This window comes from Methylomonas sp. PHL2-19, from assembly GCF_059331595.1.
Genome location: NZ_CP196839.1, coordinates 4725064 through 4782734, shown reverse-complemented (window position 1 = coordinate 4782734; position 57671 = coordinate 4725064). Strand labels below are relative to the sequence as shown.

At 53.8% G+C, this 57671-nt stretch carries 44 protein-coding genes and 1 pseudogene (1 of these 45 running past the window's edge); 25 read left to right on the top strand and 20 right to left on the bottom strand.

From position 1 onward, the window contains the following. Nucleotides 1-2914 carry the 5' portion of a tetratricopeptide repeat protein gene (locus ACR02O_RS22045; RefSeq protein ID WP_494522390.1) on the bottom strand. The gene continues 1520 nt to the left of window position 1, outside the view, so 2914 of the gene's 4434 nt are visible here — the first part of the coding sequence; its start codon is at nt 2912-2914; its stop codon lies off the left edge, out of view. A 434-nt stretch (nt 2915-3348) separates the two neighbouring features. Between ACR02O_RS22045 and ACR02O_RS22040 the strand changes: the two genes are divergently transcribed. The 9 genes from ACR02O_RS22040 to ACR02O_RS22000 all read left to right on the top strand — a co-directional run bounded on the left by ACR02O_RS22040 (nt 3349) and on the right by ACR02O_RS22000 (nt 16990). Continuing rightward, nucleotides 3349-7197, top strand: a complete 3849-nt coding sequence (locus ACR02O_RS22040) for a hypothetical protein (protein ID WP_494522389.1) — start codon at nt 3349-3351, stop codon at nt 7195-7197. A gap of 152 nt (nt 7198-7349) precedes the next feature. Further along, nucleotides 7350-8438, top strand: a complete 1089-nt coding sequence (gene gcvT / locus ACR02O_RS22035) for a glycine cleavage system aminomethyltransferase GcvT (protein ID WP_494522388.1) — start codon at nt 7350-7352, stop codon at nt 8436-8438. A 4-nt stretch (nt 8439-8442) separates the two neighbouring features. Then, complete coding sequence (gcvP, locus tag ACR02O_RS22030; protein ID WP_458138336.1) at nt 8443-11364, top strand: aminomethyl-transferring glycine dehydrogenase; 2922 nt, start codon at nt 8443-8445, stop codon at nt 11362-11364. After that, nucleotides 11348-11968: a 3'-5' exonuclease gene (locus ACR02O_RS22025; RefSeq protein ID WP_494522387.1), complete on the top strand. Its 621-nt coding sequence runs from the start codon at nt 11348-11350 to the stop codon at nt 11966-11968. The genes gcvP and ACR02O_RS22025 overlap by 17 nt, the downstream gene beginning before the upstream one ends. Then, a complete protein-coding gene (locus ACR02O_RS22020; RefSeq protein WP_494523478.1) occupies nt 11969-12745 on the top strand; it encodes a hypothetical protein in 777 nt (258 codons plus the stop codon). It begins immediately after the preceding gene. A 149-nt stretch (nt 12746-12894) separates the two neighbouring features. After that, nucleotides 12895-13644: an IS5 family transposase gene (locus ACR02O_RS22015; protein WP_129871393.1), complete on the top strand. Its 750-nt coding sequence runs from the start codon at nt 12895-12897 to the stop codon at nt 13642-13644. Nucleotides 13645-13708: 64 nt separating this feature from the next. Continuing rightward, the gene (locus ACR02O_RS22010) at nt 13709-14059 is read left to right on the top strand and encodes a hypothetical protein (RefSeq protein ID WP_129871340.1); all 351 of its coding nucleotides are present in this window, start codon (nt 13709-13711) and stop codon (nt 14057-14059) included. A gap of 147 nt (nt 14060-14206) precedes the next feature. Further along, complete coding sequence (locus ACR02O_RS22005) at nt 14207-14608, top strand: DUF2195 family protein (protein WP_458138334.1); 402 nt, start codon at nt 14207-14209, stop codon at nt 14606-14608. Nucleotides 14609-15097: 489 nt separating this feature from the next. Beyond that, on the top strand, nt 15098-16990 hold the full coding sequence (locus ACR02O_RS22000) for a diguanylate cyclase (protein WP_458138332.1): 1893 nt from the start codon (nt 15098-15100) through the stop codon (nt 16988-16990). Between the two features lie 26 nt (nt 16991-17016). Here ACR02O_RS22000 and ACR02O_RS21995 read toward each other — a convergent pair whose 3' ends face one another. The 3 genes from ACR02O_RS21995 to ACR02O_RS21985 all read right to left on the bottom strand — a co-directional run bounded on the left by ACR02O_RS21995 (nt 17017) and on the right by ACR02O_RS21985 (nt 19110). Next, complete coding sequence (locus ACR02O_RS21995; protein ID WP_458139194.1) at nt 17017-17265, bottom strand: phosphopantetheine-binding protein; 249 nt, start codon at nt 17263-17265, stop codon at nt 17017-17019. Beyond that, the gene (locus tag ACR02O_RS21990; protein WP_458138331.1) at nt 17255-18049 is read right to left on the bottom strand and encodes a lysophospholipid acyltransferase family protein; all 795 of its coding nucleotides are present in this window, start codon (nt 18047-18049) and stop codon (nt 17255-17257) included. The genes ACR02O_RS21995 and ACR02O_RS21990 overlap by 11 nt, the downstream gene beginning before the upstream one ends. A 308-nt stretch (nt 18050-18357) precedes the next feature. After that, nucleotides 18358-19110 (bottom strand): proteasome-type protease, encoded by a 753-nt coding sequence (locus tag ACR02O_RS21985; RefSeq protein ID WP_033156074.1) that lies wholly within the window; start codon nt 19108-19110, stop codon nt 18358-18360. Nucleotides 19111-19276: 166 nt separating this feature from the next. On the opposite strand from ACR02O_RS21985, the gene ACR02O_RS21980 reads away from it, so the two are divergent. The 11 genes from ACR02O_RS21980 (at nt 19277) to ACR02O_RS21930 (ending at nt 29683) form a co-directional block, all read left to right on the top strand. Beyond that, nucleotides 19277-20305 carry an HlyD family secretion protein gene (locus ACR02O_RS21980; protein ID WP_051669824.1) on the top strand — a complete coding sequence of 343 codons (1029 nt, stop codon included), beginning with the start codon at nt 19277-19279 and terminating at the stop codon, nt 20303-20305. Beyond that, entirely contained in the window at nt 20302-22083 is a 1782-nt protein-coding gene (locus ACR02O_RS21975) for an ATP-binding cassette domain-containing protein (RefSeq protein WP_201799015.1), read from the top strand. The genes ACR02O_RS21980 and ACR02O_RS21975 overlap by 4 nt, the downstream gene beginning before the upstream one ends. Next, nucleotides 22080-23201 carry an ABC transporter permease gene (locus ACR02O_RS21970; protein ID WP_494522386.1) on the top strand — a complete coding sequence of 374 codons (1122 nt, stop codon included), beginning with the start codon at nt 22080-22082 and terminating at the stop codon, nt 23199-23201. Before ACR02O_RS21975 ends, ACR02O_RS21970 begins: the two co-directional genes overlap by 4 nt. Before the next feature lie 5 nt (nt 23202-23206). Next, entirely contained in the window at nt 23207-24319 is a 1113-nt protein-coding gene (locus ACR02O_RS21965) for an ABC transporter permease (protein ID WP_494522385.1), read from the top strand. A gap of 240 nt (nt 24320-24559) precedes the next feature. Next, nucleotides 24560-26056, top strand: a complete 1497-nt coding sequence (gene nifB / locus ACR02O_RS21960; RefSeq protein ID WP_445366997.1) for a nitrogenase cofactor biosynthesis protein NifB — start codon at nt 24560-24562, stop codon at nt 26054-26056. A gap of 144 nt (nt 26057-26200) precedes the next feature. Then, a complete protein-coding gene (locus ACR02O_RS21955; protein ID WP_020484742.1) occupies nt 26201-26485 on the top strand; it encodes a 4Fe-4S dicluster domain-containing protein in 285 nt (94 codons plus the stop codon). Between the two features lie 5 nt (nt 26486-26490). Next, nucleotides 26491-26916 (top strand): ArsC/Spx/MgsR family protein, encoded by a 426-nt coding sequence (locus ACR02O_RS21950; RefSeq protein WP_458138328.1) that lies wholly within the window; start codon nt 26491-26493, stop codon nt 26914-26916. Beyond that, nucleotides 26913-28190 (top strand): FprA family A-type flavoprotein, encoded by a 1278-nt coding sequence (locus ACR02O_RS21945; RefSeq protein ID WP_033156079.1) that lies wholly within the window; start codon nt 26913-26915, stop codon nt 28188-28190. The genes ACR02O_RS21950 and ACR02O_RS21945 overlap by 4 nt, the downstream gene beginning before the upstream one ends. 189 nt (nt 28191-28379) lie before the next feature. Continuing rightward, nucleotides 28380-28667: a 2Fe-2S iron-sulfur cluster-binding protein gene (locus tag ACR02O_RS21940; protein WP_020484745.1), complete on the top strand. Its 288-nt coding sequence runs from the start codon at nt 28380-28382 to the stop codon at nt 28665-28667. 21 nt (nt 28668-28688) lie between these two features. Then, entirely contained in the window at nt 28689-29039 is a 351-nt protein-coding gene (locus ACR02O_RS21935; protein WP_445366995.1) for a 2Fe-2S iron-sulfur cluster-binding protein, read from the top strand. Nucleotides 29040-29077: 38 nt separating this feature from the next. Then, nucleotides 29078-29683, top strand: a complete 606-nt coding sequence (locus tag ACR02O_RS21930) for a nitrogen fixation protein NifQ (RefSeq protein ID WP_458138327.1) — start codon at nt 29078-29080, stop codon at nt 29681-29683. Nucleotides 29684-29754: 71 nt separating this feature from the next. Here ACR02O_RS21930 and ACR02O_RS21925 read toward each other — a convergent pair whose 3' ends face one another. The 11 genes and pseudogenes from ACR02O_RS21925 to ACR02O_RS21875 form a co-directional block, all read right to left on the bottom strand. After that, complete coding sequence (locus ACR02O_RS21925; RefSeq protein WP_494522384.1) at nt 29755-30315, bottom strand: hypothetical protein; 561 nt, start codon at nt 30313-30315, stop codon at nt 29755-29757. Between the two features lie 4 nt (nt 30316-30319). Further along, complete coding sequence (locus tag ACR02O_RS21920; RefSeq protein WP_494522383.1) at nt 30320-31021, bottom strand: HupE/UreJ family protein; 702 nt, start codon at nt 31019-31021, stop codon at nt 30320-30322. A 126-nt stretch (nt 31022-31147) separates the two neighbouring features. After that, a complete protein-coding gene (locus tag ACR02O_RS21915) occupies nt 31148-31843 on the bottom strand; it encodes a hypothetical protein (protein ID WP_458138324.1) in 696 nt (231 codons plus the stop codon). A 163-nt stretch (nt 31844-32006) separates the two neighbouring features. Further along, nucleotides 32007-32162, bottom strand: a complete 156-nt coding sequence (locus ACR02O_RS21910; RefSeq protein WP_458138323.1) for a type II toxin-antitoxin system Phd/YefM family antitoxin — start codon at nt 32160-32162, stop codon at nt 32007-32009. Nucleotides 32163-32188: 26 nt separating this feature from the next. Further along, nucleotides 32189-32602, bottom strand: a pseudogene (locus ACR02O_RS21905) (type II toxin-antitoxin system VapC family toxin). Further along, complete coding sequence (locus ACR02O_RS21900) at nt 32584-32811, bottom strand: hypothetical protein (RefSeq protein ID WP_494522382.1); 228 nt, start codon at nt 32809-32811, stop codon at nt 32584-32586. The pseudogene ACR02O_RS21905 and the gene ACR02O_RS21900 overlap by 19 nt, the downstream one beginning before the upstream one ends. Nucleotides 32812-32929: 118 nt before the next feature. Further along, nucleotides 32930-33553 carry an inorganic pyrophosphatase gene (locus ACR02O_RS21895; RefSeq protein WP_033156087.1) on the bottom strand — a complete coding sequence of 208 codons (624 nt, stop codon included), beginning with the start codon at nt 33551-33553 and terminating at the stop codon, nt 32930-32932. A gap of 134 nt (nt 33554-33687) precedes the next feature. Next, on the bottom strand, nt 33688-34746 hold the full coding sequence (locus ACR02O_RS21890; RefSeq protein ID WP_494522381.1) for a transglycosylase SLT domain-containing protein: 1059 nt from the start codon (nt 34744-34746) through the stop codon (nt 33688-33690). A gap of 105 nt (nt 34747-34851) precedes the next feature. Further along, nucleotides 34852-38991, bottom strand: coding sequence for an EAL domain-containing protein (locus ACR02O_RS21885; RefSeq protein WP_494522380.1), 4140 nt, complete (start codon nt 38989-38991; stop codon nt 34852-34854). A 167-nt stretch (nt 38992-39158) separates the two neighbouring features. Further along, the gene (locus ACR02O_RS21880) at nt 39159-40040 is read right to left on the bottom strand and encodes a transglutaminase family protein (RefSeq protein WP_033156089.1); all 882 of its coding nucleotides are present in this window, start codon (nt 40038-40040) and stop codon (nt 39159-39161) included. A 10-nt stretch (nt 40041-40050) separates the two neighbouring features. After that, nucleotides 40051-42582, bottom strand: coding sequence for a circularly permuted type 2 ATP-grasp protein (locus tag ACR02O_RS21875; protein ID WP_205453331.1), 2532 nt, complete (start codon nt 42580-42582; stop codon nt 40051-40053). 457 nt (nt 42583-43039) lie between these two features. On the opposite strand from ACR02O_RS21875, the gene ACR02O_RS21870 reads away from it, so the two are divergent. The 3 genes from ACR02O_RS21870 to ACR02O_RS21860 all read left to right on the top strand — a co-directional run bounded on the left by ACR02O_RS21870 (nt 43040) and on the right by ACR02O_RS21860 (nt 49109). Beyond that, the gene (locus ACR02O_RS21870) at nt 43040-44494 is read left to right on the top strand and encodes a circularly permuted type 2 ATP-grasp protein (RefSeq protein ID WP_319960406.1); all 1455 of its coding nucleotides are present in this window, start codon (nt 43040-43042) and stop codon (nt 44492-44494) included. 1 nt (nt 44495) lies between these two features. Next, nucleotides 44496-45452, top strand: coding sequence for an alpha-E domain-containing protein (locus ACR02O_RS21865; protein WP_205453333.1), 957 nt, complete (start codon nt 44496-44498; stop codon nt 45450-45452). 180 nt (nt 45453-45632) lie between these two features. Beyond that, entirely contained in the window at nt 45633-49109 is a 3477-nt protein-coding gene (locus tag ACR02O_RS21860; protein WP_494522379.1) for a PPi-type phosphoenolpyruvate carboxykinase family protein, read from the top strand. An 80-nt stretch (nt 49110-49189) separates the two neighbouring features. On the opposite strand, the gene ACR02O_RS21855 is transcribed toward ACR02O_RS21860, so the two are convergent. The 4 genes from ACR02O_RS21855 to sucC are packed head-to-tail and all read right to left on the bottom strand — an operon-like array spanning nt 49190 to nt 54005. Further along, nucleotides 49190-50311, bottom strand: a complete 1122-nt coding sequence (locus tag ACR02O_RS21855; RefSeq protein ID WP_033156093.1) for a hypothetical protein — start codon at nt 50309-50311, stop codon at nt 49190-49192. A gap of 3 nt (nt 50312-50314) precedes the next feature. Then, nucleotides 50315-51961: an NAD+ synthase gene (locus ACR02O_RS21850; RefSeq protein WP_458138316.1), complete on the bottom strand. Its 1647-nt coding sequence runs from the start codon at nt 51959-51961 to the stop codon at nt 50315-50317. Continuing rightward, complete coding sequence (sucD, locus tag ACR02O_RS21845; RefSeq protein WP_458138315.1) at nt 51961-52836, bottom strand: succinate--CoA ligase subunit alpha; 876 nt, start codon at nt 52834-52836, stop codon at nt 51961-51963. Before sucD ends, ACR02O_RS21850 begins: the two co-directional genes overlap by 1 nt. Beyond that, nucleotides 52836-54005 (bottom strand): ADP-forming succinate--CoA ligase subunit beta, encoded by a 1170-nt coding sequence (gene sucC, locus ACR02O_RS21840; RefSeq protein WP_458138314.1) that lies wholly within the window; start codon nt 54003-54005, stop codon nt 52836-52838. Before sucC ends, sucD begins: the two co-directional genes overlap by 1 nt. A 94-nt stretch (nt 54006-54099) precedes the next feature. Here sucC and ACR02O_RS21835 point away from each other — a divergent pair, with 94 nt between their 5' ends. Together ACR02O_RS21835 and ACR02O_RS21830 are read left to right on the top strand one after the other, a co-directional pair. Further along, a complete protein-coding gene (locus ACR02O_RS21835; protein ID WP_494522378.1) occupies nt 54100-55725 on the top strand; it encodes a sensor histidine kinase in 1626 nt (541 codons plus the stop codon). Further along, nucleotides 55722-57062, top strand: coding sequence for a sigma-54-dependent transcriptional regulator (locus ACR02O_RS21830; RefSeq protein ID WP_458138312.1), 1341 nt, complete (start codon nt 55722-55724; stop codon nt 57060-57062). Before ACR02O_RS21835 ends, ACR02O_RS21830 begins: the two co-directional genes overlap by 4 nt. Before the next feature lie 59 nt (nt 57063-57121). On the opposite strand, the gene ACR02O_RS21825 is transcribed toward ACR02O_RS21830, so the two are convergent. Continuing rightward, a complete protein-coding gene (locus tag ACR02O_RS21825) occupies nt 57122-57610 on the bottom strand; it encodes a hypothetical protein (protein ID WP_101052092.1) in 489 nt (162 codons plus the stop codon). Between the last annotated feature and the right edge of the window lie 61 nt (nt 57611-57671).

Genomic DNA, 57671 nt, shown 5'->3' with positions numbered 1-57671 from the left:
AAAGGGCGTAATCAGGCTCAAATTGGACTTGGTCGCGCTGTATAAGTTGTTTGAAGACTTGTAAAGCTTGGCCTCCAAAATTAACAGCATCAATGGCTTTACCTAACCGAGAGGCATCCACAGCTAGACTACGCAAATCAGCAGCATGCTTAGACAATAACTGAATATCAGTTGGTTTTTTTTGTAGTTTATGCGCTGATTTTTCTTTGATGAAAAAAGCCACTTCATAGGCTAATTCCGCTAAACAAAGTGATTCGTGTTCGAAGCGGTTTTCCAATAACCCCGCCGCTTGGCTTTTTTGTTGTAGCGTTAATTGTTGGAAAGCTTGCTGCGCCAGATTAGGCAAACGACTTTGCGTTTGCACGGCAACATCTACCAGTTCCAAACAGCAGGCGACGAAATTGCTTTGCATGGCTTGAATCAACACGCCATCCAATTCCGGCGCATGCAGACTCAATCGCGCCAAAATTGTCAGCGCATGCTGTTGAACCGTCTTTTCGGCGGAGTTACCTAAAACCACGTTGAGCAAATCCAGGCAGGTTGTTGGTTGCAGGCTTTGCGCAACCAGCGCTTCGCCGAATATGTCGGGCTGGATGCTTTGTAAGCCTTGCGTACCGGGATACAGTGGCTCTAATTGCTTGAATAGATGACTAAAAACGGGCTGGGAGATCAAGCCCGGTTTGGCTTTGGCGTAATACTCGTAAGCCTGTTTCGGGGTTTTGAAGCCGTTGCTTAATGTGGTTAGTGCCAGCAAGTCCAGGGCGTGTTGTTGTGGATTGATTAAGTCCAACGCCTTGAGCGTTTCCAGCCAATAACGCCGTTCGTGATTCAGCAACGATTGGGTTAAGCCGATTGCGGTGGAGGGGCGTTCACCGTATAGCGCCAACAGCGCTGCCATTTGTAGATACAGCGGTTTGGCAAAATGTTCGCCGCTTAGATCAGGGATGCCCGCCGGGATTTGCCGGCCGGTGGCGGTTGCGTAGGCCACTAACGCATTTTTATAGGCTTGTTGGCGGCTGTTTTGATCCAGATAGAGCTCTGGCAACACGTATGGTCCGGAGGTGGCATAACCGTTTAATAGTGCTTCGCATTCGGCGTCTTTGCTGGGCAGTTGATCCCACCACTCGCCACCACCACGCGCCAGTAATAACAAGCGAACCGGATGTGGGTATTCCGCTTTGAGCCGGGCTTTAAGCAGGTTTAATAAGGTTTCCTGACGGGTTTCCGCGTAATCAATCACGATAAGCAGCGGTTTTTGTGCGGTTTGCAACTTGGCCCAGGTTTGTGCCGAATCTTCACGACTGAGAAAGCCGCAATGCCAGCCGCTGTTCATGCGTTGTTGGCACAACTCAATCGCCAAGCGGGTTTTGCCCAAGCCACCGGCGCCCGTCAGCAAGCGAGTTTTGATGGGGTAATCGTTGCCATCTTGGTTATCCAGCCATGCGTTGAGCGTATCCAACTCGGTTTGGCGGCCCGGATCAAACGGAACCAACGCAAAATCGGCGCGGAGCATCTGGCTTTCGGCATAGCCTAAATCGGCGCGCCATTGTTTGACGGGTAGCGTCAGTGGCGAATCGCTAAATGGTTGTTGTGGGCTACTGAGTTGTGGCGGTTGCGCAGTCGCTGTCTCTAGCTTGGGGCTGCCTTTTTCGATGTGCCACTTAAAACATGCTTTTGCAATTTCTTCCACACAGGCCGACCAGGTGTAGGCTGCTAAATCGGTTTTCAGCTTGTGGGCTTTTTGTTTGGCGGCGTCAACGTCCACCGCAATTTTGATTAACGCTGTTGCGACGTTGGCTAGGTCGTCATCGTGGAAAAACGGGGTTTCGGTTTTGCCGCGAACCTGTGTGGGATAGACAAATCCGTCAAGCCCTCGTTGTTTAAGCAGTTGGTAGACACCGCTTTGCGTACTGATAATCAACGGCACGCACGCGGCAATCGCTTCCCACGCCACCAAACCAAAACCTTCGTGCCAGGAGGGCATCATGGCCACGCAGGCAGACTTTAAGTCGTTGTATAGCTCTGCTCGATCTTGGGTATACGGTAGTGCGTGTAAGGTGATGACTTGATCAGCGTAGCTTTCAGCAAATTGCAGCAATTCAAGTTCTGGGTTGGTAGATTGGCTTTGGTTGTAATCAAGGCGTGATTCAAAATCGACGCCGCGTAAAACCAGCTTTGGCTGATTAATCAGTTTTTCTGGGGCTTGGTTGTTTTGCGCTTGTTTTATTGCTTTAGCAAATGCGGCAATTCCGAGGTGCGCTTGTTTGATACGGGCAGCATCATCACTCAAACGGCCACTAATAAAGGCGCTGAATTTTTGTGGGGTGTTGTTGCGCGGGTCAATTTCAGCCAAGCCTGGAATGATTTGATGAACTTGTTCGGGTTTGACGTCAACCAAGTCGCAAAGCGCAGTGTGCAAGCTTGGGCCAACCGCTAAACACAAGTCGGCTTGCTTAAATATCGCTCCTTGGTCAGTTGATTTGCTGTGCGCTGAGTGTGAGTCTTCGGCGTAAGCTTCGTAGGCTGCATAGCTCATGTGGTGAATCAGCGCAGAGCGACCACCGAATTGCTTGGCCGCTTGGAGTGCTGCGCGACCACTGATTCGGTCATGACCGAGCCAGATGGTTAATTCTGGGGTTAGCGGGATGCCTTGTTTGGCGAGTTCGTCGATGGCGGTGTTGGCTTGCTGGTCTGTGAATAGCTTGTCACTCGGTGGGTAAGGAAGTGTTACTAGGGTGACATTGGCATTTTTGGCATCGGCAATTTCAGCCTCTGTGGTACTGGAAACAATGCAAATGACCTGAAGCTGTGTGGGATAGGCGACGCCGAAGGCACTTAAAAAGTCGGTGTTAAAGGCGTTGATTCCACCGAATTTACTGCCCCATTGAGTGGCAAAAGCAATTAGTGAGTGCATTGTGTTCTCATGACATTCCTTAGTCTGCCTAGTATACAACGCTAGACTTTCTCGGCGGGAAGGGCTTTGCAAGTCCATACCAAACGTTTCACGGCGCCTCGCCGCTACTTTGCCTCCTGAATCAAATGATTCGCTTCAATTAAAGCACTCCCAAACGTTTCGGACGATGAAAACGCCCCGTCCGGCATTGAGGCTTTCGGTGAAGCCACGATTCGGAAGTCGGCGGAGTCCGGGTGAGGTCTTGCAATCAAGCAGATATAGCTAAACTCTCAGGCAGCAAACCATCCAACTTCGGTCACTGATGGTCGAAACGCAGCAGTCCGCTACTGGCCGAAGTCTGTCTTCCCTCGTAAGCCAACATTAAAAGGTTAAGGCCTAATCTGTAATTCCATTAGGCGATACCCTATTAGGCTTTACTGTTTCGGCACAACACCTTGTCATTAGTCCTCGGGCTAAAGAATTTGCGTCAGCCAATATCTATCGGCGGTGCCGGTCAAGCTAAAGCGGAAATTTTTGTCGTGCTGTTTTATCATGGTGCCGACAAGGATGTGTTCGCTCCCGAGCTGGTCTCGGGTGTTTTTGACCGACAAGGATTTGCGATGCCTCCCTGCGCTGTATTCATTCGGCTGTTTTCGGCCTCTACTTGTTTCATTTTTCCCTGTCTGCTGGCAATAGCCGTTCCTGGTGCGAGCCAGGCCGGATTAAATGACGCAACTCATAATCTCCCCATTAATCCCACGCCGCAGCACCCGGCCTTCTTGCTTGAGTTGGGCAGTGCGCCTTCTGCACTATCTCATACCCTGCCCGGTGTCCAGATCGTGCAAGGCCAAGCGCTGCCGGAACCGCAAGCCGGCGTCAGTTGGCAAGTCGAGCCTGATGCTGTCAACGTGTTGCATGCCGGCTTCGGCGCATGGCCGGCGGCTTTTCGGTTCAACTTAACCCAGCCTGCGGCGGGTGATTTTAAATTTTGGGCGCGCTGGCGGCAGGGCGGCGATCCGACTGTTTGCGTACAGATTTTTGAAGTTTGGGCGGGACCGGATACCGGTCAGTTGGCGTTGCGCGGCAGCTTTGCGCTGAAACCCAGCGGCTGGGAATACGCCTGGATGACCGGCGATAAGCCGGTGTCGCTGAAAGCCGGTGATAAGGTGATGGAAATTCGCAACAGCGGCAATGGTCACGATGCCAAAGTGTTCGATGCGTTTTTGTTGGCTTCGCCGTGGGGGGCGCTGCCTTGGGTGGGTAGTGTGGATCAACCGGCAGTGTTGTTGGAATTAGGCAAGGCGCCAACCTTGGCGGCGTTGCCCAAGCCGCGCTATCTCGACGTTGTGACTGGCAGCGCCACGGCGGGCCACAATACCGGCGCACTGGCCATCGAGCAGGATGAAGCATTATTGTTTCATCAAGGGTTTGGCGATTGGGGCGGTAGTTTTCGTTTTGCATTGCCGGCAGCCCTTAAGCCTGGGGAATATCGATTGCTGGCCCGCTATAAAAGTGGCGGCGAAGTGTCTCAGGTCAAACAACGCTTCATCGTCAAGGCCGGTGCAAAACCTGAAGAACTGGCGACTCGCACCGAGTTTGCCCTTACTAACAACACCCCATGGGAATACCAATGGTTGCCGGCACCTGCCGGCGTGACATTGTTGCCTGGCGACCGTTGGCTGGACATCGAAAATAGCGGCAAGGCTGACGGAGCCAAAGTTTTCGACGCGTTTTTATTGAAACTAGATAAACCGCTTGGCGAGTGGATGTCCGCCGAGGAGGCTCAGGCCAGAAATCGCTTTTTGGCGTTGACCAAACCTGCCGCAGCAGGCCCGCGCCGCCTTTATCTGTTGGATGGCAAGGGCGAGCATGCCGAGAGGTTATTTCGCGGCTTGGCTGCGGATGCGGCGCGACCGGTCTACGAAAATTTGCCGGTTACTTATTTGCTCGGCCCCGAAGCCGAAGCGATGGCCGGGCAATTAAACATCAAGACTCTGCCCGCCGCAGTAATCGCCGACGACCATTTCACAGTGCTCGGTGTATTGACTCAGCCCGTCGCAGCAACGGATGTGCTCAAATTTCTGGCTGAACCAGGCAAATTCGGCACTATGCCGATACCCGCCCAAGTGAATTCCCTGCCGCCGACACCGTTGCAAAACGGTGTGCCAATGGCTTGGCTGGTCGGAGGTTTGCAAGACGGCCAAGCCGGCGTATCGGTGTTTGGCCTGGATACGGAAACTATCTTACGGCCCAACCCTCAGCAAGCCTATCTGAGCCTGGAAATGATGGGTGGCAAAATGCGCGATTGGCGCATCGCAGCAACTCAGGCCAACGGTGACGCCGACATAGAAGCCAGCACGGCACATGCTTATGGTTGGTCGCGCGGCACCGGCTATGCGCAGCTTTACATTCATGCCCAGCAAGCAACGCCAACGCTGTTGCATCTACGGCAATCCGGTATCAAATCAGCCGGCTGGCTGGATGGTCAATCTATTACGTTTACCGATGATCCAAGACCACCCGCCGGCTTTACCAAATCTATGGGTACTCAGGTCAAAACGCTATTGCATGGCTTGACCACGGAAGGCTTGCTGGCAACCGCCAGTGCCGAGCGTATGCAGTCGCCGCAAGTGGCGGCGCTAAACCTGGCTCCTGGCTGGCATAGCCTGTTGCTGAAACTGGTGATGCAACATGAGCAAGGACAGCGCTTTTATTTCTCCGGGGCATTTACCGATACAGCCGGACAGACATCGGCAGGCTTGACAACCCAAGTTAGCGATCCCGATGCGGATCTGGCTTTACAACAGATTGCCACAAAGTTACGGCCTATCGTGTTCGTTGATGCACCTGCCAACCTGCTGCATCCGGGGGATGCGCTGAAGTTAAAGGTGGATTTACGCTGGCAGCCGATTTTGGAAGAAACGACTTTAGCGCCGCCGCTACTGCGCTTCCCGGCAAAATGCCGTCTGCGCCTAGTCGATTACAGCGGCAAACAAATCGCCGAACGGGAAGTCAACGATACTTTTCCCGGTCAGATTGAAGTCGATTTTGGCAAGCTTCTTGAGCCGGGTTATTACGCGGTCTATCCGTCCTTGTATACGACCGACGGCCGCTTGATCATGCATTATCCGGCCGACGGTTTTAGTGTGGTCGGCGGCAATGCCGCCCAAAAGCAACGGCTGGCGCAAAAGAAACTCTGGAACAACGATTACTACGCGCTGGCCGACGGTGACAAAAGTTTCAGGCAGTCTGGCGGCTATTTTGCTTGGCTGGAACGGATGGGGATTATCAGAAGCTACGGCAGCTATCCGGGATTTGCTCCCGACTATAAGCCGCTGTGGGAACGAGCCAAACAGCGCGGTTTGCAGTTATTTGCCGATTCCTCCGGCGACAGCAATTGGTTGAACGACAAGCCTACCGACGGCCAAAGCTTTATCCAATCTGCGGCGGCTTACACTCGCTATTTCAAAGCCACAAACGAAATAGACATCCGCCATGAAGCCGATTGGCAAGCGCTGCGCGAGCCGGCGCATTGGGTCGAACGAGCGAAATGGGAATATCAACAAGCCCATCAAGCCCGCAGCGATGCGCATGTTGTCGGCGGCAGCTTGGTCAGGCCAGGCGAGGGCGATTGGTTTAAACAGGTATTGCAATTGGGTTTGGACAACTACCAAGATGCTTGGGACGTGCACGCCTATCCGCAACAGCCGCCGCGTTTTGGCGGGCCGATTGGTAATGGTTCCAACGAAGATGAGCGGGGCGTGCTGGCAAGCTATGCCAGCCTGGGCCGCAGCAACAAATTGCCGTTCTGGCTTGGCGAAACCGGTGCCAAGGCCATGCACGGTTTCAGCGGCCGGCGCTGGCAGGCCGAGCAGGTAGCGAAAATCATCGCCTGGGTCAACAGCCGTCCGGATTATCTGGGTGTAGCGTTTTGCATCGCCCACGAATATGACCTGGCTTACGGCCGAATCTGGGACTATTCCTTGGGCCATAAGCCCGGCGAAGCGGCCATGTATACCGCCGGCGCGCTGATTGACGGCTGGCCTTATCGAGCCGTCGATACCCACGACGATAAGGTCCAGGCCGCTTATTTTGGTGAGACTTTGATGATCTGGCGGACGGATGATGCCCGCAGTGACTGGCCAATACGGCTGGACCCGATCAAAGTCTGGGTGGTGGTGGATGTCGTCGGGCAAGTGCGCGAGCTGGCCGTCGACAATGTAGGCCAGGCCATCGTCTCAATTTCCTCCAGCCCCATGTATGTATTATCGCGGGCGCATTATCTCCAGGCGATTGCCGATTGACGGACTGCGGAATGGCCGTGTTGGTGGAACGCAAAACTGTTTTTTCGAAAATTGCCAAACGATATTGTGTGCGGCATTAATGCTAAATACCTTGGTTTGGCCGCACTGCGCGGCTAGACTTGCACCATTACTAATCCACACGGGATGGCCAGGTGAATAGTTCAAAGCAAACCCCCTTATACGATTTACATCGGCAACTAGGTGCCAAGATGACCACGTTTGCCGGTTACCAGATGCCGGTGCAATACAAAAACGGCATCATTCACGAGCATTTGCACTGCCGCAGCCAGGCCGGTTTCTTCGATATTTCCCATATGGGCCAGTGCCGAATATTGGGCGAAGGCGCGGCAGAGGCCTTAGAAAAACTCACGCCCGGCGGCATCGTCGATTTAAAGTGCGGCGCGCAGAAATATACGGTTCTCACCAACGCCAACGGCGGCGTTATCGACGACATCATCGTCACCCGCATCGAATCCGGCTTATCCCTCATCGTCAATGCCGGTTGCAAGGACAAGGATTTTGCTTATCTGCGCAGCCAATTACCGGCCGATTACTTATTCGAAGCGTTAGCTGAGTTAGCCCTGTTTGCCTTACAAGGGCCGGCTGCGGCAGCGGTGCTGGCCAAGTTTACGGCGGAGGTCGGCGAGCTGAAATTTATGCAAGCGTGCGCCACCGAGATTGCCGGAACCCTATGCCACATCAGCCGTAGCGGCTACACTGGCGAAGACGGCTTTGAAATATCCTTACCGCAAGCCGAGGCCGAGCGCATCGCCCGTTTGCTGTTGGCGGAAGAGGGCGTTGAACCGATTGGCCTGGGGGCTCGCGATACGCTGCGCTTGGAAGCCGGTTTGTGCCTGTATGGACACGAGCTTAACGAATCGATCACACCTATCGAAGCGGGTTTGCAGTGGATATTCAAAAAAGGCCACAGCGATTTTCCCGGCGCGGAAAAAATTCTGCAGCAACGGCAGGATGGCGCGGAGCGAGTGCGCGTCGGCTTACTGGTGGATGGCCGTATTCCAGTGCGGGACGGCTGTGAGATTGTGCATCAAGACCGGCCAATCGGCACGGTGACCAGCGGCAGTTTCTCGCCGAGTCTAAATCGGCCGGTGGCGATGGCGCTGCTGGATCGCCGATTTGCCGAGCCGAGTACCGGATTAACCGCGCTGGTGCGGAACTCTGCTATTTCGGTGACGGTCACTTCGCTACCTTTCGTTCCGCACCGCTACTTAAGAAGGTAAGCCCATGTCTGCAAAAAACGTCCGTCTCGACCAACTGGAAATGCGCGGTAATTTCATTCAACGCCACATTGGTCCCAATGCTCAACAGACCCAGGAGATGCTGGCCGAGCTGGGCTTGAGCGATCTGGAACAGATTGTCGGCCAAGTGATTCCGGCCAATATTTTGAATCACGAACCGCTGAAACTCACCAATACCATCAGCGAACGCGCGGTGATCAAATACTTGCGCAAAATGCGCGAGCGCAACAAGGTGTTGGTATCGATGATAGGCATGGGTTACTACGACACCATCATGCCGGCGGTGATCAAGCGCAACGTCCTGGAAAACCCCGGCTGGTACACCGCCTACACGCCGTATCAAGCCGAAGTCGGGCAGGGCCGGCTGGAAGCTTTATTGAATTTTCAGCAAATGATCATCGATTTGACCGGTATGGATATCGCCAACGCCTCGCTGCTGGACGAAGCGACTGCGGCGGCGGAAGCAATGACCATGTCGCGGCGGCTAGCAAAAAGCCCGTCCAACACCGTGTTGATCGATAAAGATTGCCATCCGCAAACTATCGCGGTGGTGCAGACTCGGGCCGGCTCCTTGGGCTACGAAGTGGTGGTCGCCGATCCGTTCGACAATCTGGCGCAACACGATTTTTTTGCCTTGATTCTGCAATATCCGGGCTCCAGTGGCGAAATCCGCGATTTGACCGAAGCGACCACGATTGCTCATGGCAAACAAGCATTGGTCACGGTAGCGGCTGATTTACTAAGTTTGGTTTTGCTTAAACCGCCAGTGGCCTTCGATGTGGACATCGCGGTAGGCAGCGCTCAGAGGTTTGGTGTGCCTATGGGTTACGGCGGTCCGCACGCGGCGTTTTTTGCCACCCGCGACGAATTCAAGCGCTCGATGCCCGGGCGCTTGATTGGTGTGTCCAAAGACAGTCACGGCCAGATCGCTTTGCGAATGGCCCTGCAAACCCGCGAGCAACACATTCGCCGCGACAAGGCCACCAGCAATATCTGTACATCGCAGGTTCTGCTGGCGGTGATTGCCGGTTTTTATGCGGTCTATCACGGCGCGGAAGGGCTGCGCCTAATCGCCGGCCGGGTGCATCGCTATGCGCAGATTCTGGCAGCGGGTTTGGTGCAAGGCGGCCATCAAGTGCTGAGCCAATGTTATTTCGATACCGTGGTGGTCAGCGTGCCGAATCGCGCCCGCCGCATCGCCGCGCAGGCGGCTGATGTGAATATCAATCTGCGGGTTATCGATGCCGATACGCTGGGGGTTGCCCTGGACGAAACCACCAACCGCGAGCATTTACGGACCTTGTGGCAGGTGTTCGCTTCGCCGATTGCCGAGTTGCCGGACATTGCCGTGTTGGATGCGACACTGGGCGAATGCATCCCGGATACGCTATTGCGCGACGACGCAGTTCTGAGCCATCCAGTGTTCAGTCTGTACCATTCGGAAACCGAGATGATGCGCTACATGCGCCGGCTGGCGCGCCGCGATATTGCCTTGGACCGGGCGATGATCCCGCTGGGTTCGTGCACGATGAAACTCAATGCCGCTACCGAAATGCAGGCGATTTCGTTCTACGAATTCAATGCCATGCATCCGTTTGCGCCGCTGTATCAAGCCCAAGGGTATCAGCAATTATTCGCCGAGCTGGAGGACATGCTCTGCGATTTGACCGGCTTCGATGCCTTTTCCCTGCAACCCAATGCCGGCTCGCAAGGCGAATACACCGGCCTGCTGGTTATCCGCAAATACCACCAGGTCAACGGCCAGGGTCAACGCAACATCTGCCTGATTCCGGCCTCGGCGCATGGCACCAACCCGGCCAGCGCGACCTTGGCCGGGTTGCAGGTTGTGGTGGTGGCCTGCGACGACCACGGCAACGTCGATGTCGCCGATCTGCGCGCCAAGGCCGAGCAGTACCGCGACACCTTGGCGGCGTTGATGATTACCTATCCGTCCACCCACGGCGTTTACGAACAAGCGTTTCGGGAAATCTGCGACATCGTTCATCAACACGGTGGCCAAGTGTATATGGATGGCGCTAATTTCAACGCCTTGGTCGGTCTATGTCGGCCCGGCAAGATTGGCGCGGACGTGGCGCATTTGAATTTGCACAAGACGTTTTGCATCCCGCACGGCGGCGGCGGTCCCGGCGTAGGGCCTATCGGCGTGGGTGCGCATCTGGCGCCGTACTTGCCGGATCACCCACTCGTGGAAGGCGTCAATCCCGCCAAGGGCGAGCACGGCACGGTCGGTACCGTATCGGCGGCACCGTGGGGCTCGGCGAGTATTTTGACGATTTCCTGGGCCTACATCGCGATGATGGGCGCTACCGGCCTGCGCCGGGCCACGCTAACCGCGATCATGAATGCCAATTACATCGCCCGCCGGCTGGCGCCGCATTACCCGATTCTTTACACCGACGCTAACGGCTGGGTGGCGCACGAATGCATCATCGATTGCCACGCCTTCAAAAAAACCGCCAACGTCACGGTCGAGGACATCGCCAAACGCCTGATCGATTACGGTTTCCATGCGCCGACCGTGTCGTTTCCGGTGCCGGATACCTTGATGATCGAACCCACCGAAAGCGAGAACAAAACCGAAATCGACCGTTTCTGCGCAGCGATGATCGCGATTCGCGACGAAATTCGTGAGATCGAAACCGGCAGCGCCGACCCGGACAATAACGTGCTGCACAACGCCCCGCATACCCATCGCCTGTTGCTGGAGGACTGGCATTTGCCGTATTCCCGGCAAAAAGCCTTCTTCCCGGATAGCCACCAGCACGACGACAAATATTGGCCGCCGGTCGGGCGCATCGACAGCGTCTACGGCGACCGCCATGTGTTTTGCAGTTGTCCGCTGGACTGGGCGCAAGCCGCCGCGGAGTGCGATGCTGAAGCACGTTAACCAGCCGCTGGCCTTCGTCGACCTGGAAACCACCGGCGCCACCGCCACCAAAGACCGCATCACCGAAATCGGCATCGTGCTGGTCGATGAAGACGGCGTGCGGGAATGGAATCAACTGCTCAACCCGCAAACCCGGATTCCGTTGTTCATCGAACAAATGACCGGCATCAGCAACGAGATGGTAGCGCAGATGCCCAGCTTTGCCCAAGTGGCCTGTGAAGTGGCGGAATTGTTGGAAGGGCGCTTGTTCATTGCTCACAACGCCCGTTTTGACTACGGGTTTTTGAAGAACGAATTCAGCCGGTTGGACATGAGCTTTCGGCCGCAAGTGTTATGTACCGTCAAACTGTCGCGGGCTTTGTATCCGCAGTACCACAGGCATAATCTGGACAGCCTGATCGAACGGCATGGTTTGCAGGCCAAAGACCGGCACCGGGCCTTGGCCGATGCCCAATTGATTCACCAATTCTGGAATCAAGCCTGCGAGCAGTTCTCGGAGGCGGTGGTCGATCAAGCTGCCCAGCGTTTGGTCGGCCGCTCCAGTCTGCCGTCCAACATCGACCCAAACTTAATCCACGATTTGCCGGAAACGCCCGGCGTTTAGCTGTTTTACGGCGAGAACGACCTGCCGCTGTACATCGGTAAAAGCGTCAACATCCGCAACCGGGTGCTGGCGCATTTCGGCGCCGACCATAAGAACAGCAAGGAGATGAGTCTGGCCCAGCAACTGCGCCGCATCGACTGGATCGAAACCGCCGGCGAGCTGGGCGCGCTATTGCTGGAAGCACGCTTGATCAAGGAAAAAACCCCGGTGCACAACCAGCGCCTGCGCCGCAAAAACGCCTTGTGCGCCTGGCAATTGCAACAACACGGCGAACAGCTCAAGCCGGTGTTGAGTTGGGCCGGCGAGCTCGATTTTGGCGCCCAGGACAATTTGTACGGCCTTTACCACAGCCAGCGCGACGCCCAGAAAGCCTTGCGCGGCGTTGCCGAACAGCACGGCCTGTGCCTCAGCGTGTTGGGCCTGGAAAAAACCGCCGCCGGCCGGCCTTGCTTTGGTCACCAGATCAAAAAATGCCGCGGCGCCTGCGTCGGTTTGGAAGCCCCGCTGGCCCACGCGGCGCGGCTGTTGATCGCCATGCAAAAACTCAAACTCGCCGTCTGGCCTTATCCGGGCGCGATTGGTGTGCGCGAAGGCGAGGAATTGCATGTGATCGATCGCTGGTGTTATCTGGGTACAGCGAAAAACGAAGCGGAGATAGCCGAGCTATTGCAGGCCGGTGTTCCGGCCTTTGATCGGGATACTTATATGTTGCTGAGTAAGTCGTTGAAAAAGGCGGAGGTTGTTGGGTTGTCAAAGGCGTTTAGAGTGGTTGGTTGAACCGCGTTTGTCCGGTTACCCCTTTCTAATTGGTATCTACGACCTTTTTATATTTTATTCTAGGGGCTGTTGCCATTTTGTCATAATCCCTTTGAAAATCGATTGGCGAGCCATATTGATTGAGTTTTCAATCAAACGATAACTAGCGAATGCCACGCCAACTGCTTACAGATACCCACTGGGAAAAGCTAAAAACGATTATGTTGAGTTTCAGCATTTACGACAAACCCGGTCTTCGGCAAACGGTCGAAGGGATTTTTTATCGTTTGCGTGTTGGCTGCCCTTGGCGAGACTTGCCCGTCGCTTTTGGCAAGTGGAATGCCGTGTACAAGCGCTTCAATGCCTGGTCACTGCAAGAAAAGCTGAGGGGTATCTTTCAGGCGCTAGTGATTGAGCCTGATTTGGAATGGCTATTTATTGATGGCAGCATTATTAAAGCCCATCAACACAGTAGCGGCGGCGCCCATGAAAATCCAACAGCCATCGGGAAATCGGTCGCAGGCAACACGACCAAAATCCATATGGCGGTTGATGCCGGTGGACTTCCCATCCAGTTCTCGATTACGGGGGGCGAAGTACATGACTGCAAAGAAGCGCCGGAATTTGTGGCCAAGCTCCCCCAGGCGGGCTACATGATTGCAGACAAAGGGTATGACAGCGAGCCGTTACGGATTCAAATTCGAGACCAAGGCACAGTCCCCATCATCCCAAGAAAACAAAATTCAATAGTCGGGAATGAGGAAATGGACTGGTGTCTCTATAAATATCGCCACCTCGTTGAAAACGTATTTGCGCGACTGAAACATTTTAGAGCTATTGCCACCCGATATGACAAACTAAAACGCAATTTTGAAGGTGCTATCGCCCTGGCTTGTGCATTTATATGGTTACCGATGTGAAACGGCAACAGCCCCTAGCTTTCTAGGCTGCACCTGGTTAGCCCTTTGCAAGGAGCCGGTTTCTATGATGATCGCAATTTTTGTTATATCTGGATTGCTTATTTGTATTGCTGTACCAGTCTTCATGGTTAAAACAAAGGATGCCAGAAGGAGACTTCAAACGATGTATATTGGTTTATACATCTCTGGTCTTTCTTTAGTAACCACAATCGGATTGACATATCTCTGTTTAATTGAAGGTGTAATCTCGTTCGGCACTCGAACGCAGAGTGTAACTTTGCTTCAAAGCGAAGCCCCAGTGTTGTATTTGCTGTTGGCCCCTTTTTCAATTGCTCTGCCTAGCTGTTTTATTTTGTTTGGCTGGCGTGTATTCCAAAGCGCCCGACTTGGGAAACCATTGTCGTTAAAACTGTAATTGCAACCTCTAAGAGGAATGTTCTAAAAGCCCGGTAGGGTACGCACCGCGTACCTCCCTGGCTTTTGCTATCACGATAGCATTTTGATGGTACTACAACTTATTATAAAACAACCCAAAAGAGCGCATTGATTATCAAGGTGTCTTATGTTGATGGGAGACCTACTAATGGTGGCACGAAAGATTAGTGTTTTAGGCGTTTTTTTTATCGTTTCGTGTGCGACAGCCAATGAACCAGAATCCATACAACTTAATAATCAGTTGTCTGCCTGCATCGCTGTTAATGACATACAAACGTCCATCGAGAATGGGATTCCTGTCCTCTCGTTTGATGCCAAAATAATTAAATCAATTGCTGAGTGCGGCTGTAAATCAGCTCTGGGATCGTATTCGGTAATGGCCAAAATGGCAGAATATCAATCGTATATAATCGTTGGAAAGGTGGCTTTTACAAAATCCGAACATAAGTATTGGCCATTGTCGGCGGAGCAAGGTTTGATTGACAAAAGAAAATTGGAGATTGTCTTATCCTGTGCTCAACCAGACTAAATATTTTTCTCGTTCCCACGCGCTGCGTGGGGATGTCGGGCTTGGCCGCGCTGCGGCATGCGTGACCGCAGCGCGGAATATTTTGGTTCCCACGCAGCGCGTGGGAACCCGATAACAATGAAAAACCAGATATTGACCGCATTGAGTAACTCAACAGGTGCACCTTCTAACATCAGCACATCAGATTTAGAGCACCCTATCGCGTCAATGGGGAGCCAAGAAAAATTGACTAAGCTGTAACCGTTCATCGGGAGGCCGTTTGTCCGTTGAACGGAGGATAGGGCTTTGCCCGTTGGCGAACGACCAAGCTTGGGCGCCATAGCATGCTTGCTAAGCATTCTTTCGCGTCAATGCCATGCCTGTAAAGCTTGCCGGGTATTTATCGCTAGCCAAAATCCAGTGTTTTTCAGTTCCGCTTCACGGGAATGCTGCTATTATCAAGCTCACACGACAGACTGTTAACTTCAATGCTCGATTCCACACCAGCTGATGTCCGAAAACACCATCAAATACGCCCAACTTGTCGATCTTGCCAGTCTGCAAACGCTGATGGACGATTTGTACCGGGTGATCGGCATACCTAACGCCATTATCGATACCGACGGCGTTGTTATCACCAACGCCGGCTGGCAAGATGCCTGTGTAAAATTTCATCGGGTCAACCACAACACCTGCAGTAACTGCATAGAAAGCGATACGGCATTGGTTGAAAGCATGTTGAAGGGAGAGCGGTTTGCAATCTACAAATGTCTGAACGGGTTGGTAGATTCGGCTATGCCGATTATCGTCGAGGGCCAGCACGTCGCCAATATTTTTACCGGTCAATGTTTTATTGATCCTCCGGATCTGGAATTCTTCCGCAGTCAGGCCAGGCGATATGGGTTCGAGGAAGCTAGTTATCTGCAAAGCATCAGCAAGGTCCCGGTCATTGCCAGGCAGCGGCTGGAAACTATCACGGAAATGTACGCGCAACTCGCGCAAGCCTTTGCCAAACACGGTGCGGACCGGTTGCAGCAAAAACTGGCGGCGGCGGAACTGGCGGAGCTTAATAACGAACTGAATCGGCGCGTCGAAGAAAGAACCGAGCAACTGTTTCAAAACAATCAGCAGTTGCTGCTGGAAAAACGCGCCCTGGCCGCCAGCGAAGCACGCTTATCGGCATTATTCAAACACATGAGTAGCGGCGTGGCGGTATACCGGGCCAGCGAGGACGGCCGGGATTTCATTATCATCGGCTTTAACAAGGCTGCCGAGCAGATCGAAAAAATCACCCGCAAAGAATTGATCGGTAAAAAACTGACCGAGATGTTTCCGGGGGTATTCGAATTCGGGCTGTTGGATGTATTGCGGCGGGTCGCCAAAACCGGGACGCCGGAGGCTTTTCCGCCCTCATATTACCGTGATGAGCGGATTCAGGGTTGGCGGGAAAATTATGTGTATAAATTGCCTGGTGGTGAAATTGTCTCGATTTACAACGATGTGACCGAACGCAAGCTGGCGGAAAAGGCTTTGCATCTGACGCAGTTTTCGGTGGATAGAGCCACTGAATGTTTGTACTGGATAACCGCTGATGCCAGATTCCAATTTGTAAACAACACAGCCTGCGAAGTATTGGGCTATAGCCGCGAGGAGTTGTTGACATTTTCGGTAATGGATATAGACAAGGATTTAACGGCGGAAAATTGGCCCGCGCATTGGCAGGAAGTCAAACAAAAAGGCGCGTTAAAAATGGAAGCCATCCATCGCTGTAAAGACGGTCGGGAAATTCCGGTGGAAGTGGCCGCGAATTATCTGGTTTTTGAGGGTTTGGAATATAACTGTGCGTTCGTGCGCGACATCAGTGAGCGCAAAGCCCTGCAAGCGGAGTTGGAGCGTCAGGCGCGCATCGATTATCTGACCGGCATCGCCAATCGCCGCTATTTCATGGAGCAGGGCGAAGCGGAGTTGGCGCGCAGTGATCGTTACGGCAATCCATTGTCGGTACTGATGCTGGATATCGACTATTTTAAAGCCGTCAACGACAACTACGGCCATGCTGCCGGCGATCAGGCTCTGCAAAAACTGGGCTGCATTTTGGTGGAGGTTTTGCGGGAAATCGACATCCCCGGGCGCATGGGCGGCGAGGAATTTGCGATTTTATTGCCGGAAACCGGCTTGCTTAAAGCACTTGAGGTGGCGGAACGACTCCGAAGTGTAGTGGCCGACAGCGTGATTCCGGTTGAATCGGGGTTGGAATTGCAATTTACCGTATCCATTGGCGTGGCTACCCTGACGGATAAAAACAGCAGCATCGGCGATTTGCTGAACTTGGCCGATAAGGGTTTGTATCAAGCCAAACACAGCGGTCGGAATAAGGTCTGTCGTTTTTCGCCGCAAGATTAGGATTGCATCGGCTCGTCAAAACTCTCTCAACTCCGCGCTGCTTCGATAAACTGCGCCAAGGCCGCCACGGAACTGAAGATTTTCACCACATCGTCGCGTTCGGCATCAATTTTTACCTGATACTTTTTACGTATCGCCAAGCCCAGTTCCAGCGCGTCTATGGAATCCAGGCCCAAGCCATCATTGAACAGCGCGGCGTGGCTGTCGATGTCCGCCGCATCGACATCTTCCAGTGCCAGCGTGTCGATAATCAGGTGCTTTAATTCAGTTTCCATCTCGCTCATGGCGTTCTCGTTGTTGAGTAAAATAATCCTGTAAATACTGCGTTAAACGCCGCACCGCTATCGAGCGTGGTTGCAACTCCCGGAAAGGCTGCAATTCGATATCCTCGCCGACGATCATTTGCAAATGAAAACGCCGGTGCGGGATTTGGTACCAGGCTTGAGTTTTGGTGAGGGTGCTGGGTTTACAGGTCAGCGTTACCGGCGTGATTATACTATCGGCTTGTAAAGCAATGGCTGCCGCGCCGCGTTGAAAACGATAAGGCCGGCCCGGCGCCGAGCGGGTGCCTTCCGGAAAAATGATCATGGTGCCGCCGTTTTGCAGCCAAGCGGCGCAATCGTTGACCATCGTTTCAGAATCGGCGTTGCTGATATAGCCGGCATTCAAGATTGGGCCGCGCATCGCCGGGTTGTGCCACAGGCTGGCCTTGACGATGCAGTTGGCTTGTTTGATTCGGCTGATTAAAAACACCACATCCACCAGCGTCGGGTGGTTGGCGACAATCAGCTGGCGGGGACGGTTGAGTTTTTCCAGTCCTATCACTTCATAGCTCATGACGCCCAGTCTGTGCATCAAGCCTATAAACATATAAAAACTCAGATGCACCGTGTATTGGCCGCGGCCGGCTTTTTCGGCGCGGCTGCCCGGCCATATTGCCAAGAGCGGAAACACCAGCAGCCACAGCATCACGCCACCGATCCCGAAGCTGGTAAAGCTGATCGCAGTGGCCAGTAAACGCCAGCCGTAATCAATTTTTTGAATTAGAGTTTGTGCCATCGCCAGCTGCGGTTCTGATCGCCGAACTGCAACATGGCTGGGTCGGCGGGCAGGAATTGGATTAGGGTCGGCAATTGTAGCGGTTACTGGCTATTGTGACGAGTTATCGACGATAAACCTGAAAATCAGTTGCGGCGGTTGTAAACCGTGCATGGATGCAATAAGTAGAGCACACAGGCGTAGTTGCTGAGCAGAACACCACCCACCCTGCCTCAGGGCGAACGGGATTGGCTATGCCCAGCATAAATGAAACCGCTTGGAACTATGATCTGTGTGCCATAGCCCCAAGTTAGGATGAAGCGTGGACGTTATATGCAGCCCGGCAACGGCCGGGAATCCTCTTTACTGAACTGCGGCAGGGTGGCGAAGGCTTCTTTCAGCTTTTCGTGCCACATCTTGCGGATTTTGCTTAAGTATTCGTTGTCTTCCTGGAAGCAATAGTACTCGTCCAGTGTCAGCGTATCTCGGTGATAAATCAACAGCTCCACCGGCGCGCCGACGCTGGCATTACTGCGCATCGTTGAGTCCATCGAAATCAAGCAGCAACGCCCGGCTTCGTGCAGTGCGGTATCGATTTTTAAAAACCGGTCCAGCACCGGTTTGCCGTATTTGTTTTCGCCGATTTGCAGATAAGGGGTCTGCCGCGAGGTAGTGATGCAATTGCCTTCCGGATAAATCAAATAAGCGCCGTGCGGCTCCTGGCCTATTTGTCCCGCCAAAATAAAAGTGGCGGACGGATTGAAGCTGCTTTGTCCGGCATCCACATGGCGGCGCTGCTTTTCGACGCTGATCCGCCCCAAATAGGCGGCGGCTTCCGACAGATAGTTGACCGTGTCCAGATTCACTTCGGTCTCTTCTTTCATATCGCGCTTCAACTGGTCGATCACGGCCTGCGTGGTCGCCAGATTGCCGGCGCTGAGCAGTACGATTTTCCGATCAGATGCCGTACAAAATGGGTGCATTTTGCCGTAAATGCTGACATTGTCGATGCCGGCGTTGGTTCTGGAATCCGACGTTAATACCAGTCCGTCTTTTAGAGAGACAGCAATACAATAAGTCATACGCTCTGCGCCTGAAAAATAAGGTTGCCCGCAGTGTACTAAAGAAGCTGCGTAAAGGCCAAGGACAGTATCGATTAACTGGCGGGGTAAGTTGTTAGATGCATCTCAGGCTCGGCTTTCAGTATACTGAGCCGACACGTTTAAATCAGCGGCGGGTAATTCATAGATGATTAGTAAACCAGGCCTGTATCTCGTTGGGGGAGTAGCTGCCGTTGTGCTGGTCGCCAGCGGTTTTTATCTGAAGGAGGGAAATCGGCATACCGATGCCTTGATCCTGTACGGCAACATGGATATTCGCCAAGTCGAACTGAGTTTTCACGATCCGGAGCGCGTCGAGCAGATCCTGGTTCAGGAAGGCGAGCGGGTCAAACGCGGCCAATTGTTGGCGGCGCAAGCGTTGGAGCGCTTTCAATATAGCCGCGATCAGGCCGCAGCCAAAGTGGATGTGCAACAACATCAGCTGGATAAGCTGCTGCACGGTTCGCGGCCGCAGGAAATCGGTAAGGCTGGCAATGATGTCAAAGCGGCGGAAGCGGCGGTGGTACTGGCTAAGAAAGAGTTGGTCCGTTTTCAGGCGTTGGTCAAACGCAAACTAAGCTCCGCCGAGTCCCTGGATCGGGCGCAAGCCCAATACGACGCGGCCCAGCAGAGTCTGCAAGCCTTGAAACAGCAATATGCGCTGACCGAAATCGGTCCACGCCGGGAAGATATTCAAGCGGCGCAAGCACAACTGAAAGCCGATCAGGCCGCCTTACAGCTGGCTGATAAAGTCTTAGCCGATGCGCGCTTGTATGCGCCGCAGGATGGGGTGGTCCAGAACCGCATCCTGGAGCCCGGCGACATGGCCAGCGCGCAAAAGCCGGTATTGACGTTGGCCTTGCGCGAGCCTTTGTGGGCGAGAACCTATGTGGCGGAAGCTGATTTGGGACGACTGCGTTATGGTCTGCCGGCTAGTTTGGCCAGCGACAGCTTTCCGGATAAAAGCTATAGAGGTTGGGTAGGGTACATGTCGCCGACTGCCGAATTTACGCCTAAAACGGTGGAAACCACCGAGCTGCGCACCAGCCTGGTCTATCAAGTACGGATCTACGCCTGCGACCCGGACGATCAATTGCGGCTGGGGATGCCGGTCACCGTGAGGATAGACACCCAGCAAGCACCGATGGCACAACCGAGCTGCGAACCCGCGCTGTGATTGCCATAGAGGCCGATGCCGCACCGGCGCCATTGACCTTCAGGTCGGTAAGCAAGCACTTTACCGCCGGTGACCGGGTCGTACCGGCCTTGCGGGATATTTCCCTGAGTCTGTCGCTCGGCCAAGTTACGGCCTTGGTGGGTCCGGACGGTGCCGGCAAAACCACCTTGCTACGCTTGGCGGCCGGTTTGTTGTTGCCCGATAGCGGCAGCATAAGCAGTTTTGGTTTGGATACGGCCGCCGCCGGTGCCCAATTGCACCAATTAATCGGCTATATGCCCCAGCGTTTTGGTCTTTATGAGGACTTGAGCGTGCTGGAAAACCTCAATCTTTACGCCGATCTTTACGGCATATCGCTGCAGGACAGGCAGCAGCGCTTCGCTGAGTTGATGCGCATGACCAATCTGCAAAAATTCAATCAGCGTCTGGCCGGTCAGCTATCCGGCGGTATGAAACAAAAACTGGGTTTGGCCTGCACCTTGCTGAATCGGCCGAAATTATTGCTGCTGGATGAACCGTCGGTCGGCGTCGATCCCTTGTCACGCCGTGAGCTCTGGCAAATTATCGAGTCCTTGGTGGCGGAGTTCGGCACCACCGTCTTACTCAGTACCGCTTATATGGACGAGGCCGAGCGTTGCCAGCAGGTGGTATTGCTGGATAGTGGCGAAATTCTGCATCAGGATGCACCGTCCGGCTTTCATCGTCTGGCGGAGGCTTGCAGTTACCAGTTGTCCAGTCCGGTACTGGGTAAACGCCTGCTGCAACAACGTTTGCAGATGCATGCCGATTTAATCGACTCGGTGGTACAAGGTGACACAGTGCGGGCTGTGGCGCGCGCCAATTGCCAGCCGGATTGGACGGCGATATTCGATACTGCCGAGCAAGTGCGAATTACGCCGGTGCCGCCGCGTTTGGAAGATGCTTTTATCATGTTGCTGCTGGCCCGGCACGACGAAAAGTCGCCAGTGGAAACCGTCTGTTTTGTACCCGGCAATGGTTCGCGGTTTTTGGCGACGGAGCACGCAGCAGTGATTGAAGTCGAGCAAGTTGACCGCTGGTTCGGCAATTTTCAGGCGGTTAAGAAACTGTCTTTCGAGGTGCGGCAAGGCGAGATTTTCGGCTTGCTCGGTGCCAACGGTGCCGGCAAGACCACGACATTCAGAATGTTATGCGGCTTGCTGCCGGCCAGCAACGGCCGCTTGCGGGTGGCCGGCCTGGATTTGCGCACGGCAGCCGCCCAGGCCAGGGCCAGACTTGGTTATATGTCACAGAAGTTTTCCCTATATGGACAATTGTCGGTCAGGCAAAATCTACAGTTTTTCAGCCATGCCTACGGTTTACGCCATAAGCGGCGAACAGAGCGTATAGCCTGGGCGCTTCAAGAGTTTGACCTCACTGAGTTTGCCGACACCAATAGCGTCGATCTGCCGCTGGGTTACAAACAACGGCTGGCGCTGGCTTGCGCGCTGATGCACGAGCCCGAGATTCTGTTTCTCGACGAACCGACTTCCGGCATCGATCCGCTGGCGCGCCGCGAGTTTTGGAATCGCATCAACAGCCTGGCGGCGCAAGGGGTAACGATATTGGTCACTACGCATTTCATGGAAGAAGCCGAATATTGCGACCGGCTGTTGATCATGCGCGAGGGCGACATCCTGGCCGCCGGCACACCGGCCGAGATTCGCCGCCGCAGTCAAACCGTCGGGCAAGCGCCGGCCGAGACCATGGAAGAGGCTTTCATTCGCTTGCTGGAACTCAAAGGAGCGTCGTCCGGATGACTGCCGCCAGCCAACGCCTGCTAGGCTTGATTCGTAAGGAGTTTTTACAAGTGCTGCGCGATCCCAGCAGCCTGGCGATTGCGTTTGCGATGCCGGTGTTCTTGCTGTTGTTGTTCGGTTATGGAGTGTCACTGGACGCTCGCCGCGTGCCGATAGGCCTGGTCGTCGAGCATGTTTCACCGGCGTCGCGCAGTTTTAGCGCCGGTTTCGATTATTCCGATTATTTTCAAGCGCATTATTTCCGCGACCTGCGTGAGGCTCAGCAGGCCTTGCTGACTCGAAAAATCAACGCCATCGTGCATTTGCAGGCCGATTTCGATAAGCGCTTGACCGGCAGCGAACCGGCGCCGATTCAGGTTATCGTCAATGGCGTCGATGCTAATACCGCTCGTCTGACCAGCGGTTATGTGCAAGGCGTTTTTGAAACCTGGCTTAATGCTCGCGCCGCTTGGCAGGGACAGGAAGCGGCGCAGCCGGTGCAATTGGCCGCCCGGGTTTGGTACAACAGCGCCTTGCGTAGCCGTAATTTTCTGGTGCCGGGCTTGATCGCGGTGATTATGACTTTGATCGGCGCCTTATTAACCGCTTTGGTGATGGCCCGCGAATGGGAGCGCGGCACGATGGAAGCATTGATTTCCACACCGGTCAGTGTCCGCGAAGTGTTGCTCGGTAAACTGATTCCGTATTATTTGCTGGGCATGGGCGGCATGTTGCTGTCGATAGGCATGGCGGTGTTTTTGTTTCAGGTGCCGCTGGTCGGTTCTTTGTGGGTGTTGCTGGTGGCGGGCACATTATTTTTGCTGGCGGCGCTAGGCATGGGTTTGCTGATTTCCATAGCCGCCAAAAATCAGTTTGTCGCCGGGCAGATTGCCATTGTGGTGACTTTTCTGCCGGCCTTTATCCTGTCCGGATTTATTTTTAATATTGATAGCATGCCGTGGGCGGTGCAGTTGTTTACCCATTTGGTGGCGGCTCGTTATTTCGTGGCGATTTTGCAGACCGTATTCCTGGCCGGCGACATTTGGGAAGTGATTTTGCCCAACGCATTGGCCTTATTTCTGATGGCGTCGGCGTTTTTGGCGTTGGCCTTGTGGCGGGCGCCGCGCCGCCTGGAGTGACGAGTATGTGGTGGCGCATTCAGGCTTTATTGATCAAGGAATTCCTCAGCCTGCTGAAGGATAAAAAAAGCCGCTTTGTCTTGATCGTGCCGCCGCTGGTGCAGTTATTTTTGCTCAGCTATGCCGCTACTTACGATCTAAACCAACTGCCGATCGCGATATACAACGAAGACCGCGGCAGCGCCGCCCGCGATTTGATTGCCCGCTTCAACGGCGCGCCAGCGTTTCGGGAAGTGTTGCGCATCGAGCGCCAGGCGCAAATCGCCGCAGCGCTGGACAGCAAGCAGGTGTTGATGGTGTTGCATATCGGCCAAACATTCAGTCGCGATTTGCTGGGTGGCCGGCAATCGGCACCGGTGCAGATATTACTGGACGGCCGCGATTCCAATACGGCCCAGATTGCCTTGGGCTATGCCCGTAACGTGATCAGCCAGTTCAACAGCGATTGGGCGCGCCAGCACAACCAAACCGGGCCGCCGGCTGAATTGCGCGTCAGAGCCTGGTTTAATCCCAATCTGGAAAGCAGTTGGTTTATCGTGCCCGGTATCGTCGGCTTGCTGACCTTGGTGGTGACGATGACGGTGGCCGCATTGTCTGTGGCGCGCGAACGCGAACAGGGCACGTTCGACCAACTGCTGGTGACACCATTCACTCCGGCGGAAATTCTGATCGGCAAAGCCATTCCCGGCCTGATCATCGGCGTAGCCGAAGCGTCGTTCAGTATCTTCATGGTGGTCTTCTGGTTTCAGGTGCCGTTGTTGGGCAGCCTGGCCGCGCTGTACATCGGCATCGTGTTGTACGTGTTTTCGGTAATCGGTGCCGGTTTGATGATTTCCTCGCTATCGGTCACCCAACAACAGGGCTTGCTGGGTGGATTTCTGGTCATCGTGCCGGGTGTAATCCTGTCCGGCTACGCCACGCCCATCGAGAACATGCCGGAACTGGTGCAGCAGCTGACGTTCGTCAATCCGCTACGTTATTTTTTGATCATTATCCGCGGGGTATTTCTGGAAGGCTTGGGGATCGCCGATTTAACCGACCAATATTGGCCGCTGGCGCTGATCGGTTTGTGCTGTTTGAGTTGCGCCGGCTGGCTATTTCGCAAGCGTATGTACTGAACGATGCCTGGCGTCAGAGTTGTCTCTGAAATTGCCTGCTTTCAGGCCTTTGGCGCTTTGTCCAAATCCTGACAATCGGCTGGCGGGGATTGTGCCGTTACAAACATTAGGCGGCCGTATATTGGGGTGTTTGGTAGTTTATCTTAAAAAAGAATTTATATATCAGTAAGTTAAATTGATTTCATAACTGGCATGGCCTGTGCTTTCTCACTGCATAACCAATCAAGTGAGGTGAAGAATATGGAACTGCCAGTATTAAACGAAACTCCAGCAGCCAGCGCAGGCGGCTGCTCCTCCCATTCTTGCGGTACAAGTGATGATCAACTCGGGCATTTGTCCGACGAGATTCGCTCCAAGGTCGAAAATCATCCTTGTTACTCGGAAGACGCGCACCACTATTTTGCCCGCATGCACGTGGCAGTAGCGCCGGCTTGTAACATCCAATGCCACTATTGCAACCGCAAATACGATTGCTCCAACGAGTCGCGTCCCGGTGTGGTGTCCGAGTTGCTGACGCCTGATCAAGCCGTGAAAAAAACCATGGCGGTGGCGGCCAACATCCCGCAAATGACCGTGCTGGGTATCGCCGGCCCCGGCGACCCGCTGGCTAACCCTGAGCGCACCTTCGAAACCTTCCGCCGTTTGAGCGCTGAAGCGCCCGACATCAAGCTTTGCGTTTCCACCAATGGCCTGGCTTTGCCGGAATCGGTCGAGGAACTGGCTAAGCACAACATCGATCACGTCACGATCACGATCAATTGTGTTGATCCGGAAATCGGTGCGCAAATTTATCCGTGGATTTTCTGGGAAAACAAACGCATCAAAGGCGTGAAAGGCGCGAAGATCCTGATCGAGCAGCAACAAAAAGGCCTGGAAATGCTGACCGCCAGAGGCATTTTGGTCAAAGTCAATTCGGTAATGATCCCAGGCGTCAACGACAAGCACTTGGCGGAAGTCAGCAAAATCGTCAAAGCCAAAGGCGCTTTCCTGCACAACGTGATGCCGCTGATCGCCGAAGCCGAGCACGGCACCTTCTACGGCGTGATGGGTCAACGCGGTCCGACTCAGGACGAGTTGATGGACCTGCAGGATTCTTGCTCCGGCGACATGAACATGATGCGCCACTGCCGGCAATGCCGGGCCGACGCGGTTGGCCTATTGGGCGAAGATCGTGGCGACGAGTTCACTATGGACAAAATCGAGGCGATGGAAATCGATTACCAATCGGCAATGGAAAAACGCAAAGTGATCCACGAAGCGATCGCCGAGGAAATGCACAGCAAGCGCGCCGCGAAAGCGGAAAAAGCTGCCGGCCACGCCGACGAGCCCAAGCTGAATACCCGTCCCGTGTTGATGGCCATCGCCACCAGCGGTCAAGGCGTGATCAATATGCACTTCGGACATGCTAAGGAATTCCTGATCTACGAAGCCTCCCCGAACGGCGTGCGTTTCATGAGTCATCGCAAGACAGACTTGTATTGCGGCGGCGACGATACCTGCGGCGACGGCGAGAGCGTGTTGCAACAAACCATTCGTTCCCTGGCCGGCTGTGAAGCGGTGTTGTGCTCCAAAATCGGCTATGAGCCTTGGGACTTGCTGGAAAAAGCCGGCATCGTACCCAACGGCGAGCATGCGATGGAGCCTATCGAAGAAGCCGTGATGGCGGTTTACAAGGAAATGGCTGCCGCCGGCAAGTTGGACGAGGCTGCGCCGCAAGAAGAGCGAGCGACGGCATAGCCCAATATTTCCTCTCCGGTCGGAGAGGGTAGGGTGAGGTGAATCAAAAAGCTTTTGCTTATTCAATTCTCCTCACCCCAGCCCTCTCCATCAGGCGAGGGAGATTGTTAGAACTGATTAACCATCGAATACAAAGGTAACGTCATGGCCTTACAAATCATCGAATCCTGCGTCAACTGTTATGCCTGCGAGCCGTTGTGCCCCAGCAAAGCCATCTACATGTCGGAAAAAGCCGGGCATTTCAGGATTAACCCGAAAAAATGCACCGAATGCGAGGGCGATTATAAAGACACGCAATGCGCCAGCATTTGCCCGATTGAAGGCGCGATTCTCGACGCACTGGGTGTTCCTATCAACCCGCCCGGCTCGCTGACCGGTATCCCGCCCGAAAAAATGGCCGAGGCGATGGCGGAACTACAAGCCCATTAACGGCTATGGCCACCGTGCATTTCTATGAAAAGCCGGGCTGCTTGAACAATACCCGGCAAAAGCAATTGCTGAGTGCCGCCGGCCATTTGCTGGTGGTTTACGATCTATTGCAGCAGCCGTGGGGCAGGGAACCGGGCAAGTTGCGCTCGTTTTTCGGCGACATGCCGGTGGCGGATTGGTTTAACCGCAGCGCACCGGCTGTCAAACAAGGGTTGGTCGATCCAAACACTGTCAGCGAAGACGAAGCTATAGCGCTGATGGTCGCGCAGCCGTTGTTGATCCGTAGGCCTTTGATGGAGGTCAACGAACAGCGCGTCTGCGGTTTCGACCAACAACAGGTCGATGCCTGGTTGGGCTTGGCTGCCTTAGCTTCGCAAAAGGATTTGGAAACCTGTCCCAAGCAGTCGCGCTCTGAGGCCTGCAAGCCATGAACAGCGTCAGATTGGAGAGTGAAGACGGCGTACCGCTGGCGGTGGCCTTGTCGGAGCGCGTGCATTGGGTCGGTGCGCTGGATCCGAATTTGCGCACTTTCGACATCATCCTGAAGACCGCCAACGGCACTAGCTACAACGCTTACGTGATTCGCGGCAGCGAAGGCGTGGCGGTGATCGATACCGTCAAGGAAGGCTTTGCCAACGCCTTTTTCGCCCGCCTGGAAAGCGTCGCAGACTATTCGGAAATCAAAGTCATCGTCCTCAATCATTTGGAACCCGATCATACCGGCGCCTTGCCGGAGTTGATGAAACGGGCGCCGCACGCGCAGCTGTTCATTTCCCAAAAAGCTCAGTCCATGCTCAAAGGCCTGCTGAAGCAGGACGAGTTGAGCTTTACCCCAGTGCTGACCGGCGACAAGGTCTCTTTGGGTGACCGCAGCCTGGAGTTTTTGCACACCCCGTATTTGCATTGGCCGGACACGCAATGCACCTACGCGCCGGAAGAAGCGATGCTGTTTTCCGGCGACGTGTTTGGCTGCCATTTTTGCGATAACCGCTTGTACAACGACAAAGTCGGCGATTTCCGCTTTTCCTTCGAATACTACTACGCCCACATCATGCGGCCGTTCAAGGAATACGTGGTTAGGGCCTTGGAGTTGATCGAACCCTTGCCGTTGAAATTGATTGCACCGACCCACGGGCCAATTTTGCGCGACCGCCCGCAGCATTACATCCAGCGTTATCGGCAGTTATCCAGCCCTGCTTTGCATAACGAACTGCGGCCCAATCAAAAAACCCTGCTGATTTTTTACATTAGCTCTTACGGCAATACCCGGCGCATGGCGGAAGCGATATATCAAGGCGCGATGCAAGTCGAGGATGTGCGCGTATCGCTTTACGACCTGGAGGGTGGCGAGGTGGCGCCGTTTGTCGATTTGATCGAAGAGGCCGACGGATTGGTGTTGGGTACGCCGACCATTAACGGCGATGCGGTCAAGCCGATATGGGATCTGCTCTCGTCGCTCGCGGTGGTCAATCTGAAAAACAAACTCGGCGGCGTGTTCGGTTCTTACGGCTGGACCGGCGAAGGCGTGCGCCTGGTGGAAGACCGCTTACGCGGCTTGAAATTGCGGGTACCGATTCAAGGCCTGCGCGTCAAGCTGATTCCTACCGACGACGAGATACATGAGTGCAAGGCCTTTGGCTTGGAGCTGGCCCAGGAGCTGACCGGGGCCAGAGAATCACGGGTGATTAATTTTGCGGACCTGTAAACCGGATTAAACAGACGCTTGCTATTGAGTCTACAGCGGTATTCGTAGGCTAAACCGATTCACGGACGGATCGGTGACCTCATCGGCTGTAAGGCCGGTGAAAATCAGGAATCGTTTCGATTCCAAACCGGTTGGTCCTCAGATTAGAGGCTGCCGAGATGACTTTTAATACCTTATGGAGTTTTTACAATGGCCAAAGCGACCATTACATTTGAAGATATAAACGTGACGGTTACCGTCCCCGCCGGCACCCGGGTGATTGAGGTGTCCGAGAAAGTAGGTTCCGGCATTACTTACGGTTGCCGGGAAGGCGATTGCGGAACCTGCATCATGAAAGTGACTGCCGGTTGGAACAACTTGACCGAGCCGTCCGTACTGGAAGACAAAATTTTGCGGGAAAACATGGCCGGCAAACACAACCGTCTGGCTTGCCAAGCGCAAGTATTGGGCGGCGAAATTTCCCTTAAACCAGTTTAAAAAACGCAAAAGGAGTAACACATGGCATTAGTCACATTTACCAGTCCCGAATACCGGGATAAAACCGTTTACGCCGTTGCCGGCAGTCACACCCAGACTATTTTGAAGCTGGCTCTGGAAAACAAGATCCCCATCAATTTCGAATGCGAAGATGGCGAATGCGGCACTTGCGTGGTCCGCGTCACCAGCATCGATAAAAAGCTGGAGCGCATGGGTGGCACGATGACCGAGAAGGAAAAAGCCCTGCTGAAGCAATTAGGCAAGGTCACTACCGAACAGTTGGAGCAAATGATCGTCGACGATCTGCCGCCGGAATGGCGTCTGGCTTGTCAGATGATCGTTAGGGATGAAGATATTCGCGTCGAATATTAAGCGTCTGCGTCATCGTTAATAAGGCCGGAGAATCGAGTATGAGTTGCACACTTAGCATGGCATCGAATGACAGGGTAGAGCCCTCGGTTATGAAGTCGCGGCAACACATTTACGAGGATCTGCTGGCCTGTGCCGACCAGTCGCCCAATAGCGTCTGGTTGGCGCAAATTATCGCCAGTTGGTGTGTCGGTGATGGTGTGCTTCCCGATAGATTGGGCTTGAGCCCAGTACAATTTGAACAGCTTATCGACCGCTACTTTCCCGGCTATTCCTTGGCGCCGAAAGCCTTTTCCGGTAGCAGTCTGGATTACAGCCGCATGTTGGAAAAACAGGATTTGGAAATCCTGCTGGGGCAATTTGCTGCGAATCCCGGCGCGGAAACCGAATGGCTGATCGCGCTGATCGTCGCCGCCTGTTTGGGTAGCGATCATTTGTGGCAGGATTTGGGCTTATGGTCGCGCAGCGATTTGTCGGCCATGCTGGGCTACAACTTTCCGGAATTGCTGGTGCGCAACAGCAAAGACATGAAATGGAAAAAGTTTTTGTACAAACAACTCTGCGAAGCGGAAGGCTTATACGTTTGCCGGGCGCCGTCCTGCGAGGTTTGTAAGGATTACCAGCAGTGCTTTGGGCCGGAAGACTAAACGTTTTCGTTTGTTGGCATCCCCCGTTTTGATGTCAGTCAGCTTGGTTTCCTTGAGCCGATGGTTTTAGATCACATCAAGCCCAAAATCCGATAAGCCCCTTTCGTATTTAAAACCACAGTAACCGGCGCGTTGGATTTGTTTTCCCAATACCAGCCGTGCGAGCCTTCAAAGGGCGCGCTTAACGAGCCGCTGGATTGGCTATCGGTCGTTTCTTTGTAACTTTTGAAATAGCCGGTTTTATCGCCTTGCGGCTCGCCGTGAAAATCAAAATACAGCGCCGCGCCGTTAGTGGACCACGAATATTCCAGGTTTGCGCCTTTGGCGAGATGAAATTTGTATTCCAGTCCTTCGCCGGCCGGCACCACGATTTTTACCGTATCCTGCCACTGCGAAACCGCTGCCGGTTGCGCGGCGCTCACAGTCTGCACCGGCTCCGAGCAAGCGCTACCTGTTTCACTTGGCGACGCCAAGCTAGTTAAACCGGTCATTTGCCCAAACCCGGTCGGATCTATGCCGTATTCAGCGGGCAACACCGCAGTAATCAGCACAACGCCAGCCAATAGCGTTGCCGACAGGCTGGCAATGGTCAGCGATTTAATTGATTGAACTGGCGGATTGCTGTCTTGCATCGAGTTATCCATGGATGATGTAGCCCGTGATTTGGTAGCCGAACAGAATCAAGCCTCCGGACATTAACAGGGTGTTGGTGGTTGCTGAAAAGGCGTAATAACTGCGGTGGCGGCGCCAGAAGTCCAACGCGATCAGGATAAACAGCAGAGCCAGAAACTGGCCGATCTCCACACCCACATTAAACGCCAATAAGTTTTTCCAGAGCCCGGCTGCGGGCAGCGAAAAATCCTGTAATTTGGTCGCCAGGCCAAAGCCGTGAAACAAGCCAAAAATCATCACCGCCCATTTCGTATTAGGTTGAAACCCCAATAGGCGCTGAAAACCGCCCAGGTTATCGAAGCCTTTATACACAATCGACAGGCCGATAATGGCGTCGATCAGAAACGGATTGACCGAGATGTTGCTTAACACGCCGAACAGCAGCGTCAAGCTATGTCCCAAGGTAAACAGGCTGACATAGACCAGCACGTCGCGAGTGCGGAATAAAAAGAAAATCACCCCCACCAAAAACAACAAATGATCGTAGCCGGTGACCATATGTTTGGCGCCGATATACAAAAACGGGCCGATGGAGACGCCTTGGTTGGCCAGCAAAAACCGTTCTGTGTTGGTGTCGACGCCGTGAGCGAAGGCGGCGGGGCTGAGCAGCGTCAATAACGATAAAAAGCCGATAACACAGGCATTACGTGATATTGCGGAAAACATGTTTAAAGGGTTGGGTTTAATGTGGCAATGATTGTGAGCTGATAGATACCAGCGCGAAGGCGGCAGAATACCCCGATTAAGCCGCTCGTGGAAAGGGGCGGCCTCTAAGATTAACTTCCGATACGGTTACTTCTTGGGTATGGCCGGATGCCGATTGCCCAAGTGATCGATGTCGTCCAAGCTCATAATCGGCGAATACATCAGATCGTTGATATCGCTGGAGCGCTCCCACCCCAAAACCATCTGGCCGATGGCGCGTTTGGTCATTTTGATGAAGCGCGATTCAAGCTGTTGGTGGCTGCCTGGCGAATTTTGCGGCTCCGGGTGCATACGCGCTGCGGAAATCACCGAGCAGCGGCAGGCTTTGTCGTGATAAGAAAACTGGAATCGAAAATTTCTGGCCCGGCTGTTGATGTCGCGGTTGGTCAGAAATATGAAATAGGTGTTGCTGTCCGCTTCAGGCAAACGCTGTATCACGGTTTTCGCTTGCTCGAAGAAGTCTTCCGCTGCGAATTGTTGACTGCCAAGCATCGGCACCAGGCCTTGCGTGCCCATTGCTACAGTGCCCTTGACCCTCAGCCCGAATTCCTTACTCAAATCCCTGCCCATTTGCGCCGCAACATCTTCCGAGAAATCGTTTAGCGGAATCAGGTAGACATTCACGGGACCGATTTTTTCGGTGGCGGCCCGCGGGTAGAGAGAGGCGGTTGATATAGATTTTGGCGCTGAGTCGGCTACGGCTAAGGGCTGGGTATATGGAGAGCTTGTTGTGCAGCCTGCAAGGGTGGACAACAAAATAATCGTCATTGATAGATGTTTCATAGGGGTTTTCCTGAGTCTACATATGCTGAATTGTCGGCGTTGAAGGGACGCTTGATTAGTGATGTTTGCAGCAATGTAAATACAGCTATTGGCATAGGGCAAATAGCAATGTTTCATTACAGGGGCTTGCGTTCCTGGGGCACGGTATCTTCACGGCCATCATTCATAAAGTCGGAGGGTAATGAGGCCAACGTGTCGAATATTGTGGCGGCACTAGTGGTTTGCCTGCCTTGGCAATCAGGAACGGTTCGCCTTTCGCGGCTTGTTCGACCAACCGAGATAAGTGAGTTTTTGCTTTACGTATATTGACTGTTTGCACGATGACGCCATGTAAACCAAGTTGATTTAGTAATCAGCGGTTATCAGCAAATTATTTAATTCGGTATAAGACGGAAATACCGAGTCAAAGCTGATCAATTTACTTTGATTGACAATGCTGGTGGCAATGATGAGCCGGTCAGCCGGATCTTTGTGATGTTCGGGGAGGTTACCTGCCAAGTGGGCGATTTAGAGGGTAATCGGCAACACCTGGACATCCGAGCCAAGTAAAGCTGCGTCGAGCCATTGATCGAGCGGAACCGGCAATTCAATACGTTGGCGTTTTTGCAATAAGACGACTTCCCAAACAGAAATGGCCGAAACAGCTATAGCATCGTTGGTTTCAATCATTTCGATGATGCGTTCCGGTAGCGGATCGTTGCCAACGAGCCAGCGTACCCAAATATGCGTATCCAGCAGAATCAATTTAGAGCGTCCCATTCACTCTCAGGTACGGCGGATGAAATGATATCGCCAACGATTTTGCCTTTCCCGGCTATAAGCGTAGAAGGTTTGCGTCTTTTGGGTGGTGGTGGCAACTGATTCAATACCAGGAAGATGGCCTCCAATTGAGCATTGGGCGGCAATTTTGGTATTTGCAGCAAGTTGCCTTGTTGATCGGTTTCTAAAATGATTTTCTCGGCATGCATGGATTTAATTCCGGATTGCTAAAGCCTTAGCTTACGCCGAGCAGCCTTATTTTTCACCTTGTTCGCCGGAACTAAGGATACGCCGATTGTAGCTCAGCGCATCCATTCCCAAACAAACCTACTCGTCGTCCTGGCAGCCAAAATGGTATTGATAATCCGCGATTGCACGTTTGATGACTTCATGTGCTTCTTCGCGGCCGTAGACGTGGGTAATTTCGCAGACACTTTTTTCGCTGGGTAGGTGTTTGTAAGTCAGGAAGTAGTGCTTCAAACGGTTGATATACGATTCCGGGCAGTCGGAGACGTCGCGCCATTGCCGGTAGAATTCGTCGCCTTTCATCACCGCGATGATCTTGTCGTCGGCCTCGCCACCGTCCAGTAAACGGAAGCCGCCGATGGGAATGGCTTGTAACAGGATGTCGCCGTGGGTGACGCTGCGTTCGCTTAATACACAAATATCCAATGGGTCGCCGTCGCCCTTGCTGACCGGTTTGCCGGATCGCGCGGCAGCGTATTCGGCGATTTTTTCTGCGCAATAACTGCGCGGAATAAAGCCGTAAAGGGTGGGGATCATGTTGGAGAATTTTTGCGGCCGGTCGATTTTCAAATAGCCGCTGTCTTTGTCGATTTCGTATTTCACCGTGTCGGACGGTACGATTTCTATGAAGGCGGTCACGATGTCCGGGGTGTTGTCGCCGGGCGAGATACCATGCCAGGGGTGGGCTTTGTGTTTTATATTCATCTAAGATTCAGTAGCTTTGGGGAATAAGGTTATAGGGATATTTACCAGGATGGGGGCAATCCGCAAGACAATCAAGCTTAATACTAGTATCTGATTGGGCTTGCGCTACACGCCGTTGCATGTGGTTATCGACATTACTCTTCGCTGGCCACTGCCGCAGGTTTGAGTTTCATGTCTTTATTCAGCCGTTGCAGGCGCTTGATCATTTCTTTTTTCATCTGTTCGCGGCCTATCGAGTGCTTCAGGCTACTGCCCATGCCCGCAACTTGATCGGTGGAGCTGCGGATGGAATAAAACACCAGCGTGCCGCCTTTATAAGGTAGGCCGCCGGCGACTACGTGGCTGGAGTTGTAGGAGTGGCCGACGTAAAACTGCCGGGAAACGATAAGGCCGCCGCCTTCGCCGATGGCGATTACCCGGTGATTAAGCACGGCGGTGGGACGGTCTTCCACGCGCCGATTCAACCATAAAAATTGTTCGCTGGTATTGGCCGGCAATGCGGCAGGGTAGTTCAACCAGGCTTGTTGCAATTCCGGAAAGTAACGCGCCCAGGCTTTGCTGTTTACGGCGTCGTTGCGCAGTTCCGCGGCCGGGTCGGCTGTGCCGCCATCTCGGCTGTAAGGGGCGATCCCGGCCAGGCCGCTTTTTTTATAGGCTTGCAGGCGTTGCAGTAAAAATTCGCGGTACTTTTGATTGGCGGTTTTCAGCAAGGTTTTGTTGTCGGCATCTTCCAGCCCGGCTTGTAGGGCTTTCAAGCTGTCCAGTTCGGCTTTGGAGAGGTTGAATTCGTCACCCGGCTCCGCTTCCAGAAAGGCCTTGGCTTCGTCCAGTTGCTTTTCGGTAAACGCAAACTTCTTAAAACTATCGACGCTGGCGTTATCGCCCAGCATGCCGGTGGCGACGATGTCGCTCTCGCCGGCGTTGAGTTTGCCCTTTTTGATGTAGTCGGCCAGTTGTGGCAAGCCTACCGGTATGATCATCGCTACGCCAATCGCGAGTTCTTTTTGGCTGGTTTCGCTGACGTCGTAACCGACGATTTCGCCGCGTTCCAATGGCGGGATTTGCGCGGCGCTGATGCCGAAGTTCTGTAGCGCTTGCTGTGGGCTAGGCGCGTCTTGAGCGTATGCTGCTTGCTGAAATAGCGCAGCGGCGCTCAGTAAAATAATCGGAAAAGACAGTTTGTGGATCAGCATAAAAGCTCCGTTTCAAATAGGTATTCTGATAAAAGTATGAGGCTTTCGGCCGCAGATTGCCGAATGCGTTCATTCTAAAAACGTGTGTACATTGCCGCCTGCCGTTTATTTGTCCGAACCGAACAATTTAGAAATACTGGAATCGCCGCGTCCGGCTGGTTTTGCCGGTGTTGTTGTCCTTGAGGCGGACGCCGGCTGCTGATTTTTCGTATCGAACAGCCGCACAAACTCAGCAGCAGGCAGTGGTTTGGAAAACAGATAGCCTTGGCCGTAGTCGCAGCCGGCGGCAGTCAGCAACTCCAGTTGCTGCGCGGTTTCGATGCCTTCGGCTATCACTTTCAAGCCCAGTTTATGCGCCATCACAATAATCGCTTCGCACAGCGCCAGGTCGCTGGAATCGGCTTCCAGATTGCGTACGAAACTCTGGTCTATCTTCAGATAATCGATGTCGAATTTTTTTAGATAAGACAGTGACGAATAGCCGGTGCCGAAATCGTCAATAGCCACCTGGATGCCGGCATCTCGGTAAGCAAATAAATGGTCGCGGACAATATTGTCGACATCCAGCAATAGGCTTTCAGTAATTTCGATGACGACACATTGGCCGGATAAGCCCAGCTCATGCAAATAGTCTATCCATTTGCTGTCGCCCAGATTGCTGCGGGTAAATTGCACCGGCGATTTGTTAATACCCAGTTGCAAATCCGGGAGAAATTGGGCACGCCATTCGGCAACCTGTTTTGCCGCCATCCGAAATACCCAGTCGCCAATCTCCACTATCAGGCCGGTCTCTTCCGCCAACGGAATAAATTCCGCCGGGCTGATCATGCCGCGCGTGGGATGTTGCCAGCGGATCAGTGCTTCGGCTTTATGCATTTTGCGGCTGCTCAGTTCGATTATCGGTTGATAGAACAGGCAAAACTCTTGATTGGTCAGCGCTTGGCGCAGGTCGCTGGTCAGGCGCATCCGGTTTTGCGCGGTTTGCTCCATCTCGCTGGTGAAGAAATTGTAGCGGTTGCGGCCTTGTTGCTTGGCGGAATACATGGCCTGATCGGCGTTTTTGATTAATTGTTCGGCTTCCTGTGCGTCTTGTGGATAGAAGGTGATGCCGATGCTGACCGAAATGTAGGCTAATTCATCGCCCAAGCGAAATGGTTCGGCAAGCTGGTGCAGGATGGCTTGCGCGACCCGGTCTATATTGGTTTCCGAGTCCAACTCGCCCAGGATGATGGTGAACTCGTCGCCACCGAGCCGAGCCACCGTATCCACATTGCGCACGCAAGCCAGTATGCGCCGCGCCGTTTCCTGCAGCAAAATGTCGCCCATGCCGTGGCCCAGGGTGTCGTTAATTTCCTTGAAACGGTCCAGATCCAGCAGCATGACCGCCAGACTGTTTTTGTCGCGCTGGGCTTTTTTGATTTCCTGGTTCAATCGATCCTGGAACATGCGCCGGTTGGCCAAATCGGTAAGCGGGTCGAAATTGGCTTGGCGCCAGATGGTTTGTTCGACATGTTTTTGCTCGGTAATTTCCGAGAACATCGCCACCCGGCGCTCTACTTCGCCGTGTTCGCCGTAGATGGTGTTGATCACTAGCCATTCTTGGTAAATATCGCCGTTTTTGCGTTTATTCCAAATTTCGCCTTGCCAGTGGCCGGTTTGTAACAGCGAGTGCCACATGGTCTGATAAAAATCCGGATCGTGGCGGCCCGATTTCAGAATGTCTGTGGACTTCCCTATCGCGTCTTCCGCGGTATAGCCGGTCAGGCGGGTAAACGCTTCGTTAATCGCGATGATGCGGTTGTCGGTGTCCGCGACCATCACCGCTTCGCCGATGGCTTGGTAAATCATCGCCATCAACTGCATTTCATGTTCTAGCCGCTTCCGTTCACTGATGTCCAAAACGGATACGAGTATGTAACGCCGGTTGTCTATATCGATAGGTGTCAAACTGATTTCGACCGGAAATTCCGTGCCGTCGCCGCGTATTGCGGTTAGGGAGCGGCTGGCGCTCATAGGCCGGGCTTTATTCTCTTGTAAAAATCGCGCGCGCTGTTCCGGGTGTTTGGCGCGGGCCCGTTCCGGTACCAGCGCTTCGACACTCAGACCTATCAACTCATCCAGCGTGTAGATAAATGCTTTCGCGGCGGGCGGGTTGGCGAGTTTGATGAGGCCGTTTTCGCCAACTAAAAACGTGGCTTCCGGCGAACCATCGACAATCTTGGACAATTGCAGCCATTGCAGCTGTTTGCGTTCGGTAATGTCGGTTTGGGTGCCGATCATGCGCAAAGCCTTGCCCTGGGCATCGCGGCTGATCACCAGACCGCGCGTTAAAATCCAGCGCCATTGGTTGTCGCCGTGCTTTACGCGGTGTTCGTTGCTGAAGCGTGAGCTGCGATTTTCCAGATGCGTTTGCAAGTCGGCCATCATCCGGGCGCTGTCTTCCGGGTGTATCGTGGCTTCCCAATTACGGTAATCGTTGTCTCGGTCTTGTTCGCTGAAATTCAGAATCTCCATGCAGCGTGGCGACAGAAACACTTTACCGTTGGTCAAATCCCAATCCCAGACGCCATCACCGCCACTTTCCAGCGCAAATTTCCAGCGCAATTCGCTTTCCTGCAATAATTTTTCCGATAGCTTGCGCTCGCTGATGTCCGTGGAAATGCCGCACACCGCGTAGATTTCGCCTTGCCCATTACGTAGCGGAAACTTATGCGACAAATACGTATGAATATTACCGTCATGATGGGTGATCTTTTCTTCAAAAATCTGTGCCTGGCCGCTATTAGCGACCTCTAAATCGTTTTTCCACAGGAGTTCGGTGTCGTCGCCCGGAAATAAGTCGATATCCCGTTTGCCTCTGACAGTCTTATTGTCAACCGCGAACAGTTTTTCAAATTGGCGGTTGATCAGCAGGTATTGGCCTTGCAGATCTTTGCTGTAAATCACCGTGGGGGTATTGTCCAGGATGCTTTGAAACCGCAATTCGCTGACCGACAGGGATTTGCCGAACTCGACGTTTAAGGATTCGTCTTTGACCAGTTCGATAACGCCGACAATCCGTTCCTGGTCGTCGCGTATGGGCATTTGCATCGAACTGATCCAGCGGCCGTCGCCTGCAGTAAACGGGGTTTGATAGACCGTTTCGCCTTGCAACGCCTTTTGAATGCCGTCAGGAATTGGCGTTTGCGCCAGCCAGGGAAATATTTCAACAGGGTATTTTCCCAGGCAAGCGGCTTGCGGCCATCCCGTCAGGGTTTCCATATAACGGTTCCAGAGTTCGATACGGCCCTGCAGATCGTAAACAATCACGCCTTCCTGAACTGAACGCAGAATGTGTTTGTTGAAATCGCCTAGGGCTTTGCTGAATTGTTCTGAGCGCTGGTAGCGCTCGATAGCCAGCGCCAGGGAAATGCCGACGCTGGACAGTACCAGCAAAAAAGACCATTGCAGCAATAGCCCGGTCTCACTGCTGTCGGCTGCAAAAAAGCCTACCTGAAAAATTGCCCCGAATATGCTTTGCAGCATGACCATGCTGATTAGTAACAAGGTGCCATGCAAGCCAAAGTAGAGTGCGCCGTAAACCAGAAAAGCGAACATATAAAATGCTTTGCCGTAGTGGCCAAGATGCCACGGCCACTCCAGGAAAATCATTTGTCCCGCCAGAAACGCCGTTGTGACATAAAGCAACGCGCGCCAAACTTGATACGGGTTCCAGTCAAAACTTGGCGGCTGCCGCCAGACCAAAATAAGCGGCGTGACAATCGCAATACCCAAGACGTCGCCCATCCACCAATGCGCTAGACTGATCGGCCATTGCTGCGCCGTTATTGCGTTGAAATGTAACAGAGCTAAGGAACCCACTATGGCCGCAATGACCGAAGCCAAGGCGCCGGCAAACAGGATGCGTAAGTAGTCTTGCGGCTGTTGCAGTTTGCGAATCTCGCCCAGCAGATAGCAGCCGACAAGTGCTTCCACGGTATTGCCGCAAGCGATAGGCAAGGCTTGCTCCAGCGGGTTGCCTGCCCACAAACTGCCAAGTAATGCGCCCAGGAACACGCCGGGCCACAGTTTTTTACCGCCGAGCAGCAACGCTGCCAGTGCGATGCCGCCAGGCGGCCAGATGACGGATATTACGTGATTGGCGGTGAAAAACATCAACACCAGTTTGGCAACCAGCGCGTAGGCGACAGCCAAGCCGAAAAGGTGGGCTAGTGCTGCGGTGGAAAAGGTCGAAAAACGGCGCAAGAGATTACCTTGATGTATTGAAAGCAGGTGAAGGGACAAGCCCAATATCTTGGTTTATCTCACGAAATGCAAGGTTTTGTCACGGGCTAAGTACGGGGATTTCCGGGTATTCCTAACGGATGAAACGTGGTTTTATGCGGGTGATTTTCTTCGGTATCCGGTTAGGGTTATGCGCCCAGGTTTTCCACTTCCACCGCCACTTTCAATTCGTGGTTCTGGCCGCCGAAAATCACCCCTTTCAATGGCGTAACATCGCTATAGTCCCGACCCCAGGCGACGATGATGTGCCTGTCCCCCGGCAATTGGTTGTTGGTAGGGTCAAAGTCCATCCAGCCCAGATCCGGTAAATACACCGAGAACCAGGCGTGCGAGGCGTCGGCGCCCACCAGTTTTTTCTTGCCGGGCGGCGGCAGGGTTTCGATATAACCGCTGACGTAGCGGGCCGCCAGGCCTTGCGAGCGGATGCAGCCTATGGCCAGATGGGCGAAATCCTGGCAGACGCCGCGCCGATGTTCCAGTACGGTGGTCAGCGGGGTGGCCAGGTTGGTGAATTCCGGGTCGAAGGTAAAATCGCGGTGAATGCGTTGCATCAGATCGTGTATTGCTTCAATCAGCGCCTTGCCGGGTGTGAATGAGGCTTGCGCGTAAGCGGCCAGCTCGGCGTCGGCGGCGATGAACGGCGAATCCAAGGCAAATTGCCGTGCCTCCAGTAGTGGTTCGCTTCTGTCGTTCCAGAGCGCTTCCTTCACCAATTCCCAGCTCATGCCGTGGCTGAAATCCAACTGCACCGGTTGCGGAAAAATCTGTACTTCGCTGCTGGCGGTGACCACAAACTCCCGATGCGGCTCCCTAATCGAAAACCAGGCCACTTGATTGCCGAAAAAATCGGTACGGGTCCGATAGTCGCAGGGCAAGGGGGTAATTTTTAGTTGCGAGCTGAGCAGTTGCTGATTCGGGCAGGGGCGCGGCTGCATCCGCACTTCGTTGTAAGACAATCCCACCGGTTGTTGGTAGCGGTAGGTAGTGGTATGGGTAACCCGATAACGCATGGTGACTCCCTTAGGACAGCGATTGCGGCGCGTCCCCGTGGCGGAAATAATTGGCGGTCAAAGTATCGGACAACGCGGCCAATAGGGCGTAAATCTTGCTGAGCTGTTGGTCCAGCGCTTCGCGAATCCCGGATTCCGAGACGTTCAATAAGTCGTCGATATTGGCGATATTCAACAGACAACTAGCCTCTAATAGCAAGCGCTCTTCGGCGCTAATCCGGCGGGTGCTGGGTTCGCGCGGCAGTTTGCCGACATGCTCCTGCAAACGGGCGATTTGATAGGCCAGTGAGCGGGGATTGTTGGGGTCCATCAGCAGCAGTTCCAAAAACGAGGCTAACTCCAGGTTGCTACGATAATGTTGGCGGTAGCAAATCAGGTTGTCGCTGGTGTCCAGCAGGGATTCCAGCAAGCGGGTTTCCGCCGCTTCGCTTTGCGGCATCGCAAACGCGGTTCTCAATACCGATACCAACTGCAAGCCGCGCTCCAGGCGCCGGCCGATGTCCAGAAACAGCCAGCCGTTGCCGCGCGTCATGCTCTCCATCACCAGACCGCTGAAGGCGGAGAGCGTGGTGATCAGCTGATCCATTTGCTCCTGCATCGACCACAAACCGATTTTGCCCAGGCGGCGCGCTTCGGAAACCTGTTCCTCGATTTCGTCAATGACCCGCCAGGTATCCGACGACCATAAATCGCGTACCGCATAACCGGATTGGGTCATCCTATTTACCGTGTTGGCCAGGCTGCCTGCCCGGCTTTCGTCGGCGACCACTGCCAGTAATTCGGCTTCCGGCGACTGCAACAAACTTTCGTTATCCTCGGCAAAAAAACCGGGGTAGGTGCCGGTCATGCTGGTGACGCAACGCAGTAGGGTTTCCAGGCTGAGCTGATAGTCCGGGCTATCGCGGTCAGGGTTGCTGAACAGCTTCTTGATCGTGGCGCGCAACAACCGCACGCCGCCTTCCGCGCGTTCCGCGTTGCGGCCCACCCAAAAAATATTGTCTGCCGCGCGGCTGGGAAGGGCATTGCCGTGGCCTGCCAAACTGGCGCTGCGCTTGGCCGGAATGGCCGGATGTTGGGGCTCGGTAGCGACCACCCAGGTATCTTTACTGATGCCACCGGTTTGATTGCTGATCATCATATTGCCGTATTGCGGTGCGCTACGACTCAAACCGCCAGGCATCAGCGTATAACCGTCCGCCCGCGCCACCATGAAGCAGCGCAGCACGGTTTGGCGCGGTTCGTAGCCGCCTGCCACCAGCGCCGGCACGGTGGAAAAGCTCTCGTATTCCTGGCCGACGTAAAGCGCCGGGCGGGCCTTGATGCGCGCGCGCCAATCAGCGAGTTGTGCACGGCTCAGCTGATGGCCGAACACCGAACGTTCGCCGGGTTTGCGGTAGATCGGTTTGATGACCAGGCGTTCCAGATTGGCGAGGACGTAATTTAACTCGCGGGCTTGGCCGCACCACCAGGTGGCGATCGAATTTAACTTTAGGGTTTGGCCCAGGAAGTATTTGGCGATGCCCGGCAGGAACGGCATGATGCCGGGATTTTCCAATATGCCGCTTCCTAGCGGGTTGGCAATCGCCACATTGCCGCGCCTGACCACTTCCAACAGGCCGGGGACGCCTAGCCGCGAATCTTCGCGCAGTTCCAGAGGGTCGCAGTAATTGTCGTCCACCCGACGCAAGATCACATCCACCCGCTGCAAGCCGACCAGCGATTTCAGCCAGACATAGCCGTCGCGAATCGTCAGGTCGTCGCCCTGTACCAGCGGATAACCCAGATAGGAGGCCAGATAGGCGTGTTCGAAGAAAGTTTCGTTCAAAGGGCCGGGCGTCAGTACCACCACGCGCGGGGTATCGGCGTCGCCGGGGGCGACGGCATTCAGGCCAGCGCGCAGGGATTGAAAGAAACGCGCCAAACGATGGACATGAGTGTCGCGGAACAAGCTGGGCAACACCCGTGACATGGCCAAGCGGTTTTCCAACGCATAACCGGCGCCGGATGGCGCTTGCGTACGATCACCGAGTACCCACATTTTTTTGTCCGGGCCGCGGGCCAGGTCGGCGGCGCACAATACCAACTGATGCTGGCCGGGCAAGCTAACTTGATCACAAACGCGCAGAAAGCCACCGTGGTTGTAGATGAGTTCCAGCGGCAACAGATTTTTCTTGATCAGCTGGCGCGGGCCGTACAGGTCGGCCAAAATCAGATTCAACAGTTCGGCGCGTTGCAGCAGTCCGGCCTCAATGTCGAACCACTCGTCGCCGGAAAGCAATAGCGGTATCGGGTCGAGTTGCCAAGGGCGGTTAATACCGTCCGGGTCGTCATAAACGTTGTAGGTGACGCCGTTTTCGCGCAGCAGTCTTAGCGCTTCCTGGTGGCGTTCGCCCACTTCGCGGGGGCCAAGCTGTTGCAACGCCTGCATCAGGTGGGCCCAATGCGGTCTAACCCGGCCCGTCTCGTCCAGCATTTCGTCGTGGGCCCCCTTATCGAGGCGGTATCCCGGCGCGAAAGCTTCTGGTGTGCTTAAGGTTTTCATAGGTTTAGTTTGCCGGTTTACCGGGTATAGCGCAATTGATCAAAGCTAATCTCGTTTTTTTTATGTTTTCTAAGCTGGTTTTTATTGCAGATGCCGATTCTGACGAGACTTTGGATAATGCGTAGTCTAAGAAACACGCAAAAAGCATGCCGTTACGATCAGAAAGAGCGGAGTGCGGCATAGATCTTTTGGATTCGGTAGCTCTGCCTAGAGTCGTCCAATATAAAGCATTGGCTTGGCTTGAAGCTTCTGAACTAAAGGGTATTTGCCAGTGCTAAGGCACGATAAGTGGGTCACGGCCGTCCGAGTGATAGCCGTAGGCGCGCAACTTGGCATTGCTATTGCTTTATATCGGGTAAATCATTAGAACCGGTTTGCGTTGAAATGGTGCGGTCGTTTTTGCACTAATTTCGCGCGGACTTGCACCATAAAAGCAAATATCACGGATGCATACAGCATGGTTACTTCGACAATTTGGGCGGATTACAGCGCCGATAAGGCTTACGACGAGATGATTGCTGCGGGCGGCAAGCCGCGTGATACCTGCGCCAGTTTGAGTCAATACTTACAATCTTTGGGCATGGATGCAATTAAGGGCCGGTTGTCGGCGGCGGAGGCGGCCATCATGGAGATGGGCATCACCTTCACCGTCTATAGCGACGAAGGGAATATCGATAGAGCTTGGCCTTTCGACATCATTCCGCGGCTGATTGATTTCCAGGAGTGGCAAGCCGTGGAAGCGGGCCTGAAACAGCGTCTGAAAGCCTTGAATTGTTTTATCAACGATGTTTATAACCAGCAGCAGATTATCAAAGACGGTTTGGTGCCGGCTGATCTGATCAACAGTTCCAGCAATTTTCGTAAGGAATGTTTGGGCATGCAGCCCAAATTCGGTACTTGGGCCAATATCTGCGGCAGCGATCTGGTGCGGGCTGGCGACGGCAAGCTGTATGTGCTGGAAGACAATTTGCGGGTGCCATCCGGCGTGTCGTACATGATCGAAAACCGGGTAATTACCAAACGGATCTTTCCGGAGTTATTGGAAAATCTGAATATCTTACCGGTCGACGATTACCCCACCCAGTTGTTCGAAATGCTGGCGTCGTTGGCGCCGGACGCCGACGATACCCCGCAAATTGCCGTCTTGACGCCCGGTATCTATAACTCGGCCTATTTCGAACATGCGTTCCTGGCGCAGCAAATGGGTGCGGAATTGGTGGAAGGTGGCGACTTGCTGGTCAAGGACGACGATTGCGTTTATATGCGTACCATCAAGGGTTTGGAAAAAGTCGATGTGATTTATCGGCGCATCGACGATCTGTTTCTCGATCCTGAAGTCTTTCATAAGGATTCGGTATTGGGCGTGAAGGGCTTGATGCGGGCCTGGAAAGCCGGCAACGTGGCGCTGGCTAATGCGCCAGGCGCCGGCGTGGCCGACGACAAGGTGGTGTATGCCTACGTGCCGGAAATGATTCGCTACTATCTGAACGAAGAGCCGATTTTGCCGAACGTGCCGACTTATCTCTGTAGCGATCCGGAACAATGCGCCTACGTGCTGGCGCATTTGCCGGAGCTGGTGGTAAAACCGGCCAACGAGTCCGGCGGCTATGGCATGTTGGTCGGCCCGCACGCCAGCCAAAAGGAAATCAAGCAATTTCATAAGCTGATTAAAAACAATCCGCGTAATTACATCGCCCAGCCAACCTTGGCTTTATCAACCTGCCCGACTTTGTGCGGTGATAGTCTGGAGCCCAGGCACATCGACTTGCGCCCCTTCATCCTGCAAGGCGAAAACAGCTTTGTCACCGCTGGCGGCTTGACCCGCGTGGCGCTCAGGGCCGGTTCGCTGGTGGTGAATTCATCGCAGGGCGGCGGCAGTAAAGACACTTGGATTATCAACAGGGAGCAATAAGATGTTATCGCGATCCGCCGAACGTTTGTACTGGATGGCCCGTTATCTGGAGCGAACCGAAAACACCGCCCGCCTGATCAGCGCCACGATGCATTTGATCTACGACTTGCCGTATGGTGTGGAATTAGGCTGGCGCAATTTATTAAATATTTGCGGCGTCGAAGAGGCGTTTTATCAACGCTTTAAAAATCCCAGCGAGCAGAACACCACCCGGTTTTTATTAGCCGATATGAGCAATCCCGGCTCCTTATTGGCGTCGTTGTCGTTTGCTCGCGAGAATATCCGTACCAGCCGCGAGCTGATGCCCGATGAGGCCTGGCAGCAGGTCAACGAAATGTATCTGTACGCTAATAACAATCTGGATAGCTTGTCCAATCGGCGGGGGCGGGCGCTGTTTTTGCAGGAAATCATGGCTGGGTGCCAGCGCTTTACCGGCTTTATGGCCGGGTCTATGAGCCGCAGCGACAGTGCCCGGTTTATTTGTATTGGCCGCAACCTGGAACGCGCTGACATGACCAGCCGGATCATGGATTTCGGTACCGTGCTGTTGGCGGAGAATCGCAGCACCAAAATGCGCGAGTACGAGACCATCCTGTGGATCAACGTTTTGAAGTCGTTGAGTGCGGTCTTGATGTATCGCAAGCATGTGCGTAACCGAATTAGAGGTGAGGATGTTTTGAACTATCTGTTAAAAAACCCGGATTTTCCCAGGGCCGTGCTGCATTGCATTGAGGAGATTACGCATTGCATCAAACGCTTGCCGCATGCTGTCGAACTATTCCCACAGCTGGAACAATTGGAACAGCAGGTACTCGCCATTGAGATTAAGCAGACTACCCCGGAGCAATTGCATCAAGTGCTGGACGGCTTGCAAGCGAAGTTCGACCATTTACACCAGCAAATCGCGGCCATGTGGTTTTTAAACAATCTTGGCGAGGCCGAAGCCGAGAAAAATTGACACTATTGCCGACAGGATGATTTTCACTAGTCAGCCGGGCCTCTGCAGCGCTTAGCACCCGCTTGGTTGAGCGCAATCGCTCTGGGTCGAGGGCGCTCTGCTTGGATTGCTACTGACCCAAACCCCCAAGTTTGCTATATCATGGAAGCATCGTTTTCTAAAACTAAAAGGGGGAGGATTATGGATAAGCTAAGGGCGCTGGGTCTGGGGTCGGTGGGGCAAGACGAGCAAGCTGTTAAGCAACAGTTGCATCTTTATATCAATCTGAAACTGGCTTCATGCGGGCAGCCGACGTGTATCGATACCGAGTCGGCGCAGTTTATGGATACCGCCCAGGACTTGCTGAATAGCTATCTGGAAAAAAGCCGCTTGTTGGCCAGTTCCTCCCTTTATCCCGCCGATAGACGGATTCAAGATTTCCTGGAGCGCTATTGCGCGGATCTGGGCTTTGCCAAAATCCCCAGCTTGCCGACGATGACTTTCGAGTTGGATAAGCACGGCGTGGCGCGTGAATTATCGTTGCCTTTGGGCGAGGATGAATTTCGTTCCGAAATCGTCTCCAGCTTCCGAGTCAAACAAGGCATTTTGCATAACCCGGCCAGCGACCGGCGGACCACACAAGGCTCGTTTCATGTGGCCGAGGGTGGATTGCCGGTGCCCGGCGACAAGAAGCAGGTCCCCAAGCTGACGTTTGCTTTGATGCTGGGTGAGGCGTTAAATCCGCCTGATGATTTGATGGTCCTACCGTTTACCGCCCACCAACCCAAGCCGGCACGCATGTTTGCATCATTATTGATGCGGCCGGTAGTCTGTCCGGAAATCCCGGGTGTTGCAGCCGAAAAATCCATGGAAATCCGCTTTTTTGCGCCGGGCAATCTGGTCAGCAATCTGGATTTTGTTGAGAGCATCTTCGGCAACGGCGGCAATCCTGCCTTGCCGGAATGCGATGCGGCCCTGGATGTCGAACATTGGTCCGGCCACAGCGGTTGCGTGATTCTGGCCCCGCATTTAACCAAGCTCACTAAAAAACAGTTGGGGCTCCCGCATTGGGACGAGGCCACCGAACGCCAGCGCGCCGATGGCATGTGCTGGCAAGATCCCGAAGAACTGTATAACGAGGGTCAGGCGTTTAAATTAACTGCGCGTGATCGCAGCGGCGTGATCGTTACTTTGCTGGCCGATAACTATTACGGTTATTGCAAAAAGGAAGTCAAAACCCAGATCAGCTATGCCGCCAATTTGTTCGGTTTGGCAGAAGAGGAGCATGCCGGCGGCGCGTTGGCATTTCGTCGTGTCAATCATGGTGATGAATTTGGGATTGGTAGTCTGACCCGCGAGCCGGGCTACGATTTCGACGAGATGACCTATCACTACGGCGCGATCATGGATCTGCATCCGGAAGGTTATGCGGTAGACAGGCATTTTCCGGAAATTATTTATGTGCCGCAGGATTTGCGGATGAGTCTGGCGACGCAGAAAATTACCTGGATCAGAAACGGCCAAAGCCACAGCATTCGCTTGCAACCGGGCAAAATTTACGTGCAGCCCAACGGTTATAAAATCGAGATGTGCAAGCACCCCGGTGCGCCGTCCTGGCGTTTGATCGGCACCGTCGCGGAAGGCACGTTTTGTCATAAGCCCTGTACGGTGTCCGGCGGCGGCAAATCGGAAATTTCCAAATCCATAGAGGACGCGGCAATCTACGGGCCACTGTTCGTAGACGATTTGCAGCACGATCTGGATCGAGTGCAAGCGATTTTCGATAAAGACTATACCGGCCGCTTCTTGCCGGGCTTCGAGCGCGATGATCGTGGGCCTAGCCGGACCGTGCTCAGTTCGGAGCGCAGTCTGGGTTCCGTGATCAAGTTATTGACGCCTTCTCCCAACCATGTGCCGGAATTTAACGATTGGCTGCGGTCCATTCCGCCCAGCATTCTGGCTTTGGTATTTTTGATCAAGCGCTTTTACCGGCCGGAATGGGGCAACAATTGGCGCGACAATTTGTCGGTGGACATTATCGACGGCGCGCCCGGTCACGAGTTGAAACTGAACCAGCGCAAGATCGTCGCCACTTATTTACGGGTAGGTTTTGACCTAGACGGCGGCTGGCGCACTTTCAAAGTGCGGCAAGACTATATCGCTTGCGAGAAAGTGCAGATGGAAGACGACATCAGTGCCTCGGTGGTGGTGCCGACCGCGGCGGTACGCGCTTGGCTGCCGGACGATGGTTACGAAACGAGTCTGAAACTGGTCAGCAACTGCGAATACCGGCTGTTTCAACGCCCGGACGACGCGATTATTCCCGGTTACGACAAGCAGACCGAGCTGAACATGTCCGGGCCGGGTAATTTCATGGCCAATTTCGAGCCTTTGGATCACGAGCAGTTATCGGCGGTGGTCGAAGATGTGATGACTTTTTCCAAATTCACCGCGCCCATGCAAAAGCTATTGAGCGATGCTTACCAGGATGGGAAAGGCTATGTGGTGTGTTCCGCGCATCCGCGTTTGGTGAACGGCAAACCGTCGAAAAATCCGCGCTACCTGGAAACCCGTGTCGATGTGGTGAAACCCTTACGGAAATATGTGGCGGAAGTCGGTGCGCGTTTACATCGCAAGATTCCGCTCAATCAACCGCTCTGTCATCCGGTGGACGCGGTATTGACCGGTCGCCGCAACAATCCGCCCGAACCGGGCATCCGCGCGCTGGCGGTTTACAACCCGATTCATTATCAAGAGTTGCCGGAACTGTTCATGGACTTTGTCTGTTCCTTGACCGGCAAATCGCCGTCTACTACCGGAGCGGGCAGTGAAGGTGCGCTGACTAAAGGGCCGTTCAATGCCTTGCGCGGCACGGTCGATTTGAACAATGCCCTGGTCTCGTTCATTTTGACCGGCTATCCGGGGTTTTCCAGTTCGGCCGGGTTTATCGGTCCGGATACCCGCGTCGATCACGATATTAGTTTGTTGATTCCGGAGATTTGGGCGCGGCTGTCGCGCGAAGAGCGCCACCCGGCATTTTTGTTGGAACATGGCTATCTGGAACCGTTAACCGATTTTGAACACAAGGGCCAAATTGTCTTGGCCAGCCGTTTGGGTTATCGCATCACCAGTCATTTCGTGCACGGCTTGATGGGTAAGATCTTCGATAACCCGTATGCGGTTTTTACCGACGAGATTTTGCAGCCCGAGCGCCAGGATCTGGAGGTGTTTGTCGACGGCATCAATAATATCGTCGAAACCCAGCAGCGCGTGGCCCAGCAATATCTTGATGACGGCAGCATAGAAGATGCCTGTCCGCCGCTGTATGCTTTGCTGCATATTATGGCCGATGGTCATTATCAGGGTAAGGATGCGCATCATCCGGAGATACGGGCGATGTTTACCCGCGATTACTTGTTGGCTTCGGATTGGTATCAGGAACGGCTGCGGATCAAGCAGCAGCGCGACATCGCGTTATGGCAACGGCATGTCGATTATTTGGGCAGGTTCTTGCACGAAAGCAGTCACCAGACTTTGATCGACGAGCTGAAGTTGGTCGAACGGCATAGGCAGGCGCAACAGAAACTGGTGGAACTGGCCTCGCCGGAATATTTGCAGTCTTTGGTGGGTACTTTGGGCGCCGACCCTTTAGGGCCATACTCGGCGGGCGCAGTTTAGATTCGGCTATACCTAAAAAAACAGGGATACCGGTCTTGTGGCCGGTATCCCTGTTTTTATATGGGGCAAGCCCGCTTGATTTAACCTTTGCGTTTGGTTTTGGTCTTGCCTTTGGGATTTTCGTGGGCGATCAGCGAACGGGCCAGCTTCCGCAAGCCGTTGGAGGATACTTCCAGCCCAAGTGGCGAGCCTATCGATTCCAACTCGTACATCAAGTCCGTCGCGGCAATCAACGTCACATAGCGCAGGCTGCTATTACCCGGTAACTGGGTTGAAGCGTCACGTAGTAGCGGGGCTAGCACGTCCCAGGAACTGTTGAAGAACTTACGCACAGGATCGTTTTCCGCCACATATTCCGCCGTCAGACCTTGTTCAAAGGCGACGCCGGCTTTTTGCAGGACATCGCGCAAGCTTGCCCGGCTGGCGTCAGCGTTGGTGGCGATAGGGGCTTTCTCAATATTCTTTTCCAAAGACATCTGCCAACCTTGCCAGAGCTTGCGCCATTGGTTCAATTCCGCTTCGTTCAATACCGGGGCCGCTTTTAAGCCGCCGGCATTTTGGTTGGTAGCGGTGTAGCCCACGTTGATTAAAATACCTTTCTCATCGGCTTTGACCTGATTGAAGCGCAGGCTGTTGATGGTGTCGTGCAACTCCTCGCTATCGTCGGCGGCGATGAAGGGGAGCAGGGTTTTCGTAATGTCCGGGCGGGATTGGTTTAAGTCGATTTTCAGGGCGGCCAGTTTGGGCTCGGCGGCTTTTTTGATCAGCGATTGCAATTGGGCAATGTTCAATGGTTGGCCGTTGCGATCAAACGCATTCAGTTGGGTGACCGGGAAGCTCAGCACATTGCCGGAGGCGTCCAATGTCGGCTGTTGCAGGGTTTGCAAAATGCCGGACCATTCGATCAAGGTCATGCATTTGCCGCCCAGCGCGGTACCCACGCGGGCTTGTACATTGTTCTGGATTTTGACCTGACCTTGCTCGCCGCTGATTTGCGGGTGGTCCAGATCCAAAAAGCTGCATTGCTTGCCGTCTTTCCAGGCTCTTACCGATTCATTCGGGCCGTCGTAGAGTTCGCTGACCAGCACACTTTTGATTAAACCGTACTCCATGGGCACCGGAATATTAATTTCGCGGGCCATACCGGTCTGTGCAGTCAGCAGCAGGCCGGTGGTAAGTAACAGGGTACGCATTTTTGACATGATTTACTCCTTAACGTTGTCGGGCGCTGGTTGATTAAGCGCGGCCGTGCCGCGATAAGCGGATGAAATAGGGTAGCGGCGGTCACGGCCAAACGCTCTGGGCGTGATGCGAATGCCGGGCGGCGATTGCCGGCGTTTGTATTCGTTTCTATCCACCAGTGAAATCGCTCTGTGCACATCGGCAACCGCGAAGCCTTGTGCCACGATTTCGGCGGCGGATTTGTCCTGTTCCACATACAAAGTAAGTATAGGATCCAACACAGAATAAGGTGGCAGCGAATCTTCGTCTTTTTGGTCCGGCGCCAATTCCGCAGACGGTGCGCGGGTGATGACCCGTTGCGGAATGACCGGCGACAAGGTGTTGCGGTATTCGGCGAGTTGGTAGACCAGTAATTTGGATACGTCTTTTAAAGGCGCAAAGCCGCCGGCCATATCGCCGTACAGCGTGGCATAACCCACACTCATTTCGCTTTTGTTGCCAGTTGTCAGCAGCAGTTTGCCTTGTTTATTGGAAATAGCCATCAGTAACACGCCACGGCAGCGGGCTTGGATGTTTTCTTCGGTGGTGTCTTTTTGGCTGCCGGTAAACAGCGGGGCCAGCATGCCGTTGAAGGCAGTTACCGCCGGTTCGATGGGCAGCACGTGATATTTGACACCCAGCGCTTCGGCTTCCAGGATCGCGTCCTGGTTGCTCATGTCTTGGGTATAGCGCGATGGCATCAACACGGCTTCGACATGATCGGCGCCCAGCGCATCCACCGCCAACGCCAATACCAGTGCGGAGTCGATACCGCCGGACAAGCCGAGAATCGCGCCTTGAAAGCCGTTTTTGCGCACGTAGTCTTGAATACCCAAGACCAGCGCTTTGTATTCGCTGACCACGGGTTGATACAAGTCGGCGATGGTGGATATTTGCGGCTCATGGTTGATAAACTCAACTATGCTGAGTTGCTCGGCAAATTCGGCCGCACGAAATACAACGTCGCCGTTACGATCAGCGACAAACGAAGCACCGTCGAACACTAACTCGTCCTGGCCGCCGATTTGATTGACATAAACCAACGGTATCTGCTCGGCTTTAATTTGCGAACAGATGATGTCCTCGCGCTGCTGCATCTTACCGGCATGAAACGGCGAGGCGTTCAGGGTCAGGATAATGTCTGCCCCGGCAGCGCGGTTTTTGGCAATGATGCCTGGCTGCCAGATGTCTTCGCAAATCGTCAGCGCCAACTGGCTGTCTTTAACCGTAAACAGACAGGTTTGGTCGCCGGCGCTGAAGTAACGCTGTTCATCGAATACGCCATAGTTGGGTAAGGCCTGTTTACGGTAAACGGCAAGGGTTTCGCCGTCGCGTAATGCCATGGCCGTGTTATATAGCCGGCCATCCTGTTGCATCGGGTAACCGATCACAAGCGTGATGCCGGCAATCTTCTTGGCAATTTCGGCAACCGCTTGTTGCGCCTGATGAATAAAATCCGGTCGAAACAGTAGGTCTTCAGGTGGGTAACCGGTGACACATAGCTCCGGAAACACCACCAAATCGGCCTGCCGCTGTTTGGCTTGTTCAGCGGCGGCCAGAATTTTGCCGGTGTTGGTTTGAATGTCGGCAACTGTTAAGTTCAGTTGGGCTAGCGCTATTTTTATCGACATTATGTTTTGGAAAAACAATCCCGCATCGCGACGCCTATATCCGAAGGCGAGCTGACCATACTCACGCCGGCCGCTTGCATCGCCGCAATCTTACCCGCCGCAGTACCCGCGCCGCCGGTGACAATCGCACCCGCATGGCCCATGCGTTTACCTGGCGGTGCGGTTTGGCCGGCGATGTAGCCGACCACAGGTTTGGTAACGTGGGCTTTGATAAAGTCCGCAGCCTGTTCCTCGTCGCTGCCGCCGATTTCGCCGACCATGACGATGCCGTGAGTGTCCGGGTCATCTTGGAAGCGGCTCAGAACGTCGATAAAGTTCATGCCGTGGATCGGGTCGCCGCCGATGCCGACGCAGGTGCTTTGCCCCAAGCCTTCGCGGGTGGTTTGATGCACGGCTTCGTAGGTCAGGGTGCCGGAACGGGAAACAATGCCGATTTTGCCGGGTAGATGAATATGGCCGGGCATGATGCCGATCTTGCACTGCCCCGGCGTGATCACGCCAGGGCAGTTGGGGCCGACCAGTAATGAACTCGTGCCTTGCATTGCGGCTTTGACCTTTAACATTTGCAGCACCGGGATGCCTTCTGTGATGCAGACGATCAGCTCGATGCCGGCGTCGACCGCTTCCAAAATCGCGTCGGCGGCAAAAAACGGCGGTACGTAGATCATCGTTGCCGTGGCGCCGGTGGTTTTAACGGCTTGTTCGACGGTGTCGAATACCGGTAAATCCAGATGCTTGGAGCCGCCGCGTCCCGGAGTGACGCCGCCAACTAATTGCGTGCCGTAAGCGAGCGCTTGTTCGGAGTGAAATGTACCCTGTTTGCCGGTGAAGCCTTGGCAAATGACTTTAGTCTGTTTGTCGATCAAAATAGACATTAAGCTACCTCTTGCGCCAGTTTTACCGCCAATTCGGCAGCATGATTTAAATTATCCGCAGCTACCAAGCCCAGTCCCGATTGGCTCAGCATGGCTTTGCCCTGTTCGACGTTAGTCCCTTCCAGGCGCACCACGACCGGGATTGTTAAGTGCATTTCCTCGACGGCCGCCAGGATGCCGGCGGCGATTACATCGCATTTGACGATGCCGCCGAAAATATTCACCAGCACTGCTTTGGTGGTGCCGTCGGACAAAATCAATTTAAACGCGGCTTTGACTTTGTCTTTATTGGTGCCGCCGCCCACATCCAGAAAATTGGCCGGCGCACCGCCTTTCAACTTCACCATGTCCATCGTCGCCATGGCCAGGCCGGCGCCATTGACCATGCAGCCGATATTGCCGTCCAGCGTGATGTAGTTAAGATCGAACTGTTTGGCTTCCGCTTCCTTAGCGTCTTCTTGCGAGGCATCGCGCATCGCGGCTATGTCAGGATGTAAGGCGATGGCGTTGTCGTCGAAATTGATCTTGCCGTCCAGTGCCACCAGTTTGCCGTCATCGGTTTGGATCAGCGGGTTGATTTCGATTTGGCTGGCATCCTTGGCCAAAAACAGTTGATACAGGCCGCTTATAATGGTTTGCAGCTGGCTTTGCTGTTCCTTGCCCAAGCCTAGTGCAGCGGCTATTTGGCGGCATTGATAAGGTTGTAAACCCGCTGCGGGGTGCACCGGCACCTTGACTATTTTTTCAGGTGTTTCAGCAGCCACCGCTTCGATGTCCATGCCGCCTGAGGCCGAGGCAATAAATATCAGTCGTTCGCTTTCCCGGTCCAGCAACAGGCTCAAATAATATTCTTGATTGATTGCCGAAGCTTCTTCCACCCAAACGCTATTGACCGGCAGACCCGCAGCATCGGTTTGATGCGTTACTAAACGTGTGCCCAGCATTGCCGCGCTGTAATCCTTTACTTCCTCCAAGGTCCGGGCAACTTTCACGCCGCCGGCTTTACCTCTGGCGCCGGCATGAATTTGCGCCTTTACCACCCAGGCAGAGCTGCTTAAGGACTGTGCGGCTTGCTGCGCTTGTTCGGCTGTGGTCGCCACGGCGCCTTGTGGCGCGGGGATCGAAAACGCTTTAAAGAGTTGTTTCGCCTGGTATTCGTGAATATTCATTTAGTGCTCCATGGATGGCTTAAATCGCGTCTCAAGTTGGTGCTATGATTGAACTGACAAACATTCTAACTAACTCTGCATAAAAACTCGGGCAATGCTTTCTTCATCGGTCGATACTATTTATCCCTGCCCTTTTTCCAAGGGGTACGGCATTCCCGTTCGGCAAGCATGGTTGATGTTGAAGATTTTCGCCCTCTATCGGTTTGTTACCGCCTGCCTGTTTGTAATGCTGTTTTATTTGCGCTTTGGGCCGTCGTTATTGGGTTCCTACGACGCATCATTGTACCAGTTCACCAGTGTTGCCTATCTGGGGATTTCGCTGATTGCCGCGCCGGTCGCATTTAGACCGCGTTGGGCTTATGCCAGTCTGGCACAGTTATTTATTTTTACCGATATAGTCTTCATTACCTTGCTGATGCACGCCAGCGGTGGGATTGGCAGCGGCATTGGCATCTTGCTGGCTATCTCGATAGCGGCGGGTGGTTTGCTGATTGGTGGGCGCTGCGCGATGTTGTTTGCGGCTTTGGCTAGTCTGGCAATTCTTGCTGAAGAGGTGTATGCGATAGAAACGCATGCCTTCGAAAATACTACCTTGACTTATGCCGGCATGCTGGGAGTGGCTTTTTTTTCGATAGCGTTTTTATCGGTAATCCTGGCACAGCGTGCCGAACAATCAGCGGTGTTGGCCAGACGGCACGAGCATACTATCGCCAGGCTGGAGAGTCTTAACCGCTATATCATCCAGCATTTGCAATCGGGCATCATGATCGTCGATGACCGGCAGGTCACTCAGCTTTCCAATCAATCGGCGTTGCGTTTGCTGGGTTTGGTCTTGCATCCGGAGGAACTGGCCGAGGTGGCGCCGGAACTGAGGCAAGCTTTCGAGTTGTGGCGCGCCAATCGGGATCAGGATTTTGCCATTATCCAATTAGCCAATCGCAACGAAGTGCAAGTGCGATTTTCCGAATTAAGTATGGATGACGAAGCGTTGTACATGCTGATTTTCGAGGACATTGCTTTGTACAATCAACGCTTGCAGCAGAGCAAGCTGGCGTCTCTGGGCCGGTTGACCGCCAGTATTGCCCATGAAATTCGCAATCCGCTCAGCGCTATTAGCCATGCCGGGCAATTGCTATCCGAAGCACCGGACTTAGATGTGCAAGAGCTGCGTTTGACGGAAATCATCCAGCACCATTGTCAGCGGGTAAACAGCATCATCGAGGACATTCTCAAGTTGTCTCGGCGCAACCCGTCGCAAAAACAAAAAATCGCTTTGGACCAGTGGTTGCCGGCCTACCTTGACGAGCAGAAATTGAATCTGGGCGAGCGGGCGGAGTGTTTTAAATTGATTTTTAAAGCGCAAGGCTTGAATGCCTGTATTGATAGTGGTCACTTGAAGCAAATTCTCGATAATCTCTGCGCCAATGCTTTGCAATACGGTAAGCCTGAGCTAGGGGCCATCGTGCTTGAAGTGTCGCAGATGCAGGAGGCGCCGTGCATTAAAATTATCGATAATGGCGCCGGAATTGCCGCAGAGCACCGGCAGCATTTGTTCGAACCGTTTTTTACCACTTCCCACCAAGGTACCGGGTTAGGGTTGTATATTTCCAGGGAATTGGCCGAACTGAATCAAGCGGAGTTAAGTTACGCCGCCCATTCCGGAAAGCCTTGTTTCACTTTGTTGCTGGCTAATGCCGATCACGCCGTCATTGAAATATGAATATGCCTGTCACCCTGGTTGTCGATGACGAACCCGACATCCGAGAATTACTTGAAATAACCCTGAACCGCATGCACATTCAAACCCGCTGCGCGGCTAATTTGGCCGAGGCCAAACAGCTACTGGCCGTTGAGGTGTTTGATTTGTGTCTTACCGATATGAAGCTGCCGGACGGCGATGGGCTGGATTTGGTCGAGCACATTCAATTAGCCGGTTTGCAGTTGCCGGTGGCGGTGATTACTGCGCATGGCAGCATGGATATTGCGATCAAAGCCATGAAAAAGGGAGCTTTTGACTTCCTGTCCAAGCCGGTCGATTTGGGGATATTGCGGCAGCTGGTCAGTCATGCGCTGCAAGCCTCGCTAACTAGGGTTTCCGACAAGGAGCGCCGTACCCGCGACATCTTGCTAGGCGAATCGGCATTAATGTGCGCTATTCGCTCGAAGATCGACAAGGTGGCGCGCAACCAGGCGCCGGTTTATATCAGCGGTGAATCCGGTTCCGGCAAGGAGTTGGTGGCCAGATTGATACACCAGCAAAGCCCGCGCGGCGAGAAACCGTTTATTGCGATTAACTGCGGAGCGATTCCGCCTGAATTGATGGAAAGCGAATTCTTCGGGCATAAAAAAGGCAGTTTCACCGGCGCGGTAGCCGACAAGCAAGGCTTGTTTCAGGCGGCCGATGGCGGCACCTTGTTTTTGGATGAAGTGGCTGATTTGCCTTTGCCCTTGCAAGTTAAATTGTTGCGGGCGATTCAGGAGAAAAAAGTCCGCCCGGTCGGCGAACAGCGGGAAGTGCCTGTCGATGTGCGCTTATTGAGTGCAACCCACAAGGATTTGACCAAGATGGTCCAAGAAGGCAGTTTTAGGCAGGATTTGTACTACCGGATCAATGTCATCGAGCTGAGTTTGCCACCCCTGCGCGCCCGGTCCGCCGATATTCCTCAGCTTACCGAGCACTTATTGGCGGGCCTGGCTAATGCCAACGGTATGGATTTGCCCAAACTCAGCGACTCTGCGCTAAATGCGTTAAAGCACTACTATTTTCCCGGCAATGTTCGGGAGCTGGAAAATATATTGGAGCGGGCGCTGGCCTTGCACGATGGCGGCGTGATTGAAGCCGACGATCTGAACTTGCCGTTGGGGATGGAATTGGCTGCGGTCGAAGATTTCGACGCCGAGAAAATGTCGCTGGAAGCCTATCTCGAAGACATAGAGAAAAAAGCCTTGAGTGCGGCGCTGGAGGAAAATCGTTGGAACAAAACCGCTACCGCTAAATACTTGGGTCTAAGCTTCCGTTCGCTGCGGTATCGTTTGAAAAAGTTGGGTCTTGAATAACAGAAAATAACTGTAAGCGAGTAGGGGCGTGCTACTCGCCTAAATATCCACAGGCATGCTTATTGATACTTACTCATGCCTTTCAATTGTTGCAGCGCGGCTTGAATTTTGGCGTTTGCGGCATCGTCTAGTTCGTTGTTTTTATACACTTTGTCCAACAGGCCTTCTTCTACCAGCGCGTCTTTGATCCAACGTTTGGCAAAGGCATAACTCGCTGGGATTTTGGCGACTTCACCTGTTTTTGGATTTTTCAGACTATCGACTGGCGCTGCTGGCGCAGGGGCGGCGGCTTTTTTGGCCGGGGCGGATTTACTGGCTTTGGGTGCGGCGGGTTTGGGTGTGGCGGCTTTGGCTGGAGCGGGTTTTTCGGCGGTTTTTACAGCTGCGGGAGGAGGCGGTGTCAGTTCGGTTTGGATGGCCGGTTTAGTCGCTTCCGGCTTGGCGGGCTCGGGTTTACTAGTTTCCGGTTTTTCCTTTTTGCCACCCATGACCACAAATACTACGTAAGCTACAAAAATAGTTGTCGCTATAAAAAGCAATTCAGCCATAACCCTTCCCCTTTTGTTTGTTTTATTTATTAAGATTCAGAACAATGTGATGACACGTTTT

Coding starts and splice junctions, on each gene's coding strand:
- gcvP (WP_458138336.1), top strand. CDS start 8,443: ATGTCTGCAAAAAACGTCCGTCTCGACCAACTGGAAATGCGCGGTAAT.
- ACR02O_RS22025 (WP_494522387.1), top strand. CDS start 11,348: ATGCTGAAGCACGTTAACCAGCCGCTGGCCTTCGTCGACCTGGAAACC.
- ACR02O_RS22015 (WP_129871393.1), top strand. CDS start 12,895: ATGCCACGCCAACTGCTTACAGATACCCACTGGGAAAAGCTAAAAACG.
- ACR02O_RS22010 (WP_129871340.1), top strand. CDS start 13,709: ATGATGATCGCAATTTTTGTTATATCTGGATTGCTTATTTGTATTGCT.
- ACR02O_RS22005 (WP_458138334.1), top strand. CDS start 14,207: ATGTTGATGGGAGACCTACTAATGGTGGCACGAAAGATTAGTGTTTTA.
- ACR02O_RS22000 (WP_458138332.1), top strand. CDS start 15,098: ATGTCCGAAAACACCATCAAATACGCCCAACTTGTCGATCTTGCCAGT.
- ACR02O_RS21995 (WP_458139194.1), bottom strand. CDS start 17,265: ATGGAAACTGAATTAAAGCACCTGATTATCGACACGCTGGCACTGGAA.
- ACR02O_RS21990 (WP_458138331.1), bottom strand. CDS start 18,049: ATGGCACAAACTCTAATTCAAAAAATTGATTACGGCTGGCGTTTACTG.
- ACR02O_RS21985 (WP_033156074.1), bottom strand. CDS start 19,110: ATGACTTATTGTATTGCTGTCTCTCTAAAAGACGGACTGGTATTAACG.
- ACR02O_RS21980 (WP_051669824.1), top strand. CDS start 19,277: ATGATTAGTAAACCAGGCCTGTATCTCGTTGGGGGAGTAGCTGCCGTT.
- ACR02O_RS21970 (WP_494522386.1), top strand. CDS start 22,080: ATGACTGCCGCCAGCCAACGCCTGCTAGGCTTGATTCGTAAGGAGTTT.
- ACR02O_RS21965 (WP_494522385.1), top strand. CDS start 23,207: ATGTGGTGGCGCATTCAGGCTTTATTGATCAAGGAATTCCTCAGCCTG.
- nifB (WP_445366997.1), top strand. CDS start 24,560: ATGGAACTGCCAGTATTAAACGAAACTCCAGCAGCCAGCGCAGGCGGC.
- ACR02O_RS21955 (WP_020484742.1), top strand. CDS start 26,201: ATGGCCTTACAAATCATCGAATCCTGCGTCAACTGTTATGCCTGCGAG.
- ACR02O_RS21950 (WP_458138328.1), top strand. CDS start 26,491: ATGGCCACCGTGCATTTCTATGAAAAGCCGGGCTGCTTGAACAATACC.
- ACR02O_RS21945 (WP_033156079.1), top strand. CDS start 26,913: ATGAACAGCGTCAGATTGGAGAGTGAAGACGGCGTACCGCTGGCGGTG.
- ACR02O_RS21940 (WP_020484745.1), top strand. CDS start 28,380: ATGGCCAAAGCGACCATTACATTTGAAGATATAAACGTGACGGTTACC.
- ACR02O_RS21935 (WP_445366995.1), top strand. CDS start 28,689: ATGGCATTAGTCACATTTACCAGTCCCGAATACCGGGATAAAACCGTT.
- ACR02O_RS21930 (WP_458138327.1), top strand. CDS start 29,078: ATGAGTTGCACACTTAGCATGGCATCGAATGACAGGGTAGAGCCCTCG.
- ACR02O_RS21925 (WP_494522384.1), bottom strand. CDS start 30,315: ATGCAAGACAGCAATCCGCCAGTTCAATCAATTAAATCGCTGACCATT.
- ACR02O_RS21920 (WP_494522383.1), bottom strand. CDS start 31,021: ATGTTTTCCGCAATATCACGTAATGCCTGTGTTATCGGCTTTTTATCG.
- ACR02O_RS21915 (WP_458138324.1), bottom strand. CDS start 31,843: ATGAAACATCTATCAATGACGATTATTTTGTTGTCCACCCTTGCAGGC.
- ACR02O_RS21900 (WP_494522382.1), bottom strand. CDS start 32,811: ATGCATGCCGAGAAAATCATTTTAGAAACCGATCAACAAGGCAACTTG.
- ACR02O_RS21895 (WP_033156087.1), bottom strand. CDS start 33,553: ATGAATATAAAACACAAAGCCCACCCCTGGCATGGTATCTCGCCCGGC.
- ACR02O_RS21890 (WP_494522381.1), bottom strand. CDS start 34,746: ATGCTGATCCACAAACTGTCTTTTCCGATTATTTTACTGAGCGCCGCT.
- ACR02O_RS21880 (WP_033156089.1), bottom strand. CDS start 40,040: ATGCGTTATCGGGTTACCCATACCACTACCTACCGCTACCAACAACCG.
- ACR02O_RS21875 (WP_205453331.1), bottom strand. CDS start 42,582: ATGAAAACCTTAAGCACACCAGAAGCTTTCGCGCCGGGATACCGCCTC.
- ACR02O_RS21870 (WP_319960406.1), top strand. CDS start 43,040: ATGGTTACTTCGACAATTTGGGCGGATTACAGCGCCGATAAGGCTTAC.
- ACR02O_RS21865 (WP_205453333.1), top strand. CDS start 44,496: ATGTTATCGCGATCCGCCGAACGTTTGTACTGGATGGCCCGTTATCTG.
- ACR02O_RS21860 (WP_494522379.1), top strand. CDS start 45,633: ATGGATAAGCTAAGGGCGCTGGGTCTGGGGTCGGTGGGGCAAGACGAG.
- ACR02O_RS21855 (WP_033156093.1), bottom strand. CDS start 50,311: ATGTCAAAAATGCGTACCCTGTTACTTACCACCGGCCTGCTGCTGACT.
- ACR02O_RS21850 (WP_458138316.1), bottom strand. CDS start 51,961: ATGTCGATAAAAATAGCGCTAGCCCAACTGAACTTAACAGTTGCCGAC.
- sucD (WP_458138315.1), bottom strand. CDS start 52,836: ATGTCTATTTTGATCGACAAACAGACTAAAGTCATTTGCCAAGGCTTC.
- sucC (WP_458138314.1), bottom strand. CDS start 54,005: ATGAATATTCACGAATACCAGGCGAAACAACTCTTTAAAGCGTTTTCG.
- ACR02O_RS21835 (WP_494522378.1), top strand. CDS start 54,100: ATGCTTTCTTCATCGGTCGATACTATTTATCCCTGCCCTTTTTCCAAG.
- ACR02O_RS21830 (WP_458138312.1), top strand. CDS start 55,722: ATGAATATGCCTGTCACCCTGGTTGTCGATGACGAACCCGACATCCGA.
- ACR02O_RS21825 (WP_101052092.1), bottom strand. CDS start 57,610: ATGGCTGAATTGCTTTTTATAGCGACAACTATTTTTGTAGCTTACGTA.